This is a genomic window from Schinkia azotoformans LMG 9581 (genome assembly GCF_000307855.1).
GTDB lineage: Bacteria > Bacillota > Bacilli > Bacillales > Bacillaceae_J > Schinkia > Schinkia azotoformans.
Window position 1 is genome coordinate 1 of sequence record NZ_AJLR01000040.1, and the last position, 57,671, is coordinate 57,671.

The 57,671-nt window shown below is 37.0% G+C and carries 57 protein-coding genes, 2 pseudogenes and 1 riboswitch; of the genes and pseudogenes, 33 read left to right on the top strand and 26 right to left on the bottom strand.

Going from position 1 to position 57,671, the window contains the following annotated elements; genetic code table 11:
• Nucleotides 1–218: 218 nt before the first annotated feature.
• Nucleotides 219–1,055, bottom strand: a complete 837-nt coding sequence (locus BAZO_RS04285) for an RMD1 family protein (RefSeq protein ID WP_003330070.1) — start codon at nucleotides 1,053–1,055, stop codon at nucleotides 219–221.
• Nucleotides 1,056–1,161: 106 nt separating this feature from the next.
• Nucleotides 1,162–1,728, bottom strand: a complete 567-nt coding sequence (locus tag BAZO_RS04290) for an MraY family glycosyltransferase (RefSeq protein WP_235786699.1) — start codon at nucleotides 1,726–1,728, stop codon at nucleotides 1,162–1,164.
• Between BAZO_RS04290 and BAZO_RS22880 the strand changes: the two genes are divergently transcribed.
• Nucleotides 1,715–1,876: a hypothetical protein gene (locus BAZO_RS22880; protein ID WP_161773202.1), complete on the top strand. Its 162-nt coding sequence runs from the start codon at nucleotides 1,715–1,717 to the stop codon at nucleotides 1,874–1,876. The two genes, BAZO_RS04290 and BAZO_RS22880, sit on opposite strands and share 14 nt — an antisense overlap.
• 70 nt (nucleotides 1,877–1,946) lie before the next feature.
• On the opposite strand, the gene BAZO_RS04295 is transcribed toward BAZO_RS22880, so the two are convergent.
• A complete protein-coding gene (locus BAZO_RS04295; protein WP_003330072.1) occupies nucleotides 1,947–3,281 on the bottom strand; it encodes a D-serine ammonia-lyase in 1,335 nt (444 codons plus the stop codon).
• 48 nt (nucleotides 3,282–3,329) lie between these two features.
• The gene (locus BAZO_RS04300) at nucleotides 3,330–4,022 is read right to left on the bottom strand and encodes a class I SAM-dependent methyltransferase (RefSeq protein WP_003330073.1); all 693 of its coding nucleotides are present in this window, start codon (nucleotides 4,020–4,022) and stop codon (nucleotides 3,330–3,332) included.
• A gap of 185 nt (nucleotides 4,023–4,207) precedes the next feature.
• Between BAZO_RS04300 and BAZO_RS04305 the strand changes: the two genes are divergently transcribed.
• The 3 genes from BAZO_RS04305 to BAZO_RS04315 all read left to right on the top strand — a co-directional run bounded on the left by BAZO_RS04305 (nucleotide 4,208) and on the right by BAZO_RS04315 (nucleotide 6,699).
• Nucleotides 4,208–5,083: a LysR family transcriptional regulator gene (locus BAZO_RS04305; protein WP_003330074.1), complete on the top strand. Its 876-nt coding sequence runs from the start codon at nucleotides 4,208–4,210 to the stop codon at nucleotides 5,081–5,083.
• Between the two features lie 119 nt (nucleotides 5,084–5,202).
• On the top strand, nucleotides 5,203–5,724 hold the full coding sequence (locus BAZO_RS04310; RefSeq protein ID WP_003330075.1) for a CYTH domain-containing protein: 522 nt from the start codon (nucleotides 5,203–5,205) through the stop codon (nucleotides 5,722–5,724).
• A gap of 159 nt (nucleotides 5,725–5,883) precedes the next feature.
• Complete coding sequence (locus BAZO_RS04315) at nucleotides 5,884–6,699, top strand: hypothetical protein (protein WP_003330076.1); 816 nt, start codon at nucleotides 5,884–5,886, stop codon at nucleotides 6,697–6,699.
• 175 nt (nucleotides 6,700–6,874) lie between these two features.
• Here the strand turns inward: BAZO_RS04315 and BAZO_RS22640 are convergent, their stop codons facing one another.
• Nucleotides 6,875–7,048, bottom strand: coding sequence for a hypothetical protein (locus BAZO_RS22640; RefSeq protein WP_169315872.1), 174 nt, complete (start codon nucleotides 7,046–7,048; stop codon nucleotides 6,875–6,877).
• 230 nt (nucleotides 7,049–7,278) lie between these two features.
• Between BAZO_RS22640 and BAZO_RS04320 the strand changes: the two genes are divergently transcribed.
• Nucleotides 7,279–8,952, top strand: coding sequence for a methyl-accepting chemotaxis protein (locus BAZO_RS04320; protein ID WP_003330078.1), 1,674 nt, complete (start codon nucleotides 7,279–7,281; stop codon nucleotides 8,950–8,952).
• A 214-nt stretch (nucleotides 8,953–9,166) separates the two neighbouring features.
• Nucleotides 9,167–9,610 (top strand): annotated as a pseudogene (locus BAZO_RS04325) (ATP-binding cassette domain-containing protein); the annotation flags it as partial.
• A 179-nt stretch (nucleotides 9,611–9,789) separates the two neighbouring features.
• On the opposite strand, the gene BAZO_RS04330 reads toward BAZO_RS04325, so the two are convergent.
• From BAZO_RS04330 to BAZO_RS04345, 4 genes are all read right to left on the bottom strand, one after another.
• On the bottom strand, nucleotides 9,790–10,836 hold the full coding sequence (locus tag BAZO_RS04330; RefSeq protein WP_003330080.1) for an ABC transporter substrate-binding protein: 1,047 nt from the start codon (nucleotides 10,834–10,836) through the stop codon (nucleotides 9,790–9,792).
• 268 nt (nucleotides 10,837–11,104) lie between these two features.
• Complete coding sequence (locus BAZO_RS04335) at nucleotides 11,105–12,511, bottom strand: glycoside hydrolase family 18 protein (protein ID WP_003330081.1); 1,407 nt, start codon at nucleotides 12,509–12,511, stop codon at nucleotides 11,105–11,107.
• 136 nt (nucleotides 12,512–12,647) lie between these two features.
• The gene (locus tag BAZO_RS04340) at nucleotides 12,648–13,103 is read right to left on the bottom strand and encodes a hypothetical protein (protein ID WP_003330082.1); all 456 of its coding nucleotides are present in this window, start codon (nucleotides 13,101–13,103) and stop codon (nucleotides 12,648–12,650) included.
• 239 nt (nucleotides 13,104–13,342) lie between these two features.
• The gene (locus BAZO_RS04345) at nucleotides 13,343–13,561 is read right to left on the bottom strand and encodes a hypothetical protein (protein WP_003330083.1); all 219 of its coding nucleotides are present in this window, start codon (nucleotides 13,559–13,561) and stop codon (nucleotides 13,343–13,345) included.
• Nucleotides 13,562–13,719: 158 nt separating this feature from the next.
• Between BAZO_RS04345 and BAZO_RS22885 the strand changes: the two genes are divergently transcribed.
• Nucleotides 13,720–13,827 carry a copper amine oxidase N-terminal domain-containing protein gene (locus tag BAZO_RS22885; protein WP_235786697.1) on the top strand — a complete coding sequence of 36 codons (108 nt, stop codon included), beginning with the start codon at nucleotides 13,720–13,722 and terminating at the stop codon, nucleotides 13,825–13,827.
• Nucleotides 13,828–13,879: 52 nt separating this feature from the next.
• On the opposite strand, the gene BAZO_RS04350 is transcribed toward BAZO_RS22885, so the two are convergent.
• Entirely contained in the window at nucleotides 13,880–14,362 is a 483-nt protein-coding gene (locus tag BAZO_RS04350; protein WP_003330085.1) for an SRPBCC family protein, read from the bottom strand.
• Between the two features lie 81 nt (nucleotides 14,363–14,443).
• Here BAZO_RS04350 and BAZO_RS04355 point away from each other — a divergent pair, with 81 nt between their 5' ends.
• Nucleotides 14,444–14,797 carry a DUF4181 domain-containing protein gene (locus tag BAZO_RS04355; RefSeq protein ID WP_003330086.1) on the top strand — a complete coding sequence of 118 codons (354 nt, stop codon included), beginning with the start codon at nucleotides 14,444–14,446 and terminating at the stop codon, nucleotides 14,795–14,797.
• 236 nt (nucleotides 14,798–15,033) lie between these two features.
• Here the strand turns inward: BAZO_RS04355 and BAZO_RS04360 are convergent, their stop codons facing one another.
• Nucleotides 15,034–16,599, bottom strand: a complete 1,566-nt coding sequence (locus tag BAZO_RS04360) for an FAD-dependent oxidoreductase (protein WP_003330087.1) — start codon at nucleotides 16,597–16,599, stop codon at nucleotides 15,034–15,036.
• 36 nt (nucleotides 16,600–16,635) lie between these two features.
• Complete coding sequence (locus tag BAZO_RS04365) at nucleotides 16,636–17,406, bottom strand: GDSL-type esterase/lipase family protein (protein WP_003330088.1); 771 nt, start codon at nucleotides 17,404–17,406, stop codon at nucleotides 16,636–16,638.
• A 155-nt stretch (nucleotides 17,407–17,561) separates the two neighbouring features.
• Here BAZO_RS04365 and BAZO_RS04370 point away from each other — a divergent pair, with 155 nt between their 5' ends.
• Nucleotides 17,562–18,101, top strand: coding sequence for a hydrolase (locus BAZO_RS04370; RefSeq protein WP_003330090.1), 540 nt, complete (start codon nucleotides 17,562–17,564; stop codon nucleotides 18,099–18,101).
• Nucleotides 18,102–18,437: 336 nt separating this feature from the next.
• Here BAZO_RS04370 and BAZO_RS04375 read toward each other — a convergent pair whose 3' ends face one another.
• On the bottom strand, nucleotides 18,438–19,313 hold the full coding sequence (locus BAZO_RS04375; protein WP_003330091.1) for a LysR family transcriptional regulator: 876 nt from the start codon (nucleotides 19,311–19,313) through the stop codon (nucleotides 18,438–18,440).
• Nucleotides 19,314–19,441: 128 nt separating this feature from the next.
• On the opposite strand from BAZO_RS04375, the gene BAZO_RS04380 reads away from it, so the two are divergent.
• From BAZO_RS04380 to BAZO_RS04390, 3 genes are all read left to right on the top strand, one after another.
• Nucleotides 19,442–20,323, top strand: a complete 882-nt coding sequence (locus BAZO_RS04380; protein ID WP_003330092.1) for a DMT family transporter — start codon at nucleotides 19,442–19,444, stop codon at nucleotides 20,321–20,323.
• A gap of 133 nt (nucleotides 20,324–20,456) precedes the next feature.
• Entirely contained in the window at nucleotides 20,457–21,452 is a 996-nt protein-coding gene (locus BAZO_RS04385) for a peptidoglycan recognition protein family protein (RefSeq protein WP_003330093.1), read from the top strand.
• Between the two features lie 176 nt (nucleotides 21,453–21,628).
• Nucleotides 21,629–23,023: an amino acid permease gene (locus BAZO_RS04390; protein WP_003330094.1), complete on the top strand. Its 1,395-nt coding sequence runs from the start codon at nucleotides 21,629–21,631 to the stop codon at nucleotides 23,021–23,023.
• 47 nt (nucleotides 23,024–23,070) lie between these two features.
• Here BAZO_RS04390 and BAZO_RS04395 read toward each other — a convergent pair whose 3' ends face one another.
• Nucleotides 23,071–23,490 carry a YndM family protein gene (locus BAZO_RS04395; protein ID WP_003330095.1) on the bottom strand — a complete coding sequence of 140 codons (420 nt, stop codon included), beginning with the start codon at nucleotides 23,488–23,490 and terminating at the stop codon, nucleotides 23,071–23,073.
• A 161-nt stretch (nucleotides 23,491–23,651) separates the two neighbouring features.
• Here BAZO_RS04395 and BAZO_RS04400 point away from each other — a divergent pair, with 161 nt between their 5' ends.
• Both BAZO_RS04400 and BAZO_RS04405 read left to right on the top strand, forming a co-directional pair.
• Entirely contained in the window at nucleotides 23,652–24,146 is a 495-nt protein-coding gene (locus BAZO_RS04400) for a DUF456 domain-containing protein (RefSeq protein WP_003330096.1), read from the top strand.
• A gap of 138 nt (nucleotides 24,147–24,284) precedes the next feature.
• Entirely contained in the window at nucleotides 24,285–24,569 is a 285-nt protein-coding gene (locus BAZO_RS04405; protein WP_003330097.1) for a HesB/YadR/YfhF family protein, read from the top strand.
• A 65-nt stretch (nucleotides 24,570–24,634) separates the two neighbouring features.
• Here the strand turns inward: BAZO_RS04405 and BAZO_RS04410 are convergent, their stop codons facing one another.
• Nucleotides 24,635–25,879: an aminopeptidase gene (locus BAZO_RS04410; RefSeq protein ID WP_003330098.1), complete on the bottom strand. Its 1,245-nt coding sequence runs from the start codon at nucleotides 25,877–25,879 to the stop codon at nucleotides 24,635–24,637.
• A 189-nt stretch (nucleotides 25,880–26,068) separates the two neighbouring features.
• On the opposite strand from BAZO_RS04410, the gene BAZO_RS04415 reads away from it, so the two are divergent.
• Nucleotides 26,069–26,425 carry a VOC family protein gene (locus BAZO_RS04415; RefSeq protein WP_003330099.1) on the top strand — a complete coding sequence of 119 codons (357 nt, stop codon included), beginning with the start codon at nucleotides 26,069–26,071 and terminating at the stop codon, nucleotides 26,423–26,425.
• A gap of 58 nt (nucleotides 26,426–26,483) precedes the next feature.
• Here the strand turns inward: BAZO_RS04415 and BAZO_RS04420 are convergent, their stop codons facing one another.
• The gene (locus tag BAZO_RS04420; protein WP_003330100.1) at nucleotides 26,484–26,792 is read right to left on the bottom strand and encodes a BC1872 family protein; all 309 of its coding nucleotides are present in this window, start codon (nucleotides 26,790–26,792) and stop codon (nucleotides 26,484–26,486) included.
• A 187-nt stretch (nucleotides 26,793–26,979) separates the two neighbouring features.
• Between BAZO_RS04420 and BAZO_RS04425 the strand changes: the two genes are divergently transcribed.
• Complete coding sequence (locus tag BAZO_RS04425; RefSeq protein WP_003330101.1) at nucleotides 26,980–28,653, top strand: ribonuclease J; 1,674 nt, start codon at nucleotides 26,980–26,982, stop codon at nucleotides 28,651–28,653.
• Nucleotides 28,654–28,746: 93 nt separating this feature from the next.
• Entirely contained in the window at nucleotides 28,747–29,235 is a 489-nt protein-coding gene (locus tag BAZO_RS04430; protein ID WP_003330102.1) for a CBO0543 family protein, read from the top strand.
• A 49-nt stretch (nucleotides 29,236–29,284) separates the two neighbouring features.
• Here BAZO_RS04430 and BAZO_RS04435 read toward each other — a convergent pair whose 3' ends face one another.
• The gene (locus BAZO_RS04435) at nucleotides 29,285–30,592 is read right to left on the bottom strand and encodes an ABC1 kinase family protein (RefSeq protein WP_003330104.1); all 1,308 of its coding nucleotides are present in this window, start codon (nucleotides 30,590–30,592) and stop codon (nucleotides 29,285–29,287) included.
• A gap of 612 nt (nucleotides 30,593–31,204) precedes the next feature.
• On the opposite strand from BAZO_RS04435, the gene BAZO_RS23370 reads away from it, so the two are divergent.
• The gene (locus BAZO_RS23370; protein ID WP_003330105.1) at nucleotides 31,205–32,224 is read left to right on the top strand and encodes a peptidylprolyl isomerase; all 1,020 of its coding nucleotides are present in this window, start codon (nucleotides 31,205–31,207) and stop codon (nucleotides 32,222–32,224) included.
• Between the two features lie 189 nt (nucleotides 32,225–32,413).
• Here BAZO_RS23370 and BAZO_RS22895 read toward each other — a convergent pair.
• Nucleotides 32,414–32,494 (bottom strand): annotated as a pseudogene (locus BAZO_RS22895) (hypothetical protein); the annotation flags it as partial.
• A gap of 58 nt (nucleotides 32,495–32,552) precedes the next feature.
• Complete coding sequence (locus tag BAZO_RS04445) at nucleotides 32,553–33,296, bottom strand: helix-turn-helix domain-containing protein (RefSeq protein WP_003330106.1); 744 nt, start codon at nucleotides 33,294–33,296, stop codon at nucleotides 32,553–32,555.
• 124 nt (nucleotides 33,297–33,420) lie between these two features.
• Here BAZO_RS04445 and BAZO_RS04450 point away from each other — a divergent pair, with 124 nt between their 5' ends.
• The 8 genes from BAZO_RS04450 to BAZO_RS04485 all read left to right on the top strand — a co-directional run bounded on the left by BAZO_RS04450 (nucleotide 33,421) and on the right by BAZO_RS04485 (nucleotide 45,265).
• Entirely contained in the window at nucleotides 33,421–34,686 is a 1,266-nt protein-coding gene (locus tag BAZO_RS04450) for an extracellular solute-binding protein (RefSeq protein WP_003330107.1), read from the top strand.
• Nucleotides 34,687–34,783: 97 nt separating this feature from the next.
• Entirely contained in the window at nucleotides 34,784–35,998 is a 1,215-nt protein-coding gene (locus BAZO_RS04455) for a carbohydrate ABC transporter permease (protein ID WP_003330108.1), read from the top strand.
• Between the two features lie 14 nt (nucleotides 35,999–36,012).
• On the top strand, nucleotides 36,013–36,846 hold the full coding sequence (locus tag BAZO_RS04460) for a carbohydrate ABC transporter permease (RefSeq protein ID WP_003330109.1): 834 nt from the start codon (nucleotides 36,013–36,015) through the stop codon (nucleotides 36,844–36,846).
• Between the two features lie 18 nt (nucleotides 36,847–36,864).
• Nucleotides 36,865–39,810 (top strand): beta-phosphoglucomutase, encoded by a 2,946-nt coding sequence (gene pgmB, locus BAZO_RS04465; RefSeq protein ID WP_003330110.1) that lies wholly within the window; start codon nucleotides 36,865–36,867, stop codon nucleotides 39,808–39,810.
• A 33-nt stretch (nucleotides 39,811–39,843) separates the two neighbouring features.
• Nucleotides 39,844–40,968 (top strand): ABC transporter ATP-binding protein, encoded by a 1,125-nt coding sequence (locus BAZO_RS04470; protein ID WP_003330111.1) that lies wholly within the window; start codon nucleotides 39,844–39,846, stop codon nucleotides 40,966–40,968.
• Nucleotides 40,969–41,138: 170 nt separating this feature from the next.
• Nucleotides 41,139–43,475, top strand: coding sequence for an RNA polymerase recycling motor HelD (gene helD / locus BAZO_RS04475; protein ID WP_003330112.1), 2,337 nt, complete (start codon nucleotides 41,139–41,141; stop codon nucleotides 43,473–43,475).
• A 98-nt stretch (nucleotides 43,476–43,573) separates the two neighbouring features.
• Entirely contained in the window at nucleotides 43,574–44,761 is a 1,188-nt protein-coding gene (locus BAZO_RS04480) for a DHH family phosphoesterase (RefSeq protein ID WP_003330113.1), read from the top strand.
• A 78-nt stretch (nucleotides 44,762–44,839) separates the two neighbouring features.
• Complete coding sequence (locus BAZO_RS04485; protein ID WP_003330114.1) at nucleotides 44,840–45,265, top strand: PaaI family thioesterase; 426 nt, start codon at nucleotides 44,840–44,842, stop codon at nucleotides 45,263–45,265.
• Between the two features lie 24 nt (nucleotides 45,266–45,289).
• On the opposite strand, the gene BAZO_RS04490 is transcribed toward BAZO_RS04485, so the two are convergent.
• Entirely contained in the window at nucleotides 45,290–46,519 is a 1,230-nt protein-coding gene (locus BAZO_RS04490) for a hypothetical protein (protein WP_003330115.1), read from the bottom strand.
• 134 nt (nucleotides 46,520–46,653) lie between these two features.
• Between BAZO_RS04490 and thpR the strand changes: the two genes are divergently transcribed.
• The 3 genes from thpR to BAZO_RS04505 all read left to right on the top strand — a co-directional run bounded on the left by thpR (nucleotide 46,654) and on the right by BAZO_RS04505 (nucleotide 49,083).
• A complete protein-coding gene (thpR, locus tag BAZO_RS04495) occupies nucleotides 46,654–47,211 on the top strand; it encodes an RNA 2',3'-cyclic phosphodiesterase (RefSeq protein ID WP_003330116.1) in 558 nt (185 codons plus the stop codon).
• A 157-nt stretch (nucleotides 47,212–47,368) separates the two neighbouring features.
• Complete coding sequence (locus BAZO_RS04500) at nucleotides 47,369–48,199, top strand: ATP-binding protein (protein WP_003330117.1); 831 nt, start codon at nucleotides 47,369–47,371, stop codon at nucleotides 48,197–48,199.
• A 128-nt stretch (nucleotides 48,200–48,327) separates the two neighbouring features.
• On the top strand, nucleotides 48,328–49,083 hold the full coding sequence (locus BAZO_RS04505) for an IclR family transcriptional regulator domain-containing protein (protein WP_235786702.1): 756 nt from the start codon (nucleotides 48,328–48,330) through the stop codon (nucleotides 49,081–49,083).
• Here the strand turns inward: BAZO_RS04505 and BAZO_RS04510 are convergent.
• The 4 genes from BAZO_RS04510 to BAZO_RS04525 all read right to left on the bottom strand — a co-directional run bounded on the left by BAZO_RS04510 (nucleotide 49,006) and on the right by BAZO_RS04525 (nucleotide 52,325).
• Complete coding sequence (locus BAZO_RS04510; protein ID WP_003330120.1) at nucleotides 49,006–50,181, bottom strand: cation:proton antiporter; 1,176 nt, start codon at nucleotides 50,179–50,181, stop codon at nucleotides 49,006–49,008. The genes BAZO_RS04505 and BAZO_RS04510 overlap by 78 nt on opposite strands.
• Nucleotides 50,141–50,587 (bottom strand): zf-HC2 domain-containing protein, encoded by a 447-nt coding sequence (locus tag BAZO_RS21090; protein WP_003330121.1) that lies wholly within the window; start codon nucleotides 50,585–50,587, stop codon nucleotides 50,141–50,143. The genes BAZO_RS04510 and BAZO_RS21090 overlap by 41 nt, the downstream gene beginning before the upstream one ends.
• Nucleotides 50,571–51,140: an RNA polymerase sigma factor gene (locus tag BAZO_RS04520; RefSeq protein WP_003330122.1), complete on the bottom strand. Its 570-nt coding sequence runs from the start codon at nucleotides 51,138–51,140 to the stop codon at nucleotides 50,571–50,573. Before BAZO_RS04520 ends, BAZO_RS21090 begins: the two co-directional genes overlap by 17 nt.
• Nucleotides 51,141–51,257: 117 nt before the next feature.
• On the bottom strand, nucleotides 51,258–52,325 hold the full coding sequence (locus BAZO_RS04525; protein ID WP_003330123.1) for an anti-sigma factor family protein: 1,068 nt from the start codon (nucleotides 52,323–52,325) through the stop codon (nucleotides 51,258–51,260).
• Nucleotides 52,326–52,538: 213 nt separating this feature from the next.
• Here BAZO_RS04525 and BAZO_RS04530 point away from each other — a divergent pair, with 213 nt between their 5' ends.
• On the top strand, nucleotides 52,539–53,429 hold the full coding sequence (locus BAZO_RS04530) for a TIGR01777 family oxidoreductase (protein ID WP_003330124.1): 891 nt from the start codon (nucleotides 52,539–52,541) through the stop codon (nucleotides 53,427–53,429).
• A 64-nt stretch (nucleotides 53,430–53,493) separates the two neighbouring features.
• Here BAZO_RS04530 and BAZO_RS04535 read toward each other — a convergent pair whose 3' ends face one another.
• Nucleotides 53,494–54,474, bottom strand: a complete 981-nt coding sequence (locus BAZO_RS04535) for a 4Fe-4S binding protein (RefSeq protein ID WP_003330125.1) — start codon at nucleotides 54,472–54,474, stop codon at nucleotides 53,494–53,496.
• Nucleotides 54,475–54,653: 179 nt separating this feature from the next.
• Nucleotides 54,654–54,697: riboswitch (PreQ1 riboswitch) on the top strand.
• A 53-nt stretch (nucleotides 54,698–54,750) separates the two neighbouring features.
• Between BAZO_RS04535 and queC the strand changes: the two genes are divergently transcribed.
• Genes queC through queE form a run of 3 tightly spaced genes read left to right on the top strand, consistent with a single transcriptional unit; the run spans nucleotide 54,751 to nucleotide 56,617 of the window.
• Nucleotides 54,751–55,416 carry a 7-cyano-7-deazaguanine synthase QueC gene (gene queC, locus BAZO_RS04540; RefSeq protein WP_003330126.1) on the top strand — a complete coding sequence of 222 codons (666 nt, stop codon included), beginning with the start codon at nucleotides 54,751–54,753 and terminating at the stop codon, nucleotides 55,414–55,416.
• Entirely contained in the window at nucleotides 55,417–55,905 is a 489-nt protein-coding gene (gene queD / locus BAZO_RS04545) for a 6-carboxytetrahydropterin synthase QueD (RefSeq protein WP_003330127.1), read from the top strand.
• Nucleotides 55,898–56,617: a 7-carboxy-7-deazaguanine synthase QueE gene (queE, locus tag BAZO_RS04550; RefSeq protein ID WP_003330128.1), complete on the top strand. Its 720-nt coding sequence runs from the start codon at nucleotides 55,898–55,900 to the stop codon at nucleotides 56,615–56,617. Before queD ends, queE begins: the two co-directional genes overlap by 8 nt.
• 33 nt (nucleotides 56,618–56,650) lie before the next feature.
• Here queE and BAZO_RS04555 read toward each other — a convergent pair whose 3' ends face one another.
• The gene (locus BAZO_RS04555) at nucleotides 56,651–57,589 is read right to left on the bottom strand and encodes a cation diffusion facilitator family transporter (protein ID WP_003330129.1); all 939 of its coding nucleotides are present in this window, start codon (nucleotides 57,587–57,589) and stop codon (nucleotides 56,651–56,653) included.
• Between the last annotated feature and the right edge of the window lie 82 nt (nucleotides 57,590–57,671).

The following is a 57,671-nucleotide window of genomic DNA, read 5'->3' on the forward strand; positions in this document are numbered from 1 at the left end:
CCACGCCAAGGGCAGAACCCGCACTCCCTGTCCGCAATGTTGGAAAGCCAGTTTCGGTCCTCCTGCTATGCCTACTGCACAATAAATCTCCATTGTTCACAACAAAATAATAAAACTTTATAAAGGAGAGCAGAGGTATTGGATGCTATTTCGGCTGTTATTTACTGATTCTCTCAGTTCCGAACGGGTAACTAGAATAGGGTTTCAGTAATTGTTGTTTATGGAAGCACTCCCGCTATTTCTAAAAGTGTCAGGACAATTTCAAAAAGAATGAGGATGACGATGATCCATTCTACAAAAAGTCCGCGCATAGAGTGGCTGATGTTGGAAAAGCCATCCATGATGCTATATAAAATTTCAGTTTTATTTTTTAATATCGTATAACGATCCTTTAATTCAAAAAATTCCTGCATCTGATCGTAAAATTCACCAGCCACACGGCTTGTCCATGTAATATCAGGCTTATCAAGAATCATGATATAGGCAAGTGTGTTATATTCGTGACGGACAATTTTTGAAGTTGTTCTCGCCAGTTCCTTGTTCCCAATTCTAAGCTTTCCTTTTTCCAACCGGTCTATCATGTTTTCCAGTTTATCCAGGATATTGCCCAGTTGTTCCTCTGTTTTCTCAAGTGCCACCGATTTTGCAAGCACCGTTGAAATTAATTCAGGGTAAAAATCTTCATATTTTGGCACGACTACGTATTCGTCATTCAACTCAATGGTTTCAGATTCTTTAATATGAAGACTGTAATCGTCAACATATCTTCCAACATCTAGAAGATTAATGTCCGGCTCAAAGGAGTGAACAAAGTTAAAAATTTCATTTTTCTCATCTACATTGAGGTGATTGATAAATACTATGCTGCCAAAGGAAAAAATCAGTACTTGGAGTGAATCGTTCCTATTATTGGGAAGAATGGAATAGAGAACATTACCTTTTAAAATTAAAGGTTCTTCCCATGTGAATTTTTTCGGAATTCCACAGTGAATAGCAATTTTATTCAAATCAATTTCATTTGTGATCGCAAAAGCTTTAAAAGTAATTGGTTTCATGATTCCACTCTTTTCTGTTAACTTTCTACTATAATTTTATTCCAATTTGCTAAAAAAATGAGTGTAATAACGAAAACTGTTTTACACTCATTTTGATCGCCTTACATTAGAAAAGCAGAAGGATACTTAAAAAAGAAAGGCTGAAATTAATTAACCAGAACATTTTCACTATTTTTGTTTCGAGCCATCCCATTAACTTAAAAGTATGGTGAATAGGCGTCATTAGAAATACGCGTTTTTTTCTTAGTTTCATAGAGATTAGTTGAATGATAGCCGTTAGTGTCTCGATAAAGACAACGCCACCCATCAGGATAAATAAAATCTCTGTTTTTGTGACAAAGGCTAATCCTGCTAACAGCCCCCCTAGTGAATGGGAACCAGTATCACCCATAAAAACATGCGCTGGGTTGATATTAAATAATAAAAATCCAAGAATGGCCCCCATGCAGATCAAGATGAATAAAAAAACCTGATAGTAATGTTGTGTATATGCAATAACAGCAAAGGGCAGTAATATGGTTAAGACAATACTTGCCAATAAACCGTCCAGTCTATCGGTAATATTTGTTGCATTAACCGTTGTAATCGTAAATCCAATGAAGAAAAGGAAATAAAACGATTCAAGATTTATAGAGAAATTGGTATTTGGGAGATTGAATATGGGACATGACAATGAAAAAAAGAAGGAAAAAGAAAAGCAAAATGGCTTTTTTAAAGAAATTCTAATTGAAATTAGAGATACAATTGTATTCGAAGTGGTTTGGAACATCTTAATGTTAATTCCTCGGATGATGATTCGGGTAATCAAGAATATTTGGTGAAGAAACAAAAACAGCGTGCCAATTTGCGGATTAGCACGCTAATAATATAATTTTGGAATTATAACCCCTATTAAGTTAGATCCAATCCTTTTTGGTAATATTGCTTCTTAATTTCTTCTGGAACCATGTTTCCTCCGGTACCCCAAACAATATGTGTGCCGTTTTTCAACTTGTCAGATAAACGGTGTTTCGATAAATATTCAGCACCATCATTACCTAATTTAACTGGGCCGATTATACCTGCAAGGGCAGAAGGTTCCATGTGAATGCTCTCTGTATCAACCAGTTTTTTTAGCAGCTTATACAAATGTTCATCATTAACCGTATAAATTCCGCTTAAGAAAGGCTCGATTGTTTTGCCGACAAACCCAGATGGTCTGCCTACTGCAAGGCCATCCGCATCTGTGATATTATCAATCCCCACATCCTGGACAGAAATTTGATTGTGGAGCCCAGTCATTAAACCAAGCAGCATACAAGGAGAGTGGGTAGGTTCGGCAAAGAAGCAGTGAACATTGTCTTGAAATATCAATTTCAGGCCAAAACCAATACCTCCAGGACCGCCGCCAACTCCACAAGGAAGATAGACAAACAAGGGATGATTTTCGTCTACTTTGATCGCTAGCTCTGCTAATTGTTTTTTCAATCGAGTAGCCGCCACTGCATAACCTAAAAATAGATCACGAGAATTTTCATCATCGATAAAATAACAGGTAGGGTCCTGCTCCGCAAGTTTTCGTCCGTCCTCAACAGCCTTACTGTAATCTGCTTCGTATTCTACAACATTGACATTTTTCCTTCTTAGTAGGTCTTTTTTCCATTGTTTCGCATCGGCAGACATATGAACAGTTACATTAAAACCTAACTTGGCCCCGATAATGCCAATGCTGAGTCCTAAATTACCTGTTGATCCAACGGCTATTGAATATTGTGAAAAGAAAGCACGAAATCGATCGCTATCTAAAACAGAATAGTCATCCTGTATGGTCAACAATTGATGCTGTATAGCCAATTCTTCTGCATGTTTGAGAACTTCATAAATACCGCCTCTGGCTTTAATGGAACCTGAAATCGGCAAGTGGCTGTCACATTTTAAAAGTAATTCGCCACCGATTGATTGTCGGTAGTCCTGTTCTAATGATTGCTTCATCGATGGTATCTTCACCAATGGAGATTCGATGATGCCGTTCATCTTCGCTGTTTCCGGAAAAACCTTGGCGATATAAGGTGCAAACCTTACTAGCCGTTCCTCAGCCTGCTTTACATCCTCATAAGTAAGAGGGGATTTCTCAATGGCTGTATAGAATTTTTCCTGATTTGGGTTGGTCCAAAATAGTTCATCCATTGAAATGAGCTGATTAAATAAAGGGTATTGAGCTTTCAAAGCTTCGATATCTATGTTCATTTTTTTACCCTCCAAGTTTTCGTTGCAAGATACCTTAACTAAATATGTTTAGATTTTTCTTCCATATAGTACAACAAAGTTAAAATATTTATAGACACAGTCAACCTCCTCAAATCCACTTTCCTGTAACCAGTTCAATTGATCACCTAATGTTGACATCTTATCTAACTTTGTCCGTTCATACGCTGCAGCAAGTTCCTCCTGTGTTAAGCCACTACTTTCAATTTTTTGACTCCAATCTGATTTATACAGAGTTTCGATAAAAGGTGTTTGTCCCAAGACCTGATCCGCATTAATGAACAGGCCGCCTTTTTTCAACATACTGAAAACTTTTTTATAGAGATTCTTTTTTTCCGTTTCCGTTAAATGATGAATGGATAATGCTGACACAATAATATCAAACTCACCATCAAAATCATATGTCGTATAGTCATTTAATATATATTTTACATTTGGAAAATGTGAAAGACGTTCTTTTGCGACATCAAACATTTTTTCAGAAATATCAATTAAGGTCATTTCTGCATCCGGATACTTTTCTAGAATTAAAGATGATAATAACCCTGTTCCGGCACCAATATCAAGTACAGCGGGGTTTTTAGTTTGAGTGTTTAGTAGCGAAACCGGAATTGTATAAAAATCACGGAAACAAGGTATTAATTTAACCCTTTGAGAATCATACTGTGCTGCATTTTTATTAAATTTTTCTACGATTGAATTTCTAGATTGATTATTTTCCATTTTGTTAGTCCCCTTTAAATTTTTTTGTACTATAAGAAAAGACATCGTAATTTGCTATTATGGGCAAATTACGTGTTTTTCTAATTAATTGAATTATAAGGAATTTAACTTATAATGGAAAATAACAAAAAATACGATTTTTAATAACAAACTGTTATTGAAGTTGAAAAAGGGATTGATCTGGAATGGAAATGAAGTGGATCAAGACATTTATTGTAACAGCAAAATATGAGAATTTCCGAAAAACAGCGGAAGAGCTTTTTTTAACCCAACCGGCTGTTACAAAACATATTAAAAGGTTGGAAGAATCTCTTAATATTGAATTATTTGAGAGAATAGGGAATAAAGTTGTGCTGACACCGGCTGGTCATAGATTTCTAGGTTATGCTAAGGAGATGGTTTCGAAGTATGAGGAAGGAATGGAAGACTTTGAATCTTGGAAACAGGGATATAATCGAAAATTAATTATAGCTACTGCACCACAAATTGCTTCATCCTTTCTGCCGTCACTGTTACGGAGCTTTATGGATGAGAATCCGGATATAGAAGTGATCATCAATATTTTGAAATCTTATGATGTAGGAGGCGAGATTAGTAAGGGACGAGCAGACATAGGACTAACGAGAAGCCACCCCATCCAAACCAATATCAATAGTAAGATCATCTATGAAGAGCCTGTCATCTTAGTAGGGCCAAGTGAATGCACGAAGCGTAGCTCTCTTAATGAGGAAACTATTTTGCAAAAATATAGATTATTAACTCATAATCACCCCGAATATTGGGACGATCTATTGCATGAAGTGCAAAGATATTACCCAACAGTAAGGACAATGGTTGTTAACCAAGTAGAGGTGACAAAACGCTTTATTGAAGAGGGATTAGGTGCCTCCTATCTGCCAAGGACAATGGTTACGGAGGAATTGAAAAACAATAAACTGACAGAAATCAATTCTGAAAAAATTATCCCACCTAAATCATCTACCTATCTATTAACCAAAATAGAAACGGAGGAGGTAATAAAATTTATCAAATTTGTAAAGGAGGCTGTATCTAGGTTTTAGTAATGTTCATAGTTGGTACTGATAATACAGATAATAAATAATAATCAGAAAATTATGTACATAGTCACCCTGTTTCTGTTATAATTGCAAATAAAAAAATATAGTTGGGGTGATTAAAATTGGGACAGGCAAAGAAAATTGATAGGAAATTTTTAGTTGAGAGTGATTATTTATTAAAAAGTTTAGATTTAGTATCTATCGATCTAGTCGAACAGTTTTACATTGGTTTTGGTGTAGATGAAGAGGTAAGGATTAGAAGTGTGGAGGATCATGCCTCAGAGGACCACAAAGTGACTCATTACCTTTCAATAAAAAAGGGAAGAGGAATGTCCCGCATCAAAACGGAGGTTCAAATTCAGGAAAGTACGTATAAGCAGCTCTATGAAAATTTAACTCCGATTGTCAAAAAAAGATTATTCTATGATTATTGCGGCCATCATTTAACAATCTTCAAGTATTTCGGTAAATTGGAAGGATTAATTATTGTAAAAGTAGAGTTTGATTCAGAGGAAGAGGCCAATAAATTTGAAATTCCTCATTGGTTTAGCACTGAAATCACAGACGACCTTTCCTACAGAAATCAAAATCTTTACTTAAAAATTAATGATATTAACGAATATAGTATGTTAGTGGCGAATTAAGCTTTTATTTTTTAAAAGAATGGGAATGGACTTTTTAGTTGGAAAGCTAAAAGGTCCTTTTTTGTTAGAGCCGCAAAAAGCAAAGGAGTTGGAACGGGAAAAGCAATCCTCCATAAAATAGTACTATTACGAATTTAATAAAAATGGAGGGGAAATGGGATGGTTGTTCAAAATCCAGGAAATTTTGATTATTATAGAATGAATCCGGCAATAGAGAATTGGGGAAACAGCCTTGAAAGGACACAATATCAAATAGGTGAATTCCCCATAGGAAATTATAGAGAAGATATACGATTTGGTGGGAATTTAAAAAACTTTGGAGATAATTTGGGTGGATTGTTTAAGCACTTAAATGGTCTGGCAGGAGCCTTTTCAAATGGCAATGGAGCAAACGGTTCAGGCGGTTCAGGCAATGGCGGTGGGGGGGCACCCGCTGGTTTTAATTGGGAAAATATCACAGGCATTACTAAGCACCTCAATGGCTTAATGGGAGCCTTTCCGTTGGACTCAGGCATGAATGGTTTTGGGAGGCCGTTCTTTGGTGGGCGCCCTGGTTTAGGAAATCTTATGGGAAATATGAATCCGGGAGGCTTCATGGGACCTTCTCCGTATGGAATGGGGATGACAGGCTTTGGAAGTCCGGGCTTTGGTGGAGGCCTAGGGGGGCTAGGAAATCTTATGAGTCTTATGAAACCACTGGGAGGCTTATTGGGAATGGGACCTTCTCCATATGGAATGGGAATGACCGGCTTTGGAAGTCCGGGCTTTGGTGGAGGCCTAGGAGGGCTAGGAAATCTTATGGGCCTTATGAAACCACTGGGGGGCTTAATGGGAATGAATGGTCTAGGTGGATCTGGATTTGGAGGCCCACTTGGGATGCTTGGTTTAATGGGGAAAGGAATGGGCGGATTACCATTCGGAGGAATGGGACCCTTAGGAGGCTTACAAGGGGGGCTACCGGGTTATTTCTTTTAAGTAATAATAAAGGAAGTGCCCGGCTTTGAAGCTTTTCTCCTCGACCGGGCACTTAACGAATTCTAAGCCTTAGCCTAGTCTACTTGTGATACCTTAAAAATATGATAATCCAACGTTAGGAACTTCATCCCAAACAACCACATATCATGCTTGGCCTCATAAATTAATATTAAAACTATTCATTCATTCTTTGCTGAACATGTTGTATCTTCTGTTGCGCTTTTTCCAGCTCCCCCATTGCAAAATGACAGGCTTCTGCTTCAGCACTGTTAGAGTTAATTTGCTTTAAATGGAAATGGGCTTTATGGATTAAATCCTGAGCTTCTTGCAAATCACCTTTTAGGTTCATAAAGGACCACCATCCTTTCATTAATTAGATTTATCGACTATATCTTGTGCTATTTTCCATTGAATTACACTCTATAGAGAATAATCAATAATTTTCTCGATCAGCTATTTTTGTCCCTCACGAAAGTTTTACAAAAAAATAAGCATACATTTACAGTTGCTTAACATTGAGTTGGTAAAATTTCCATTAACGTGACTTGATAACTTAAGGAATTAGATGGGGGATTAAAATTGAAAAAAATATATAATCGACTGAGCCTGCAAAGTAGATTGCTTCTTATTTTTATTTTGTTGTTTGTTGTATCAATAAATATCCTCGGTTTTACGTTATACAGTAAAGCTAAAACAACCACTATTCAAATTATAGAAGATCGATTATCTCGTGAAGTTGAGATTATGTCATACATAATTAAAAATTTGAAGTTTGTCTATATTAGTGATGAGAATTATTTTTTTCAACAGGTAGAAATGAGCGTTCGTGATCAGCATAAACAATTAGCAGCAGATGGTATAACTTCAGACATGTATTATATGCAAAATGGAAAAATTACACCTTTCCAAGTAAGTAAAAAAGTGGAGAATACCTCTTTAAGTGAACTAGTAGAAAAAATTAATAAGATGGATAAAGGGTTATTCCATGAACAATTGGAGGGGAAGGATTATACCATTTCAGTGCAAAAAATAAATGAAATAAATGGGAATTATGTTTTGGTAGTTCCTACTAATTCGTACTTGGGCCCTGTTAATCAAATGCATTCCTTTATTATTGTGTTAGTCATTATCTCCCTAATGATATGTACAATTCTAATTAGTTTATTTGTAAAAAGTATTACAAAACCATTAAAGGAATTACAGGAAACGATGAGAGAGGTTCGTGAAGGGAATTTAAACAAAACGATTTCTGTAAAAACGACTGTTCCAGAAATAATTTCGTTGAATAAAAGCTTTAATATGATGATCGAGCAAATGGGAAATATGATTCACGAATTAAACGAAACAACAAAGGAACTGGAATCAACAGGAAAAAATCTAAGCCAGTCTTCCAACGAAGCATTGACCTCCAGCCACAAATTGATCCAAGAAATTAATTTGGTAAAGCTAGCTGCTGAGCAGACAGCAGCAACTTCAGAGGATAGTGTTAAAGATTTTAATACGATGAAAGACAAAATTGAATTGCTGATTAATAATATTAATAAAGTTTTTACTAGTTCAGAGGATATGAATAGTTCAGCTATAGGGGGCGAGCGAAATATCACACAATTAATCGAAACCATTAACCAATTCGAATCAGATTTCGATTATATGACTGGCACGATTAAAGAGGTGAAAAATCATTCTATCGCCATTGGTAATCTGGTCGGTTTAATACAAGCGGTAGCCGATCAAACAAAACTGTTAGCACTTAATGCTACGATTGAGGCAACACGGGCGGGAGAGGCTGGGAAGGGCTTTGCAGTTGTAGCCAATGAAGTGCGCAAACTTGCCGACCAATCAACAAAGGCTGCTGAGAAAATAACAAGTTCCATTTTAAGCATGGAGGATGTAACCATTCAGGCTACACAAGAGTTTGATCAAATTTTATTAAAAATTAAAAAGACTTTAACAACTGCAAATCAATCCAAGGAATCCTTTGACGACTTAATGAGTGAAATTGGGATCGTAATTGAAAAAATACAAAACATGCAAGGAGAGCTTTCAGCACTTCAATACATATTACCCCAGCTTGAACAAACAACAGTTGGGATTGTTTCTATATCTCAAGAAACACTTTCAAGCACAGAACAAATGTTTACCACTAGTGATAAACAAATTAGTGAAATGGAGAGAACGCATCTTATAGGTACGCAGCTGATGGAATTATCATCTTCATTGTCCACTAAAACAAAAAAGTTTAACGTAGGATAGCGATGAGTAACATTCAGAGTCCGAATGTCTGTTTTCAAAAGATGTGGAAGCGAATTTATAATCTTCACTTTAAATGTATTTGTGAACAGTGAAGAAAGGCAGATCGTCTGTGTTTTTTTATTTCTTTAAAAAAATGGAAAAAGTATGTTTTGAATTAGAAAATGTAGAAGTGACCTATTTAGATAAGGAAATATTAAAGTGAATATATAGCTCAAAAGCAGCTCAGGAAAAAATGAAAAAAGCTGAAAAAGTTGCTCAAGCAGGGCGCATGTCAAAAAAAGAAGCAAAGTCCAAAGCAAATAGAATGTTTGAGACAAAATCCAAGGGCACAAGCCAAAAAGCACTACAACGTGCGGCAAAAGCGATTGAACATAGAAAGGAACATCTTCAAGAAGTCGAAGCGGTAAAAGAGAAAAGACCAATCGTGTTCCGCCAATCAAAAGCTTTAGAATTGCACAATAAGTTTTCAATTATGGCAGACAAACTAACGCTTCGTGTGGAGGAGAAAGTGTTATTAGATGAGGTTAGTTTTCAATTGCCCCTCGCTAAAAAAATTGCTATAACTGGCAGCAACGGCAGTGGGAAAAGCACTTTACTATACCATATTGTGAATCATGGGGAGGGTTTAATCATTTCGCCAAAAGTAAAGTTTGGCTATTAATGTAGCAGATATACACTATGAAATCACTGATCAAATGTTAACTCGGAAGTGATTAAAGTAGCATGACCAATGAAAAACGGGCTGTCCAAAAGGAACGTGCCCGTTTTATTGGATTTTTCAAGGTTTGGGGTACGTTACAAGAATTTGCGTGCCCGTTCTTGGTTTTTTCGTCTATCTTATTTTTCAAACGCATTTGCTTTTTCGAGAAAACTTGTATTTAAGTATTTAGTAACATCAATTTCTTTTGTCAGAAGGGGTTGTTCCCCTTCACTAAAAAGTTCAATTAGTTTCTTCCATGAATCAGGATAAATATGGCCGTAGCCTTTTTCGGTTTCGATAGGGGTAGATAGGTCAATGAATGTGTTTAGTCCTAATTGGCCAACCCTTTCATCTGCAAATTCTTCTGGAACTGCGATTTTCATAATTTCAAATGCTAAATTGCGATTTTTAATCGAGAAATCTATTCCTCTTGCAATTCCTCGTGAAATTTTTTCAACTAAATCTGGCCGTTCGTTAATAATTTTTCCGTTAGCAATAATAGCTGTTGAAGGTAGTGATTTAAAAGCCCTAGGTGTTAAGGATTTTGATTGAAAGCCCTTTGTATAAAGGGAAACTAAATCATGTGCTCCACCGCAATAGGCTGCAATTTTCTCCTTTTCAAAAGCGACGAGAATAGTTGTAGCATCATTACCAATTGGAAGAAGAGTGACATCTTCATTCGCATGTAATCCCTCTCTTGCTAAAAGTGATTGAACCATAGGCACTTCAGCACCACTAAGTTCTGTAACTCCAATAGCTTGTCCTTTTAATTGATTTATATTTTTAATGTCAGAATATTTTGGAACGATTAAATCAAATAAATTCGTCGAGTTAATTTGATATACAACTTTAATGTCCATCCCTTGGTCCCAAGCCGGGATTAGAGAGGCAACAGCAACGACGCCGAAATCAGCAGTCCCAGAACCAATTTGCTGCACAACATTTGCGCCGCCTTTTTCAGGAACTAGTTCAACATCAAGACCTTCCTCTTGGAAAAACCCTTTTTCCTTAGCAATATAAGCGTAAAACATGGGATTACCTTTGGCAGCCAATAAAAGCTTCACTTTTTCTAATTCAGTATCACTACTTGTAGGCGAATTGCCTCCATCATTCGTCGAGGTTGACCCACATGCAGTTACAAGTATTATTGAAAAGAATAGTAAAATGCTTACCGTAGATTTCATCTCATATCATCTCCTATTATTCAGAAGACATCCCTGTATCTATTATACATGTAAAATGTTTCTTATGGTGCAACATTCTGGATATTTCGACACTCAATATAAAGTATAAAGGTGATAAATACGATCATCGGTATGATACTAGTAGAATACAGAACGTTAGGAAGAGTAGAGTAGAGTAAAAAAATAAAACAGCTCCTTTCTAACAGAAGTGAGCTGCTTTACTGAGCCTGGGGGTCGGGAACTGTGTCCCAGAGCCGGTATGTTTATTTTATTTTTTTATGATATTGAAATTTGCCCCTAGAACTGGCCAATTTTGCTGGAATGCTGGCCCAAGGACCCAGTAGCTTACCCCGCGAAGATTGTACTCTTTTGCAGTGTCGTATTTGACCTGTATGCTGCGGGCATCTTCAAACCACACTTCATGCTGTTGACCTGATCGATCTGTGTAATGGAAAAATGGCGATTGAGAGGTTTCATTATAGTTAATGGCAACGCCATTTTGCGCCGCAATGTTGACAGCCTGTCTTGGACCAATAACATCAGCCCTTGTTCCATATTTCCAAGGGATCTTCCAATCATAACCATATATCGGTACACCCATAATAATTTTATGACGAGGAATGACGGAAACCGCATAATCTAGCACCTTTTTTACCTCATTAATAGGAGCAACTGCCATTGGACGGCCGCCAATCCAACCCCATTCATAAGTCATGATCACTACAAAATCAACAATTTCCCCGTGAGCGGCATAGTCATGAGCCGCATATTGTAATCCTTTTTGTTCCGCACTGTACTTAGGAGCAAGTGCTGTTGAAACAGAGTAACCCTCTGGTTTTATTCGTCTAACGACTTTTCGGAGGAAATTATTAAAGTTTTCCTTATCCTCAGGGTAGACGTATTCAAAATCGATATTTACCCCTGTATACCCTTTTTGCTTTAGCTCTGCCAATATATTAGTAATGAGTGTATTCTGAATGTCTTCATTTCTTATAATTTGGGCGGCTTCGTCTGGATTAAAACCCGCATTTGTAATCGCAAGAAGCGGGGAAACATTTCTGTTCCGAGCGACTGTAAGGATAGCATTGTCATCTAAAGGTGTAAGGCCCCCAGTCTTTGTAACATTATGACTAAATGGGCTGATATAGGTAAGATATGGTGCGATCGGTGAAACAAGATTCGCTCCGTCCTGGCCCACCCTAGTTACGTAGGCATTTACTTCCATGGCTTTTTTCATGGACGTCTCAGGTATCCTCAGTCTTTGCCCAATATAAAGCATCTCTGGATTTTGAAGTTGGTTTGCCTGAACAATGGCTGAAACGCTTACTCCATAACGATTCGCAATTAACCATAACGTTTCCCCAGATTGAACGGAATGATAAATAACGGGAATGGTTAGTACTTGACCAATATAAAGTCTCGATGGGTCTGTTAGCTGATTTGCTTTTACAATCTCTTGTATCGATACACCGAAACGATAGGCTATTGACCATAAGGTATCTCCGGGCTGAACCACATATTGTTGATAAGGTGCAGGGATCACTAATGCCTCCCCGACAACCAACCTGTTCGGGTCCTCCAAACCGTTAGCAAAAACAATTTGTTGATTGGTAGTCCCAAATTTATGAGAGATTCTCGAAAGAGTGTCTCCTCTTTGTACAACATATATTTTCATCATCCGCCACCTCAAAGTAAGCATTAATAATATGCAATTTACTTTAGGATATTCATGGGTAAACATTTATGTGATAAAAGCCGTGGGAGAGCAGCGGGTGGGTAAGCGAGCCGCAGTACCCGACCCCGTGGCTCATTCAATAGATAATATTCATGATTTTTTTAATAATAAGTCCGGTTATTACTCCAGGAATAACAAATAACATGGGAAGCCAGACAGGCCCAAAAAATATTCCAAAAATCTTTAAATTTGATGAGTACATCAAACCAACGGTAACAAAAAATGCGGAAAATACATAAGGAAGAAAAGAAAAGTGATCTTTTCCGCCTTCTGCATCTTTAACGGCATCCCACATGGCAAAAAAATATAAACAAGGATAAAACATTAACCATTCCAAGTCTGTTTCGTGTACGGCTTCGTTTATTTTTCCATTAAAGCTTAAAAGAATAATTTTATTAAAATTAGCTTTTACGTTAATCAGAAATTCAAGTGCTACTAAAACAATGCCTTTTACTATTTTTCCGTTTAAAAATTGTCCAAACCCTGGAAGGGCAATACTCCACATTAGCTTTTCAAATGCATTCCTATTCATAAGTACCTTTGTTTTGTATTAATAAAACTACAATTCTTTGCATAAAAAGGGGAGTTTTACTGTATCTTTTATCCATATAATCACCTCCTGGATATTATTTACCAATTTTTTGGGTGTTATGAATTCTTGTAGTGAAATTTGAACATAAATAGTCATCTATTTTCAATTACAGGCCATGGGGTCGGGAACTGTGTCCCAAATAAAAAAGCATACCAACGTTGGTATGCCTTGTATTTTTGCTATCTTTTTTTCTTTTTATTATCCAAAACAAGCTGTTGCTTCTTTTTAACTTCCTCCTGGACAACTTTTACGTGAATGGTTCTCTCATCAATCGTATCTACACTCAAAACCTTTGCTTTCCGGCCCTTAATTTTTAAATCCTGACCAACCGATGGAACATTTTGAAGCAGCTGACTTAATAAAATATTTTTGTTTTCAATAAAATGAACAGTAAACATTCTATTTTCACCTACTTTTCGGGGGATGTTAATAAAAAAGACCTCATGAAAATCTTTATATAGAATATTTGAGTCATGTGAAATTTAGACCATATAACTAATAACTTTTGCTGGCTGTTTACGTCAGATTTTTAAGAAAGAAGAAAAGGGTGCTGTTTATGAAAAATAAGTGGATAAGGCAGATGCGTTTCATAAGTGAAGCAATCGGAACTGATGTAAGGTGGGAAGGGAAGCAAAATACAGTTTTTATTAAAACGGAGAAATAAAATAGGGGAGACTGACTCTAAGTAAATGAGCCAGTCTCCTTATTTTAAAAAACTAGTTGACAACTTTATTAACGGCCTCAACATATTTCTCGTACCATTTATTCCATTCTTCACGTCTAGATTCAATCGTTGTTCCAGCAAGGAGGGCTTCCACAACATCAAGACATACATGCCAGCCTGCCAGATCCCTTGGAGTATGGTCTGTAATTTTTGATATCTTTTCAACTAACACTAATTGACAACCCGAAGATTCTTCACTCAATTCGAAACGAACTATTGTCTCACCCCAGGTATATTCTAGGACAGCCTGCATTTTTAACTCGGTAATAGTCATTTCTAAAAACGTCCCATTTCGCATGTCAAATTTAATGATTCCGCCTTCTCGAAGTTCGTTCACGCTTAACTCAGGGAACCACATTGCTAGCTTCTCATTTTCGGTTAAATATGACCAAACATCATGAACAGAGTGCTTTAAATGACGTTCAAAGCGGGCTATATATTGATTCTCGGCTTTTTCAATTTTGGCAAGCAACATTGATTCCTCCATTATTTTAATGACTATATAAAAAAACAATACAATGATATTATACTATAGAAATCGATAGGGGGTCTTTCAGTGGGATTTTTTCAATTTGTAATCATTTTCATTCTTCTGTCTGTATTAATAGAGAGGGTAATTCGAAAACGGCTTGGTATAGAAAAGAAAAAGATTTCGGAGACCGCAGGGAAAAATGTAGATCGTTGGGGTCGTGGAATTATTCTTGTTACTTTTTTAGCTACTTTTTCGTATTTTATTGATAAAGATGATGAAATCGTGAAGTGGTATTGGATTTCCTATTACGTCATATTAATGGGGTTTCAAACATACATCCAATGGAAGTATCTAAAAGACTCGAAAGAATACATACTTTCACTTATATTTTTAGTACTAGGTATAGTTTTCTTATTAAGTGTGGATAGTGTACTTTGATGTGTTGTAGTTGGACAAGGAACCGAATCGATGGTCCCTTGTCCGATTTTAAAAGTAAAGAAAGTATCTAGTTTTTGAACATCGTTGTCTGGCTCCAGCGCCTATCGCCTAGCAAACTTCAGGTCTCCTTCCTACGATAAGTCAACTAAGAATTGCTAACACAATTCAAGTTTCTTTTATCGCTGTCGTTGTCCCCTCCAGTTTGTACGGCGATAAGCAAGGCGCTTCCGCTTTTCTTAGTAACCCGAGTTTTCAGAAGTAAGATTTTCAAGCATCGTATGATCGCCTTTTTGCAACGGTTTTTCTGCCGGACCTTCAATGACTTCACCCGTGTATGAGAATCTGGATCCGTGGCATGGACAATCCCAAGTACGTTCACCATCATTCCAATTCACTTCGCAGCCAACATGCGTACACGTCGTATCAACAATATGTAGTTTTCCTTCGGTATCCCGGTAGGCGCCTTTTCGGGCACCATTAACCATCACAATTCCGCCTTCATCATTTGCCAATTCTTCTGCATACTTGTTGCTAACCTCGAGTTTTCCTTTTATTAAGTGTTTCGCTACATCAATATTTTCTTTAAAGAACTTTTGCAAACTTGGGTCCGCATAAAAACGAGATGGGGTGTAGACGGTTTGATATGGATTCTCTTTATTCAGTGCCATATCCGCTAATAACAAGCCTGCCGCCGTGCCATTGGTCATGCCCCATTTTCGATAACCTGTAGCAATAAGGATATTATGAACACCGGAAGTGATTTCACCAACATATGGAAGTTTATCCAATGTTGCTAAATCCTGAGTTGACCAGCGGTAATCAAAGTGATCAAGATTGAAAACATCTTTTGCGAACTTTTCCAATGCTTTGTAATGTTCCTTCGTATCTACACCTTGACCCGATTTATGGCTCTCACCTCCAATGATGAGCAAATTCTCACCATCTACCGGCGTAAAACGAATCGACCGGTTGGGCTTATCAACGCTTAGATACGTGCCACCCGGATAATCCATGTTTGTTTTCGTAGCAAGTACATAAGAACGGTCCGCATGTAATCGTCCAGAATAAAAACCCGTCCCTTCATAGAAAGGAAAATGAGAGCAAGAGAGGACCCCATTCCCCGTAACACGGTGACCGTCGCGGGTAAGGACTGTCGCTTTATTTTCATCTCGTTCAATATTTACCGCTACCGTGTTTTCAAAAATGTATCCACCTTTGTCGACTATAACTTTTACAAGGTGAGTCAAATATTTAAGGGGATGAAATTGGGCTTGTTTTTTCATAACGAGCCCTTTGTAGATTTTAATATCAAAAGGAATTTCATTTATAATATTACCTTCAATATTTAATTTTTGATAAGCTTGGAATTCCTTTTCGATTTTTTGGATACTTTGCTCTTCAGTTGTATAAAGATGTGCATCTTGTTCGCTGAAATCACAATCGATTTTAAGATCATTGACCGTGTTTTTAATAAAATTCAAGGCATTTGTGTTCGCTTCATAATATAATCTTGCTTTATTAATTCCAAAATGGCTGATTAATTCATCGTAAATGATATCATGTTGTGCTGTTATTTTCGCAGTCGTATGGCCGGTTGTTCCATTTAGCAGTTTGCCTGCATCAATGAGTGCAACTCTAACACCTTCATTGACCAAGAGATACGCAGCCGTAATACCGGTAATACCACCGCCAACAATAACAACATCCGTCTCCAAATCTCCATCCAGCTGTTTAAATTCAGGAAAATCTATGCCATCCCGCCAATATGGCTCCGGGAATTGTGGAATCTTCTCATCTGCCAAAAATAAAACCTCCGTTTCATTATCAAAAAGATAAATTTAGTGTTTGAAACAAATTGGGAAATTATACTTGTGGGCTAGAGTTTCCTCGGCCAGAGTTCCCGACCCTGCGGCTCTTTTTAGTTCTTCTGAAATTTGTTCGCCCCATATTTGATAAGCGTTCCCCATAAGATGAACGCCATCAATCGTGTATTTTTGATCTAATGTATGTCCATTTGCTAATTTGCTGTTTAAATCAATGAATGGGACCTCATTTTCAGTAGCTAATTTTTTTAACATATTATTTAGCTCGTCCACCTTCTGATTAATCTTCTTGTGTTTTCTTTCAGATGAAGAAACGTAGAGTGTGGAGGTAATAACAGGTTTAATTTGCCGATCGATTAATTCAGTCACAATTTTTCGGTGGTTACGAGCGATTTCCTCGGGTGCAGTCTCATTTGACCTAATGTCATTAATCCCACCCATTAGAAAGACCATCTTAGGTTTCAATTTATAAATATAATGAAGCCGATTTAACATTCCTTCCGTAATATCACCACGAATCCCACGATTAACAACATCATTTCTTTCTAATAATTCGCGCCAATCAACTGCCTGGGTTATTGAATCTCCAAGCATAACGACATTGGCTTGTTTCGTTGGATATACATCAAAAAGGCTTGTTCTCATCATATATATTTTGTTCTGGAGGTAATCCGGGGCTTTAGCATGGATTTCCTCCTCGTTCCTATTAAATTTTACGATGAAAAAGATAAGCAAAAGATTTACCGATAAGGATAGAATAAATAGCTTTTTAAATGTACCCTGCATGTTTTTACCCTTTCTTTTTTCAATTAGTTTTACCAGGCAAATAGCATTAATGTATTTAGTAGCCCTTTGAATAAATAGGTTTAGATGTAAGTATATGGTAAAATAAAAGCAGGGAAGAGGGTTACATAGAGTTATAGGTGAAGGAGAAAGATGACATGTTAAATAAAGAAAATACGGTTTTTGTGCTAGTAGATGTGCAAGGGAAGTTATCGAAAATTGTGCAGGATAGTGAAAAGATGATCGCCAATCTAAAGAACTTAATTCAAGGGCTACGTTTACTTGATGTTGCGATTGTTTGGCTTGAGCAGTATCCTGAAGGTTTGGGTCCAACGAATCAGGAATTAACGGCCCATTTAGCTGGGATGGAACCTATCAGAAAAATCACATTCAGCGCCTGCAAAAATCCCGACTTTATGGAGGCCATCGAAAAGACCGGACGTAAACAAATACTGATCGCGGGCATTGAAACACATATTTGCGTGTATCAAACAGCTACTGGGTTAAAGGATTTAGGTTATGAGGTGGAGGTTGTTGCTGATGCAGTATCTTCGCGCGTCTCGTTAAATAAAGAGATCGGGCTTGAAAAAATGAAGTATGCGGGAATTCAGTGGACTAGTGTGGAAATGGCATTGTATGAGCTAATGGAAACAGCAGAAGGGGAGCAGTTTAAGCGAATTTTGAAGTTGCTGAAATAGCAAATACACTTGATTTTATCAAGAACCAATGCATCATTTTACTGGTTTGATTATGGATAATAGGTGATTATCCATAATCAAACCGTCACTTATCTTCGTTTATGGATATCAAGGATTTATCCTCACCAAACCGTAGTCAACACACATTTGATAATAGATAATGCGGATTTATCCTCACCAAACCAGAGTCAACACACATTTGATAATAGATAACGCGGATTTATCCTCACCAAACAGGGGTCTGCGCCTATTTGGTTATAGATAATGCTGGATTATCCTTACCAAACCGAGTTCTGCTCCCATTTGATAGCAGATAACAGTCATTTATTAACCGTTCTACACTTTCAACTCTGGGTACTTTTGCACATAATCCAGAAACCGCTTGGTCGCAGGCGACACGTGTTTCATCGAGTTCACGGCTATACCAAGTGAGCGGTATTTTGGCTCCTTGAGCCCGATCAACCTAATTTTTCGCTGTTGTCCCCGCAGAACTAGTTCGGGAAGTATACTGATGCCGAGCCCTTTTTCAACCATTGCCATGATTGCATAATCATCTGCCACCGTATATTTTATCTTAGGTTTAAAGGGAGTGCCTTCAATCACCCTGTTGATATCATCATCTCCACCTTTTCTTTGCATAATAAAAGGTTCTTCCATTATATCAGCCAAACTAAGAACAGACTTAGTGCTTAATGGATGATCAATAGGCAATAAAACGAGCATTTGGTCTTTAGCTAACGGGATCACATCAAACGCATCCCTTGTCGGAAGTGAAAGGAAGCCGCAATCAATTTTTCCGTCTGCAATCCAATCTTCAATTTCTCGATAATCTCCTTCGATAAAGTTAACGGATATATTCGGATAATCGTGTTGAAAATCCTTGATGATTCCGGGAAGCCAGTTAACGGATACACTTGTAAAGGTTCCAATGTGTATGGTTCCCAATTCAATCCCATGAATCGCGGCAACCTGCTGTTCTAAATGTTCATTCCATTTTAAAATTTCCGATACTGTTTTTAAAATCATTTCTCCGTTTTCCGTTAATTTTACGCCGGACCGATTTCGTGAGAGTAATAAAAACCCGACATCATCCTCAAGACTATTAATCAGATGGCTCACCCCTGATTGGGTGAATCCCAGTGCTTCCGCTGCTTTCGTTAGACTTCCAAGCTCGACCACCTTTTTAAAAACCTTGTACTTATTAATGCTCAAAATAAGGTCACCTCCATTTTAAAATACATTAGTTTTACTCATGTTAACTATAAGAAACATTCGTTTTACTTGTTTTATACCTCTTAGTATAATGGTTTTGTTCTATAAAATGGAGGGGGAAATTGAAAGTGACACAGCTAAGGGCAGATGTATTGCTATTATTGGCAACGGTAGGTTGGGGGGCGTCCTATCTTTTAATGAAAATGGGTCTTGATGCAGTAGGAGAGTTTACCTTAATTGCGTTAAGGTTCGGCATCGCATTTCTAATCGCTGCGGCTGTTTTTTCAAAAAGATTGCGACACACTAATTTTAAAACAATCAAATATGCGCTACTTTTGGGTTTTCTTTTATTTCTTGTATTTGTCACGGTCACATACGGCTTGAACACAACGACAACAACGAACGCAGGATTTTTAGTTAGCCTAACGGTCATATTTGTCCCGTTGTTTTCCATTTTTATATTCAAAAAGAAACTCGAGCTGAGATTATTACTTAGCATTTTGATTGCTCTAACCGGAATTGCACTTCTGACCATCCACCCTCCGTTTAAAATTATGACCGGAGATTTATTATGTATCGGGACCGCTTTGTTTTATGCCCTACATATCACTGTGGCAGGCGTTGCGGCAAAGGAAGTTGATACGCTAAATGTCGGCATTCTACAATTAGGGTTTGCTTGCCTATATGGTTTAGTATTTTCCTTTATTTTTGAAACACCTACATTCCCGTCGACACTTAAGGGTTGGTTTGCTGTTCTTACCCTTGCCATCGTCTGTAGTGGATTTGGGTTTATCATCCAAATTGTTGCCCAGAAGTACACATCACCAACACGGACCGGATTAATTTTCTCGTTAGAGCCAGTTTTTGCAGCTATATTTGGGTACGTTTTTGCCCATGAAATCATGTCTATTAATGGATATATTGGTGCATTTTTAGTATTTCTCAGCGTGATCATCTCAAGTGTTAAATCGACTAAAAACCAAGTAGTGGCGGAAGAGAGCGTTATTTAATAATTGGGCCAGAGTTCCCGACCCCATGTCCCATCCCACCCGCCAATTGAGCCGGAGAACCCGACCCTAAGTCCCACATAATTTCTTTACTGATATTCCAAACTAAGCAGAAATACAAAGAAAGGATATCATAATGAAATTGAAGAAAATCTTTGTGGTTGGGTTGATATTGTTAAGTTACCTTTTCATATATACGGATCTTGCAAATGCCGCCGGCAACAATCCCGGGAATCTATATTATGTGAAATCCGGAGATTCATTAGAAGAAATAGCGGTCAAATTTGACACAACGGTTAAGGATTTAAAAGTAACCAATGGATTGCAAACTAATTTATTGTTTGTAGGACAAAAATTAAAAGTTCCTGTTATCTACAAAGTTGTGGCAGGGGATTCATTGCAGAAAATTGCAACAGCATTTAATACTACAGTTGAAACGATAAAAATAACCAATGGGCTTTCATCAGATGCATTAACTGTTGGGCAAAAAATGAAGATCTCGCCAAAAAGAATGTCTATAGAGGGCCAGCACATTCTGATGACAAGGGAAGAATTTAAGGAATGGCTGCTAAATCATAAATTTAGCAGAAAAATTAATTTAATCCAACAGCATCATACATGGGCGCCATCCTACAAGCACTTTAAAGGTGGCAACCATTTTTCGTTGTTAAAAGGGATGGAAAATTATCATAGACAAACGATGAAATGGAACAATATTGCGCAAAACATCACGACCTTTCCTGATGGAAAAATAGCGGTTTCCAGACCATTCAACGTTGCTCCTGAAGGGACTATAGGGTGGGGGGCGAACCATGCTGGGATCATGATTGAACACGTTGGGAACTTTGACCAAGGTTTTGATGTGATGACAAAGGAGCAAAAGGAAACCATCGTGTACATTACAGCCCTGCTGTGCATTAAGTTTGGCTTAACTCCATCGGTTGATACAATTACTTACCATCGTTGGTGGGATTTGCGAACAGGGAATAGGGTACTGGATAACAGTCAAGGGGCTGCTGTTAAAACATGTCCGGGGACTGCCTTTTTTGGTGGAAATACAACAAAGAGTGCAACCCAATATTTTTATCCGTTAGTGTCAAATAAAATGAATGAAATATGGAAACAGCAATAATACGAAAAAAGGGGTAGCCAATGGAATTAATCGCGTATTGGACTGCCTCTTTTTTCAATCTAATATTATAATGGTAAATTTTATGAATATGGTGAATTTTCTTTTATATAGAAAAATGAAACTTTTTTGGTTATTCTAGAATAATAAATGTATAAATTTGAAAGGTGGATAGATGTGTGAAAAAACAACATGAAAAAGAAAAACTACAACGGGGGTTAGATAATAGACACATCCAGCTCATAGCACTTGGCGGTGCAATAGGTGTGGGGCTTTTCTATGGCTCAAGTTCTACAATTCAAACGGCAGGTCCATCAATTTTAATTTCCTATTTAGTCGGAGGCCTTGTCATATTTACAATTATGAGAGCGTTGGGCGAAATGGCTGTTGATGAGCCAGTTTCCGGTTCTTTTAGTTCCTATGCAAACCGTTATTTAGGACCATTTGCGGGTTACCTAACTGGTTGGACATATTGGTTCATGTGGGTCGTTGTTGGAATGGCGGAATTAACCGTTGTCGGTGTTTACGTCAATTACTGGTTCCCGGATATTCCACAATGGGTCAGTGCTTTAGTGGCACTTGTCTTAATTTCTATGATAAACATTGCGAATGTAAAAGCCTTTGGCGAGTTTGAATTTTGGTTTGCGTTGATAAAAGTCGTTGCTATTATCGGTATGATCCTTGTAGGCTTAGGAATTATTCTTTTTGGTATCGGCAATGGTGGTAACCCAATAGGCTTTGACAATCTTTGGGTACATGGTGGCTTTGTTCCTAATGGAGTGTCAGGGATCTTAATGTCTTTAGTGTTAGTTATGTTTTCATTTGGTGGAGTTGAACTTGTTGGGATTACCGCCGGAGAGGCTAAAAACCCGCAGAAATCAATTCCATCAGCCATCAACAATGTTGTCTGGAGAATTCTAATTTTTTATATTGCGGCATTAGGCATTATGATGGTTTTATATCCTTGGAACGAAATAGGGACGAATGGAAGTCCGTTTGTGTTAATTTTTGATAAAATTGGAATCCCCGGGGCAGCCCATATTATTAATTTTGTCGTGTTAACAGCGGCGTTGTCTGCCTTTAATAGTGGTTTATTTAGTACAGGGAGAATGCTTTATAATTTATCTTTACAAAACAATGGACCAAAATACTTCGGAAAGCTCAATAGGTATGGTACTCCAAGACGAGGAATCCTATTTTCTTCCTCAATCCTGTTATTAGCTGTATTTTTAAATTATATTGTTCCTGAAAAAGTATTTATTTATATTTCATCTATAGCAACTGTTGCTGTAATAACAAGCTGGACGATTATTTTGATTACGCAATTAAAGTTCAGACAGTCAAAAACAAAGGATGAAGTTAATAAATTAGCATTTAAAATGCCACTCCATCCAATATCAACCTATTTGGCACTAGCATTTTTGGCACTTGTAATTGTTTTGATGGCCTTTATTGAAGGAATGCGAATAGCCTTGGTTGTCGCACCAATTTGGTTTTTGATTCTTTATGTAGGATATAGAATGAAGAAGAAAAATTCGGTTGAAAGTTCTAGTGAAAACGAAAACGTTGGATAGAAAAGGAAAAAGGCGGAAGTCCATATTTTGGGACTCCGCCTTTGTTATTACTTCTCTTTAAGAGGTTCGTTTTCCTCGCCCATTTCCATTGCATAAGCAAGCTTTCCAGGAGCGCCGCCTCTGTTTTTGTTTTCTTCCAGTATGGACTTAAGAAGGATACGATGTACGAAATACTCCCCGGCTGTAATAATGACCGCTGAAATGATACTGCCCCAAGCGATCTGCAAATAGCTGTTCAAAAGTACACTTCCAAATGCCCAAACAATCGAATAAGAAAGGAGAAAATCAGCAATAATAGCATTCATATTTCCAATCCGCGGCAGTAAAATTCGATCTCCTAAAGAATAGGAAACTACAGTTGTCAGCAGACTAAACGATATAATATCCGTCCATGTCGCATCAAAAAATAGATCAAGGGCCACTGCATAGGCCACTATACAAGTCACAAATTTAATAAGAAAAACCATAACAATTTTATACCTCCTTTTACCTTTATTTTTTCCTTAATAAAAAAATTCATTCACAGTTCATTGCGAAGTAGTATGAATATATAGTTGAAACCTCTACCCTTTTTAAGACGTAAGAACAGTATAAAGATTTTGTATGGAAGCAGATAAATAAAAAAGGTGTGATTACGATCGTAGACATTATTTTTTGGATTATTATTATTGCCTGTTTCATCCTGAGTTTTGTAGGACTTGTCTATCCCATCATTCCAGCAGTTGTAATGATATGGGGTGGTGTAGTATTATATCATTTTGGAATTAATCCAAATGAACTTTCTTGGATTTCATGGACGTTGTTTGTGATCTTAACGATTTTATTATTTTTAGCCGATTATTTAGCGAATCTTCATTTTGTCGATAAAGCTGGGGGAACAAAATGGGGAATGAGAGCCGCAGCGATAGGGTTAATAGTCGGCAGTTTTGTGATTCCACCTTTTGGAGTCATCATCGTGCCATTCGCAATGGTTTTAATCTCTGAAATTATCCAAAAGAAAACCTTCCAGGAATCAATAAAAGTAGCATTTGCCACCTTAATAGCTTTTTTAAGCGGAACGTTTGCAAAAGGAATTATACAGCTTATCATGATTGTTGTATTTTCATTTGATGTATTAGTTTAGGAAAGAATAATAATGTTAGTGGGGGAATAAAGTAATTCGTTTTGAACAACAATTTATATAGAAACCAGAAGATGGAGTAATTTTGAAAATAACTACTTTGCAGTTATGGAAAAAAGTGGAGCTTAAAGAGGTGTCCGAATGAAGCTGGAAGTAAGTGAGGATGCAGCAAAATGGTTTGCATCTGAAATGGATTTAAAACCGGGGGATTTTGTTCGTTTTGTTGTAAAAATTTATGGGGGTATTCCAACAGCACACCCATCCTACTATCTTGGGATCTCTATTGGAAAAGAAAGGGATATCACGATTAAAACTGAGGTAGAAGGGATTACGTTTTATTTTACTAATGAGGATTCATGGTTTCTGGAACAGTATAATTTAAAAATCATAGAGAAAAATGGTGAGGTGGAATACATTTTCACCTGAAACAAAATGCTCCTACTCTTAATCAAGATTTGATTATAGTAGGAGCATTATTTATGATTGAGAACTTAAATCGCCCAATCCCCGTTACGGAAAATTGGAACAACGGTGCCATCTTGTTTAATGCCGTCAATATTCATTTCCTTTGAACCAATCATGAAGTCTACGTGGACTGTAGACGTGTTCACCCCATGTTTTAATAATTCTTCTTGGCTCATTTCAGTACCACCTTTTATGTTGGTAGGGTAGGCGGAACCAATTGCCAAATGATTCGAAGCATTTTCATCAAATAGTGTATTAAAGAATGTAATCCCTGATTGTGAAATTGGCGATGGATCTGGGACAAGTGCAACTTCCCCTAAGCCCGTACCTCCTTCATTGTCAAAGACCAACTTTTTAATCGTTTCATCGCCTTTTTCCGCAGAAATGTCGACAATCTTGCCGTCTTTGAATTGAACTTCGATTCCTTCAATCAATGTTCCAGCATAGCTGAGTGGCTTCGTGCTTCGTACGACACCGTCCATACGATGTGTATCTGGTGCAGAAAACACTTCCTCAGTTGGCATATTGGCGATAAATTCTACTCCTTTTGGATCATTGCTTCCTGCACTTGCCCAAATATGGTTTTTAGGTAAGCCTAAAGTTAAATCAGTACCAGGTGCAGTGTAGTGAAGAGCATCAAACTGGATTTGATTTAATTTTGTCGCTTTTTCTTCCAATGTCTTCTTATGGGCATCCCATGCAGCAATGGGGTCATCCTCATAGACACGGCAAGTTTTAAAAATTTGATCCCATAAAGCATCTACTTGTTCTTCGGATGTAGCAAGCTCAGGGAATACTTTAGCAGCCCAACCAGCACCGGCAGCCGCCGCAACTGTCCATTTCAAATCATTATTTTGTGTTGCTTTTCGTTGTACATGGAACGCTTTGCCAAATACAGATTGGTAAGCAGCCACTTTTGCAGGATCAATTTCATTTAGTAGGCCAGGGTCACTTGAAATAATCGAAAGTCGGCAAACGCGATGATTTAAGACATGGTCTTCCGATTCCTCAATTTCATATTGCGGAATGTTTGTTAACACTTCTGTAGGTTGGTGAAGATAATGCAATTTCGTAATTTCATCATCGGACCATTTCACAATCACTTTTTCAGCACCTAAGGCATAAGCTTCTTTCGTAACATGACGTGCTAAGGGCGCTTGATCTACTGTAATGGTCATCTTTACCCAATCACCTGGCTGCACATTAAGGCCTTTTGCTACTAGAAGTTTTGCGTATTTGTGTAAATTTTCTTCAAAGTTCGGTAACATCATCAATTCCTCCCATATTGTTTCTGCTTCCAATATTATCATATTGAACCAAATTTAATAAAATTTGACCCCCTCCAATTTAGTTATTATGTTCTTTTAAAATAAGTCTATTCCAAAAAAGCATAGCATTTGCAAACAAAATGAATTATTAAATATAATAAAATAGAATAGAAAATAATGGAGGGATATAAAATGTTCAAGAGTGGTGCTGTGACAATAGAAGTAGAAGATTTAAATAAGGCGGAACAATTTTACGTGGAAACACTTGGATTAAAGGTGCAATTCAAAATAGAAGGGCATCTTGTGCAGGTTGAAGCACCAGGTTTGGCAATTGGACTAGTGCAGCCCCGCGCGGGACAAGAATCTCATTCAGGAAAATCAGGAAGCATTCATATTGCATTGGAAGTACAAGAACTAGATTCAGCTGTAAAATTGTTAGAATCCCGTGGGGTTGAATTCCAACCTATCATGGAAGAAGGAGCAACTAAAATTGCCTACTTCAGTGATCCCGAAGGAAATCCTCTTTACTTAATAGAGTTAAAACACTAATGCAATAAAAAAATAAGCAGAGGAGAACCCTCTGCTTATGTCCTGTATTTTAAAAAATTTACAGCCAACCCGGATCAATTGCGGGATTATCTGCCAGTTCAAAGGCTGCATTCGTAATCGCTTGTGCTAACGTTTCCCCGGTACCACATACTCCGTTAAAGCAAACATTTTTTTCATCTTTTGCAGTATATGTATATCCGAACTTTTCTAGTTTTTCAACGATTCGCATTGCATGGTCAAGCTCTTGTTCCGGCTGGAATTCAGATTCATGTATGTAAGTACCATTTTCATGATCATACCAACGATCCCATCTATTGAGCTTCCAACCAAGGATTCTACGCGCAATTATATCGATTTTATTATTCATTAAATAAACTCCTTTTACCCCATTTTAGCCTATTTTAAAACATCATTGAGAAAGTGTAAAATATAAAAACTTGATAAATTATATTTATTTTTTTACCTTTGCCATATTCATATTTCCCAGTATTTTTTAATGATAAATCTCCCAATCGGTTATACTACAACTAATTATTGATTGCAGGAGGATAAACGTGAGCGAAAAAGAGAATGTATTATCCATATTTGCATTAGGCGGCATAAATGAAATTGGGAAAAATATGTATATCATTGAAAATGCCAACGATATTATCGTCATTGATTGTGGCAATAAATTTCCGGATGAAAGTTTATTGGGGATCGATTTAATTATCCCGGATATGTCTTATTTGGAAGAAAACAAAGAAAAGGTAAAGGCATTGATTGTTACGCACGGTCATGAAGACCATATTGGCGGGGTACCGTATTTTTTAAAGAAATTGAAAGTACCTGTTTATGCAACCCGTTTTACATTGGGGTTAATTGAACTAAAGCTAGAAGAGCATCAACTTCTAAGAGAGGCTGAACTAAAGGAAATTAACAGCAACTCAACTTTATCATTTAGTGACATCCGTGTTAGCTTTTTTAAAGTAAACCACAGTATACCTGATTGTCTCGGGATTGTTTTTGATACACCAGAAGGAAAAATCGTCCATACTGGCGATTTTAAGTTTGACTTAACACCTGCCAATAACGAATATTCAGAAATTCATAAAATGGCGGATATTGGTAGAGATGGCGTGTTGTTGCTATTATCGGAAAGTACGAATGCAGAACGTCCAGGATTAACGCCATCTGAAAGAATAGTTGGAGATCATGTATTGGAAGCGTTTTTAAAAGCAGAAGGAAAAGTAGTTCTCTCAACCTTTGCGTCCAATATTAATCGAGTCCAACAAGTCGTAGAAGCATGTAAGATTACAAACCGAAAGCTTGCGCTGCTTGGACGAAGTATGGTGAATGTCGTTCAAGTTGCAATCGAACGGGGCTATTTAGATGTACCCGAAGGGATGATCATTGAGCCTAATTTAATCAATACAATGATGCCAGAACGGGTTGCGATTCTTTGTACGGGTAGTCAGGGTGAACCCCTTGCGGCACTGGCCCGCCTTTCCACTGGCGACTATAGAGGTGCTGAGATTTCATCTGGTGACACGGTGATTTTAGCGGCTGGACCAATTCCAGGAAATGAACGCAGTGTCACAAAGATCATCGACAACCTGTTTGCCCTCGGTGCAAAAGTGATATATGGATCGGGAAGTACAACGGGTATGCACGTTTCCGGACACGGCTATCAAGAGGATTTGAAACTAATGCTAACTTTGATGAAGCCCAAATATTTTATACCAGTTCATGGCGAGTACCGTATGCTGCACCTTCACCGACAGCTTGCCGAATCTGTTGGGGTAGAGGATCATCATACTTTTATTATGACTAATGGTGATGTCGTTGATATAGAAGGTTCTGTTGCCAGACAGACCCGAAAAATTGACGCTGGGGATACTTACGTTGATGGAATTGGCGTCGGTGATGTAGGGGAGATTGTGTTGCGTGATCGAAAGCAGCTCGCTGAAGACGGTATGCTCGTTATTGTACTGACGATGAATAAACGGGATAAAAAATTAGTCTCTGACCCGGATACCATTTCTCGTGGATTTGTGTTTGTGAAAGACTCTGAGCAACTTTTGAAGGACATTAACAAGCTTATAATTAAAACAGTTGACGATATAGATGTGACAAGTAGAAAGCAATGGAGTGAAATTAAACAAAATATCAGAAAATCAGTGGGCCAATATGTATTCAAAGAAACAAAACGAAAGCCGATGATTCTTCCGATTATTATAGAAATTTAAAAGACACGTCCTTCAGTTAAGGAATAGATTTTAAACAAAAGGTAAAAAATATTTATAGTTAGTTAATGAATCGTAGGGAAGGTGGAGGCTGATATGGCTTATCGAAAGGAAAGAGTGATAATTGCCTCTGCATATGCATTAAGTGCATTTTTATTGTTAAATTTTGTTCCGAAAAATAAGGTTCGTTACGCAATAGTGCCTTTTCTTTTTAAACAGGTCATAACTTGGATATTTGGTTTACTTGTCGCCGAAAAGAAACTAATTCAATATCCATATCGCCCCTTTTTCAGAAAAGCATATAAAGGAAGTTTTTGTTTTGAATATTTTTTTTATCCAACATTAAGCATTCTGTATAACCTCTATTACCCTGAGAAAAGAAATATTTGGATTAAAATGTTGTACTGTATTATTCATACTTCATTTGTAGTGGGCAATGAAGTATTGATTGTTAAATACACTAAGATAATTCGATACAAGAAATGGAAATGGTATTGGAGTTTTATTACTATTTGTATTTCCAATTATATTTCACATGTTTTTTTTAGGTGGTTTTTTAATAAAAAAATCCATGAATATTTTTGACAAAAAAAACGACTTAGAGGATTTGGCTTGTCTCTAAGTCGTTTTTTAATTAGCGAGATTTGGTAGGTGTACCAAAAATCGGTGGCCCAACACGCAAAAGGATTTCCAACCAATTTGTATCGGGTGCAAGTTGGTTTAAAACAGTAATCAGAATTCCCGTTCCTCGGAGCAGAAACATATATTTTGCTTGTAGTTGAATCGGGCTGTTTTTTATAAAATATTTCATTCCGGCAACAAACTGCTTTAATTCTGGTGAATCCTGTTTTCCATCTCTACCATCTAAACGATCAAGCACCAAGGAAATCATCGGTATAAGTTCTTTATAGTTTGTTTCTGGTGGTAAAAAACCAAGATCCTCGAATGCTGAAAGGATGCCATTAATGTCACATAACATTATACTTTGGAACAATCTGCGGATTGTCTTAACATCATCTGTTGTCAGTTCATCAATCATTCCAAAATCTAAGAAACAAAGCCGATGATCTCGAAGTATGAGCAGGTTCCCAGGATGTGGATCGACATGAATAAATCCATAGACAAGAAGTTGTTTGAAATAAGCATCAAGCAGTGTTTCCCCAATTGCTGTCCGATCGACCTGCCATTTTGATAATATTTCATGATCTGTCAAGCGGGCACCTTCAATAAATTCCATAACCAATATCCGTTTTGTAGATAATTCCTTATACACGTTTGGGGTTTTGACATTCGGATTATCAGTGAACATCTCGCTAAACCGTTCCATATGGGATAGTTCTTGGTGGCAATCAAGTTCCCTATGAATTGTTTCTGTGAACTCTCGATGCATATCAACGAAATTCATTTTTCGTCTGAGCGCCGGTATCCGGTTTATGACCTTGGCTGCAAGGCCAATTGTATTTAAATCAATGTGAGCAAACCGTTCCATTTTTGGTTTAATAACTTTAACAGCCACCACAGTTTCATCGGACAAGGTTGCTTTATGAACTTGTGCAAGTGAAGCAGCTGCAATCGGTTCTTCATTGAATGTCTTAAACACGGTATAGATATTACCGTTCAGTTCTTTTTCTAGTAAAGGCTTTACGGCCGAAAAGGTGGCAGCAGGCAAGGCGTCATGAAGATCGGTAAGTTCCTCTGTAAACGCATGGGGTAATATGTCACCACGCATACTCAAAAATTGGCCAATTTTCACGATAATACTTTCCAATTTGAAAGCAGTCCAACGTGCCCGCTTACCGGCATTTGAATATATTCTATTTAAAGCTGCTGCTCGTTCCTCACCTTCAAGCCGCTTATCGATTTGGCAAACCTTCCAATAATCCAAAACTAATGAAACAACTAAACGGATTATTAGAATTCGTCTGATTATTGTTAATCTCATAGTGGGCGAACCTCCAATCCCGATCTACGATCTATTTAAGTCCACTATAAATAATACTATTGAAAAAATTTTATTACAATTATTTAAATTAACAGTGGAGATTGTGCCTTCATGGGCCCGGGAATTCATTGAATAGGATGGTATATGCTAGGAATTGTACCTTATTTGAGCTGCTGATTCACGTAATAGGGCAGAATAATGCTGGAATTATATATTAATAGAGTCACTGAAGAATTGGATCAGATAAATTTAATTAAGCAAAGGTTTTATCCTCACCAAATCGCGCACGTCCCCCGTTTGATGGTAAATAACTAGAATTTATCCTCACCAAATCTCACTCTGCCCCCATTTGATAGTAAATAACCAAGATTTATCCTCATCAAATCGCGCACGTCCCCCATTTGATGGTAGATAACCAAAATTTATCCTCATCAAACCATACTCAGCCACTATTTGATTGCAGATTAGTTAATTTACCTCAGCCAAACTGACTAAACATCCCTTATTCCAATATTTTTTGCTTCAACACTTCCGTTTTTTACATTACAATCAAATGGTATGTATAAACAAATTACATAGAGTTTGATAATTTTTATCAGAAAGGGGAAACAAATGAAAAAAATTCTTGTATTCGCTGTTCTTTTATTAAATTTTTTCATAATTAGCAACAGCGTCTCGGCTGCACCTACTATTCAAGTGATTATTAATGGGACAGATCAAAGCTACGACCAACCACCTATTATTGAGAATAACCGGACGTTAGTTCCTTTGAGAGGGGTGTTTGAATCATTAGGGGCTACGGTCCAATGGAATCCAGAAAAACGGGAAATCACTGCGATAAAAAACGCCAAAACCATATGGCTGAAAATTGGTTCAAAAACGACGAAAGTAAATGGAGCAGTGAATGAAATTGATGTTCCGGCTGCCATAATAAATGGGCGGACGATGGTGCCACTTCGCTTTGTAGGTGAGGCATTAGGGGCAAATGTGAAATGGTTTGCAGATAAGAGAATTGTTCAGATAACTACAGACCAATCCCAACAAGAAGTTTTACCGCAGTTCAAACAACTTCAAAGTGATGATCCTGTCGCAACTATGAAAACAACTAAAGGGGATATCAAAATCAAACTATTCCCTGCCCAGGCGCCCAAAGCAGTGGAGAACTTTTTAACCCACAGCAAAAATGGCTATTATAATGGATTAACATTTCATCGCGTTATCGAAGATTTTATGATTCAAGGTGGGGACCCGAACGGCAATAGCACGGGTGGTATGAGTATTTGGGGTGAACCATTTCCAGATGAATTTTCACCTGAGTTGGCCCATTTCCGGGGAGCACTATCTATGGCTAACAGTGGTCCAAATACGAACGGAAGCCAGTTTTTCATTGTACAAGCTGATTCAATCGATGACAGTTTAATAAGTGAAATGGAGCAAGCTGGATTTAATCCTGATGTTATTGAAAAATATAAAGCTGTTGGTGGTACACCATGGCTGGATAATAATTATACTGTTTTTGGTCAGGTAATCGAAGGGATGGAGATTGTTGACCAAATTGCTGCTGTTGAAAAAAATGAAAGAGATATGCCTCTGACTCCAATTTTAATCAAGGAAATAATAGTTAAAGAATGAGTCCATTGCAAATCCATATGAACTAGCACCGCATACCTTTATAACCATAATAATATTATGTAAACTGAAATAAAAAATTCAGAACCCAAAATAACAGCCTGCCTCCAACTTTAATAGTTTTCAAAGTTGTTGGGCAGGCATTATTTTTATCCTAGATTCTACTTAAAACGGATACACTCGATCTTTAGTTTAAATGGACACCCATTTCGTTACCGTATATTCTTCAACAACCCATGGGTGACCCAATCGCCCTAAACCGCTCGCTTTAAAGGACCAATCATTATATGAATCAAAAGAAGCAAGAACCATGCCTTGCTTCCAGTATATTTCATATTTGCTGTTTCACTTTCCTGAATTCTCTTGGAGTCATTCCGGTATATTCTTTAAATAGAGAAGTGTAGTAGCTTTGGTTACAAAACTTAAAGAGGAGGGCAATGTCAGAGATTGTAGTGTTAGTATGAACCAAAAAGTATTTTGATTCTTCCAAACGTTTATTATTTATAAAGTCTGTAATGGAGCTGCCCACTTCTTTTTTGAAGCGGAATGATAAATAGTTTGGATGGACGTAGACATTGTGTGAAATGGTATCAAGCGTTAACTCATTTAATATATTGTCATAGATATATGTAATTGCAAGTTTTACAGGAGGACTGTAATTGTTAGTATGCTTTTGTTCCTCTAAGGTTTGTAAAAAGTGGTAAAGCATAGCGTATTCAAATTGTTCTAACGCTTCAATGTCTTGAAGTTTTTCAATTTCGATAATGTTGGCATCACTTACTTCAAAGGCAACCTCCGGATAGACGCCGCCTTTAATTATTGCTCTAGTAAAAAGGGTACATAAGGCAATTAGCGCATTTTTTCGCGACCGGACCGGATGTGTTGCTAAAATCGCACGATCCAGCTGATTAATTTTTTTCAGCGTTTCTTCCGCCTTTTTTTGATTTGCAAGACTAACTGCATCTAACAGCTGCTGTTCGAGTTCATAGGGTGGATGGACATAATTATCTTGCCTGTTTTGAATCCGGCTTTCTAAAAATTTTTTAATAACAGATGAATTCATTGTAGTTTTCATAAATTTTCCACATCCACATTAAAAAATTAATACTTTTATTAAAATTTTAATATAAGTATGCCATTTTTAACACTAATATTTTACTTGTAAAGCAAATATTACAAATTAGTTAGGGGGCCTTTCAATGAAGAAGAAAAAATTTTTATCGATGTTGTTAGCGCTTTCGGTATTTGTATTTCTTTTAACAGGATGTAATTCTAATAAACAAACAACCACGCAAAATCAACAAGAAGGGGCAGACGCCCCAGGGACCACCGAAAAAGTAGTATTAAAATTTGCAGCACAAAATGATAATACCCCGGCTACCCAAGCAGCAATCGATGCATTTAATGGAAGTCAAGACAAGTATGAGGTTAAATGGGTTGAGATGACAAATGATTCAGCTCAAATGCACGATCAATTATTAACATCACTATCAAGTGGATCTAATGAATACGATATTTTATCTATGGACGTAGTGTGGGCTGGTGAGTTTGCAGGGGCCGGTTTCATTGCCCCAATTGATGCTTATATGTCAGATGCAGGTTTAACGAAAGACCAATTTAACAGCGGTTCAATTGTCTCCGGTAATTTTAAAGGAAAGCAATATACACTTCCTTTCTTCCCAGATCTTGGATTATTATATTTCCGTTCTGATATTGTGAGTGATGAGGATGCTGCCAAGTTAATTAGCGGGGACTATACTTATACCGATTTAGCTGCTATGTCCGAAAAATACACTGGTCAGGCTGGCACGAAATATGGTTTCCTATATCAATCCAAGCAATATGAAGGCTTGACAGTAAACGTTACAGAATACACGAAATCTTTTGCTGACCTTAAAGGCGGCTTGGAGCAAATGTATGTTTTCACAACTGCCAGTTATAGTCCAAAAGACATTTTAAACTATATGGAAGGTGAAACACATACAAACTTTGAACAGGGAAATGCGGTATTTGCTCGCAACTGGCCATATCAATTTGGTAGAATTAAGGGTCAAGAGGATGGCGTTACGGTAAAAGTAGACCAAGTTGGCATTGCGCCACTTCCAAATGGTGGATCTGTTGGCGGTTGGTTACTTGGTATTAACAAAAACTCTAAAAACGCTGAAGGGGCATGGGAGTTTATTCAGTTTTTAGCAGGTCCTGAAGGACAAAAAATAATGTCTACTCAAGGCGGTTATTTACCAGGATTCAATGCATTATTAGAGGACCAAGAAGTAATTGCCGGAAATGACATGCTTTCCTATGAAGGCTTCAAAAATGCACTTTCTAATACGATTGCAAGACCAGTATCACCTGAATACTCAAAGGTGTCCGATACAATTCAAATCGAAGCACATAAATATTTAAGTTCCGGTGAAGGCTTAGATGCAGCGGTTGAAGCCATTCAAGCAGCAATTGCGCAATAAATTCCATTATCGTAAATGAATAGGGCTGACCAAAAGGGCAGCCCTTTTTACGTAATAGTCAATACGATGATCACCGATAGAAATGAGGTGGAATCTAATGAAAAGGCTAAGGTTTAAAGAATTCCTCTTTATTGTACCAGTAATCCTATTGATCGCTGTATTTTCCTTATGGCCGGTTATTCAATCCTTCACTTACACTTTTTTCGATTACCGCCTGAATGACCAGACAAAAGCAGGGCTTTATTTAAGCGAGCAATTTAATTTTGAATTATATGATGAAACACAGATGTATTTAAAAATGTTTTTAAATGAAGATAAAAAGTCGGTCAATGATCCAAAGATGACCAAGGACATTGATCTGTTGATTACTAAATTGGATGCGGTTGAAACACAGTTTGAGGGTAGGGAAGGTGTTCAAAAAATAAATGATGAAGAGAAAGAGACCTTTCTTACTTTATCAAAGGAAGCAAAAACCGTTATTTCCGCTTTAACTGAAAATTATGATACACCAAATAAAGAAAATCTACCTTTAATTGTAGAAGACATTGAAAATAGCATCATTCCATCGAATTTTATTGGATTAGAAGCTTATAAGAAAGCACTTGCTGATAATAGATTGCAAACGGCTCTCGTAAATACTTTTGTTTTTACGATCGTTTCAGTCTTTTTGGAACTTATTCTTGGTCTTGCCCTAGCCTTAATTATGAATAAGGCGATCATCGGTCAAGGTCTTATCCGGACCACATCCCTGATCCCGTGGGCAATTCCAACTGCCGTTGCAGCGTTAATGTGGAGTTATTTATACGATGGAAGTAGTGGAATCGTGGCCCATCTGTTTGAAATGATGGGCATTGTTGGAGATTCACGAGACTTGCTTCTTTCAGGAAGTGGGGCGATGTTTTCAACCATCATTGCGGACGTTTGGAAAACAACTCCGTATATGGCCCTTCTCCTATTGGCCGGACTGCAAAATATCCCTAAATCTCTTTATGAGGCAGCTTCTATTGATGGCGCAAATCGGGTGCAATCATTTTTTCAAGTAACATTACCACTCTTAAAGCCTTCTATTCTTGTTGCCTTATTATTTAGAACTCTAGATGCCTTCCGTGTGTTTGATTTAATTTACGTTTTAACGGGTGGTGGACCAGGCGGTGCTACCGAAACGCTGTCCATTTATGGATACAAAGCGATGTTTGCTCAAACGAATTTCGGCTATGGTTCCGTCATTGTAATGATCATGTTCGTTTGCGTTGCCCTGATTGCGATTGTTTATGTCAAAATCCTCGGTGCGAATTTAATGGATAAAAGCTAAAGGAGGGGAGTACGATGATTTCATCAAATCGGACGCTTAAAATGACAATTGCTGCCTTGATCATTATGTATATGTTTGCGATGTTCTTCCCGTTTTTATGGATTTTTATAACCTCCTTTAAAACATCGGGAGAAATTTTTGGAACTGGTGCCTTTCGAGTTATTCCTGAAAATCCAACTTTTCAAAACTTCATTAAGGTTGTGACCGAAAAAGGCATTTTTGATGCGATCAAAACAAGTTTAATCGTGGCTACATCGACGACAGTTTACATTGTGCTGGTTGCAACCTTTGCGGCTTATGCGATCTCCAGATTTGAATTTAAAGGAAAAAACATCTTACTAGGGTTAATATTAGCCGTCTCGATGTTTCCGCAAATGATTATTATCGGTCCCGTGTACAATTTATTTTTAGATCTTGGTTTGACAAACAGCTATGCGATTATTTTACCGTACTCCACAATTACATTGCCGATGGCGGTTTGGATCCTTGTAACACATTTCAATCAAATCCCGCTGGCACTTGAAGAATCGGCAAAAATTGATGGTGCTACCCCATTACAAACGCTCTTTAAAATCGTTTTTCCATTGGCAGCACCTGGTGTTTTTACGACAGCGATTATCGTATTTATTGCAGCCTGGAACGAGTTTTTATTGACGATTACGATTAACTCTAATAAGGAATATCATACCGTTCCAGTGGCAATTTCATTTTTGCGGACTCAATTTGAAATTTTGTGGGGAGAGGTTGCTGCTGCAACAACGATTGTGACGATCCCAACACTGATTATTGTTCTTTTCTTCCAAAAACAAATCGTATCTGGTTTAACATCTGGTGGGGTTAAAGAATAACTCGTAGAGGTGGAAAAAATGACTTGGACCCTTTCAAATCATTCATTATCACAAGAAGACCTATTAAACTTAGAAAGTCTATTTGCATTAGGAAACGGGTATTTAGGTGTAAGAGGAAACTTCGAAGAAGGATATTTGGATGGATTGACGTCAATACGAGGCACTTATCAAAATGCTTTTCATGATTTAGTTGAAATTCCTTACGGTGAAAAGCTTTATGGCTTTCCCGATACAGAGCAGAAGCTATTAAATAGTATAGATGCACAAACGGTTCGAATTTTTCTTGGGGAAGAAGAGGAGCCTTTTTCCCTATTTGCTGGCGATATTCTTTCATATGAACGTCTTCTTCATCTTGATCAAGGATTTTCTGAACGAATCATTCATTGGAGATCACCGGCTGGAAAAGAAGTAAGACTTCACTTTCGCCGCTGCATTTCTTTTACAACACGTGAATTGTTTGCTATTGATATAAAAATCGAACCTATTAATTTCTTTGGAGCAGTCAAAATAGTATCAACAGTAAATGGTGATGTTTCGAATTATGTTGGATTGAATGATCCACGTGTCAGTTCTGATCATGGGAAACGGCTTCGTGTAAGTCAGACTGGAATGAAGGATGAAATGATATTTGTCCTCGCTGAAACGGTTGCCTCAAAATTAAAAACGGTATGTGTCAGCCAACATTGCATAAAAAATATTGACTACAATTGCGATCTCACCCATGCTGGTTCACATTCTGAATGTACGATGACATTCCAATTAACAAAACCTGTCCAGTTTACAAAATGGAATATTTATGTAGATACATTAAGGCATGAAGGGAATTTAATAGAAAAAGGCATCGAACTTCAGAGGACATTCGAAACAAAAACCTTTGACGATTTATTAGCAATACAAAAACAATATGTAACTAATTTTTGGGAAATGGCCAATATAACAATTGACGGTGATGATGCACTCCAAGAAGGAATCCGCTTTAATCTTTATCAATTGCTTCAATCTGTTGGTAGGGACGAATATAGCAATATTGCAGCAAAAGGTCTGACAGGTGAGGGCTATGGTGGACATTATTTCTGGGATACTGAAATTTACATGATTCCGGTCTTTTTGCTTACAAAGCCTGAAATGGCGAAAAGGCTATTAATCTATCGTTATAAAAAGCTAGAGGCAGCGAGAAGCAGGGCAAAGGAAATGGGGCATAAGCAGGGGGCCTTATTCCCATGGAGGACCATATCCGGAGCAGAATGCTCAAGCTATTTTCCGTCTGGCAGTGCTCAATATCATATCAGTGGGGATATCGCCTATAGCTATATTCAATATTTTTTGGCGACAGGAGATTGGCCATTTTTAAAACAATACGGAGCAGAGATGTTAGTAGAGACAGCCCGGCTCTGGATCGATGTTGGACATTATCATGATGAAAAGTTTAAAATCGATGCCGTAACGGGTCCAGACGAATATACATGTGTCATTAATAATAACTACTATACAAATGCGATCGCGAAGTATAACCTGCTATGGGCCTATAAAGCTTGTAAGCTAATAAAAGACAAGGATTCGGAAGCATTTTTGAAGATATTCAGTCATTTAGCCCTTTCAGATGATGAAATTATAGATTGGAAAAAAGCCGGAGAGGCCATGTATCTCCCATACGATGAAAAATTAAAGATTAACCCGCAGGATGATACTTTTTTACAAAAGGCCGTATGGGACTTTGACAATACACCAACAGAGAACTATCCATTGTTGCTTCATTATCATCCGTTAACACTATACCGCTATCAAGTTTGTAAACAAGCAGATACAGTGTTGGCACATTTTTTACTAGAGGATGAACAGGATTTTGACACAATTAAAAATTCTTACGATTATTATGAGAAAATTACAACCCATGATTCTTCGTTGTCATCCTGTATTTTCAGTATTATGGCTTCGAAAATTGGCTATCACGAAAAAGCCTATGATTATTTTATAGAAACAGCGCGGCTTGATCTAGATAATACGCATGGAAACACAAAAGATGGCCTCCATATGGCCAATATGGGCGGAGCCTGGATGGCGATTGTTTTTGGATTTGCGGGGTTGCGAATTAAAGAAACCGGCCTTTCTTTAGAGCCGATAATTCCGAAGCAATGGCAAAGGCTCACATTTCGATTACAATACCAAAACCGCAAGCTAGAGGTTATTATGGAGCAACACCAGGTCCAGTTAACATTGCTGGATGGTGAAGCTTTATCATTAAAGCTCTGCGGTCAGGAAGTTTTTTTACAAATGGAACAGCCAATTTTTATAAAAAAACAACTTCAAGCCATTATTTTTGATTTGGATGGTGTCATTACCAACACGGCTGAATTTCATTATCAAGCATGGAAACAGCTCGCAGACAAATTAAATATTCCTTTTAATAGAGAATTTAATGAAGAATTAAAAGGAATTTCACGGATGGAATCGTTGGAGAAAATTTTAATTCATGGAAACAGACAAAATGACTTTTCTAATTCTGAAAAAATGATGCTGGCAGCTGAAAAAAATCAGCAGTACATCAAACTGATTGAAGAGTTAACACCGGCCGATATTTTACCTGGCATTAAACAATTAATTAGGGATTGTAAAAAAAATAAGATTATGCTGGCCTTGGCCTCTGCAAGTAAAAATGCAGGTACGGTAATGAAGGCATTGGAGCTTGAAAATGATTTTGATGTGGTTGTTGATGCGAAAACGATTCAAAACGGAAAGCCTGATCCAGAAATCTTTTTAACCGCAGCCAATCTTCTAAACGTTGAAGTATCGAGCTGTATTGGAATTGAAGATGCAGCTGCCGGCATTAAAGCAATAAAAGCAGCAGGCATGTATGCAGTAGGGGTTGGCAAGAAGGAGACCTTTGAAAAAGCCGATTACGTCGTTGAAAAAAACGACGAGCTAGTTTTTGAAGAGATCATAAAACATTACTACGCTAATGCTTAGTCTACTTATAACATGAGGAATGGAGGGATTCCTATGGCAGATATACGCTTAGAGCATATTTACAAGACCTATAACAAAAATGTGACTGTCGTTAAAGATTTTAATTTGCATATAGAGGATAAGGAATTCATCGTTTTTGTAGGGCCCTCAGGCTGTGGTAAATCTACGATTCTAAGAATGATTGCCGGTCTTGAAGAAATAACAGATGGCCATCTTTATATCAATGAAAAGCTTGTGAATGACGTGGCCCCAAAAGAGCGGGACATAGCGATGGTTTTCCAAAACTATGCTTTATATCCTCATATGAATGTCTATGATAATATGGCTTTTGGGTTGAAATTAAGAAAAATAAATAAGGCTGACATTGACCGCCGTGTGAAAGAAGCAGCGGCAATATTAGGTTTAGAGGACTACCTTGACCGAAAACCAAAGGCACTGTCAGGTGGTCAGCGGCAACGGGTTGCCTTAGGGCGGGCGATTGTTCGTGATGCACAAGTATTCTTAATGGATGAACCTCTTTCTAACCTAGACGCAAAGCTTCGTGTTCAGATGCGTTCGGAAATATTAAAGCTCCACCAACGTCTTGGGACTACAACAATTTATGTAACACATGATCAAACAGAAGCGATGACTATGGCAACACGAATTGTTGTTTTAAAAGATGGTTTAATTCAGCAGGTAGGTTCACCGGAGGAAGTTTACAATCGACCAGAAAATATATTTGTTGGCGGTTTTATTGGTTCTCCGGCTATGAATTTTTTTAAAGGGGTACTAAAAGAAAATCGGACTTTCATGATTGGAACCACATCTATTAAAGTGCCGGAAAAAACGATGAAAATGCTTCAGGAAAATGGGTATATTAATAAAGAATTGGTACTAGGGATCAGACCGGAAAATATTAAGGATGACCCCGAATTTTTACAAGCATCACCAGACACTGTAGTAAAAGTAAAAATCGATGTTGTTGAGCTGACAGGGGCGGAAATGATTCTTTATTCAACGATTGAAGGGCAAGATTTGCTTGCTCGGATTAATTCAAAAACAGCGATTCACGGTGGGCAGGAAATCGAACTAGGTTTAGAAATGAATAAAGCCCATTTCTTTGATAAAGAAACAGAGGAGAGAATAGGAAAAGCGCTGGGGCTAGACAAAAAATAAGAAGCAAGGGATGAATCTCTTGCTTCTTTCTTTTTTTCATGATATAGTAATTTTTATCTCCATTTTTCAATAAGATGAATGTTAAACATAAATATCCAATATTATTATACAATGAAATATTATTGAAAGTCAAGTTTATTACATAATCATTTTTTGGGGGGTAAAGTTAAATGAGAAATGAGTGGGAAAAAGAACAAGCGAGAATAAACGAAGTACTTGAAATTATCGATAATAATATCGGAAATATACAAAATAATAGCAGTGGGATTAAAAAAGATATTGTTGAAATCCGTAAAACATTTTGGAATGATGTTACGGTAAATTTTGATGAACCAGATGATTTGGATGAAACCTTTTTTAGTATTAAACAGCAGGCTGAAATGCTGTCCGAACGGGAACGGATGCATTTTAAAATGGACCAACGTCTTAAAAGCCTCGCTAAGCTAAAGCACTCTCCGTATTTTGGCCGCTTTGATTTCCAAGAAGAGGGGGAGATAAATGCCGACCAGATTTATATTGGTACGGCATCTTTAATGGATGAGGCTGAAGAGAATTTCCTTATTTATGATTGGCGGGCACCAATATCAAGCATTTATTATGATTATGCGACAGGTCCGGCAAATTTTGAGACATTGGATGGCACTATTGAAGGTGAAATCCTTTTAAAAAGGCAATTCATAATCCGCAGCGGCAAGCTGAGGGGGATGTTTGATACAGGTGTAACGATTGGTGATGAAGTATTGCAACAGGTATTAAGTGATAACGCCAATAACCAAATGAAAAGCATTGTTGCCACGATTCAAAAAGAGCAAAATCAAATCATTCGGAATGAGCGGAGTAGGCTTTTATTTGTCCAAGGTGTGGCTGGTAGTGGTAAAACATCGGCAGCTTTGCAGCGGATTGCGTATTTACTGTATCGTTTCCGCGGCAGCATCGAATCTGATAATATCATGCTATTTTCACCAAATCCGATGTTCAGTAATTACGTGGCAACGGTGCTGCCAGAGCTTGGTGAGGATAATATGGAGCAGATGACATTCCAAGCCTACTTAGAAGAAAGATTTAAGGATAAATATGATCTTGAAGATACGTTTGCACAAATGGAATATGTGTTAACGGCTCCCAAGGATAAAGCGTATAAGATTAGGATGGAAGGGATTCGTTATAAAGGAAGTAATGAATTTCTAGAACTGATTCATTCCTATGTTCGTTATTTATCAATTGATGGGCTTATTTTTAAAAATATTAATTTTAGAGGCGAAACCATCATTTCCGCTGATGAAATTAAAAGCTTCTTTTATTCTTTAGATTCTTCGATTTCCATCCCTAATCGCATAAGTTTGACAATGGATTGGCTCCTAAAGGAATTATCCAAAAAAGGTCGAAAAGAGCGTAAAAAAGATTGGGTGACTGAAGAAATACAGTTTTTGGATCACGATGAGTATCAGAAAATATATAAACGCCTTCAGAAAAAACAGCTATTTACGGAAAATACGTTTAATGATTTTGACCGGGAACAAAAGGAATTGGCAAAGGTAATTGTAAGCAATCGTTTTAAACCCATTAGACAAGCAATTAAGAGACTTGAATTTATTAATATGGCGGCTATTTTTTTTCAGTTATTTGATCTTTCAACGAGCACTCTTTCAGTTAATAAAAGCCTTTTACCAGCAAATTGGGCTGACATATGTAAACAAACGATTTCAAACGCGAAGAAGAAGGCATTATTTTTTGAAGATGCAACCGCTTATCTGTATCTGCAGGATCAAATAGAAGGGCGAAAGCCGAACACTTTGATACGCCATTTATTTATTGACGAAGCCCAGGATTATACACCATTTCAATATGCTTTTTTAAAACAGCTGTTTCCAATGTGTCAAATGACGATTCTTGGGGATTTGAACCAAGCTATTTTTTCCGAAGCAATGAATTCACCATCAATTTTTTCGGACCAATTATGTCGGGAAGAAAAAATTGAAACTATTATTCTTACAAAAAGCTATCGTTCTACCCAACAAATTGTTGAATTTACAAAATGGCTTATTGAAGGTGGAAGTGTAATTGAGCCCATCAACCGTTTAGGGAATAAGCCAATCTTTACAAGAGTAGAGAATTATGAAAGGTTATATTGTGAATTAGAAAATTGCATAAAGGGTTTGTGGGAAAGTGGGCATCAAACCATTGCCGTCATTTGTAAAACAGAACAAGAAAGCAAAGAAGTATTTAAGCAGCTAAGCAAGAAGTTGGACGTAAAACGAATTGACAAAGAAACGTATTCATTTGAGCGGGGGGTCCTTGTCGTGCCCGTTTATTTGGCAAAGGGGATTGAGTTTGATGCGGTCATTATTCCGAACTGTTCAGAGGAACATTACGGCAGCCAAAATGAACAAAAACTCCTTTACACTGCCTGCACGAGAGCGATGCATGAACTTTATATATTTTCTGTAGGAGAAATGAGTCGCTTAATAAGCGGGGTACCCAAAGATTTGTTTGAGGTTGAGGGATAGGTGGTGAGCCCGTAGGGTCGGGTACTGCGTCCCAATTGGGCCAGAGAACCCGCCCCTTTGTCCAATATTTTGGGTATACTATTTTTGAGGTGAAGATCATGTATAAACTGTTGACACATAATGATTTGGACGGCGTAAGCTGTGGGATTTTAGCAAAGCTGTCATTTGGTGATGAAGTGAATGTCCGCTATAATTCAAATGCCAGTCTTGATCGCGAAGTTGAATCTTTTTTAATAAGTGAAGATAAGGATACATTTTTGTTGGTTACGGATTTGTCGGTTAATGATCAAAATGAAAAAGGGTTGGAGTTGTTTTACCAAGGAGGCGGTAAAGTACAGCTAATCGATCATCATAAAACAGCGCTCCATTTAAATAAATACAAGTGGGGTTATGTTGCAGTTGAAAATGACGAAGGCAAATTGAATTCAGCCACCTCTTTATTTTATGAATACCTAATTTCAAAAAATCTTTTACAACGCTCGGAAGTACTTCACGAATTTGTTGAACTTGTTCGCCAGTACGATACGTGGGAATGGGAGAAGAATGATAATCAACTAGCGCGAAGGCTTAATGCACTTTTTTATCTACTGTCTATTGAGGAATTTGAAGAAAAAATGATACACCGATTACATACCAGTGATCATTTCTATTTCGACGATTTTGAAAAGAAAATTTTAGATATGGAAGATGATAAAATTGTCCGTTATATCCGCCGTAAAAGACGAGAACTTGTTCAAACCGAAATTGGCGGCTATTTTGCCGGAATTGTCTATGCTGAATCCTATCACTCTGAACTTGGAAATGAACTTGCAAAAGACAATCCTCATCTGGACTATATCGCTATTTTAAATATGGGTGGAAAAAAATTAGGGTTTCGAACCATTCATGATCATGTAGATGTATCTGAAGTAGCGAGAAAATTCGGTGGCGGTGGACATGCAAAAGCATCAGGCTGTTCAATAACCGCTGATACTTACAAAAAATTTGTAGAGAATACATTTTCTTTGGAGCCATTACGAGTGGATGCCCGGGAAAATCGTTTTAATTTAAAAGATTCTCCATTAGGTTCCTTATACAAGGATCGGAACGATGATATTTTCTTTATTTATCCTGAAAGTGATATGAATTGGGTGATTGAAAGAAATAAAACTAAAATAAAGCAAACTTTTAACAGCTTTGTTGAGTCGGAAAAATATATCAAAAGAAAACATGAAGCATGGCTTGCTAAAGATGATGATTTTGTATCATTTTTAATGGGAGAAGTAAAGCGGGGAAGGAAAAACTAATAAAGCGTTTTTTTCAATATGGTACAATGTAGAAATTAAAGAGAAAAATTCAATCTTCAAAGTTAAGGGTGGGGTTAGATGAATAAAGAGATCGTAAATGAAAAATTTAAAAATGCGATTGACTCGTGTGAAAGCGGGTATGGAAAATATTTTCTATCAAAGCTATTTGATTTAGATATTTCCTATACTGAGGATACATGTACGGTCGAATTTGATGTAGAAGATTTTATGTACAACCCGATGGAGGTTCTCCACGGTGGGGTAATTGCTTTTGTATTAGATGTTTCAATGGGACATTTATGTAAAAAAGTAATTGGAGCAGCTGTTACAGTTGAAATGAAGGTCCAATATATGAAGGCAGTAAAGACTGGAAAATTAACATGTACAGCGGAATTTCTGAAAAAAGGAAGAAATATTTCATTCTTAGAAACAAAGATGATTGATGGGGATGGGAATATTGTTGCTTTAGCGACGGGAACATTTGCCAAGGTTAAACAACAATAAGCTATCAAGAAACAGCACCACATTTTAAAGCATGTGGTGCTGTTTATTTGTCCCAAAAGAAAGCCACAGAGTGATAACCCCCATTAATAATAATCCGCTCGCCGCAAACATCCCTTCCGTAAAAAATGGAATTCCGACGTGCTTAAGCCATTCCGAAAGACCTTGGCTAAATAATAATAATTCATTTAGAGCAAAACCAGTAATCAAAATGATAAATCCATTGGTCGATATTTTTGCCTTTGAGTCGATAAGATTCATCATAAGGTATTGTGTGATAATAAAAATGCTTACAAACCCTAAAAGAGTTAAATGAAGATAACCGATAACAATGCTTCTTGTTTCATATACGAGATCGGCCAAAGCCGGCGAAATCAAACCCAACTCGGCTGTACTCTTAATGAATAGCAATATCAAAGTGATCCATAAGCAGTTCATCGTTAATTTTGAATAATACTGGCTGAGATCACCCCATATTTTTTTAAATGCAGCTAAAATAAATAAAATGCCTATCCATTGTCCGATACTCCCAATTATTGCGAGAGTTGGTATAATACTACCTAAATTAATAAAAAGGATGCTTAAAAAATATCCTGGAAAAAGAGAAAGGAAATAAATCCAAAATCCAAGCTTCAAAGTGGAACCTTCGATTGGAATCTTTTTCATATGTATTATAATGATAAATAACCCAATTAAAAATAACGTAAGCCAACCATTGTACTGAAAGTGTAAATAGAAATACATGGCCATATCAAAATAATAAGTATCTTTTAATCCGGTCGCAGATGTAAGCCCGAGCATATAGGGACCAATAGAGGATATGACTAATGCCAGTAAAGCACTGTTGATAAATAATTTTCCGGACTTCGGCATGTCGGTCTCTTTTTTCAAGATTTTATACATAAAGACAGCTGCCCAATATTCAATAAAGATATGAAGGGTTGCAAATATTATCGATAGGACATTATACCCTTGATATAAAAAGGCAATGAACATAAGAAGAGAGACTATACATAGAGAAAATAAGATGGATATGGCTTGTTTCTTTTGTTTAACCTTTTTCCAAAATATTGAAAGAAAAATAACGAATGCACCAATAAATGCCCATCCTAACATCGCTAAATGAGAATGGCCGTGTAAAATATGTGTATAGGGAACAATCTCATTTTGCTTAATAAAGAAAAATCGCATCCATACGCCAGATAAAGCAGTTAGAAAAAAGAATAAAAATGTAAAATGAATGAAAACTCTGGGCAAGACTATTCACTCCTTTATTTGGGCTCATATTTTTATAATATACTATTTAAATCAATAATTTCATATTCATAGTAGAAATACTACTAATAATGTCACTATTTTTTGACGATTTTAAGAACTTTGGAGGTTTTTTGATGTCTAATTTATCGCATTATTTTATAGCCATTCCACTCAACCATGCTTTGAAGGATTATTTTTCAATATGGCAAGATTCTCTGAAAGAACAGTTACCATATAAGCAATGGCCACATAAAGAGGATTTGCACATAACCTTAAAATTTTTAGGGCCGGTAGAGCCTAATAAACTTAACGACCTGATAAACAAACTAAAAGGAATCGAGCAACTTAAAGAGTTTGAATTAACTGTTGGAACGATAGGTACATTCGGGAATCCGCTAAAACCTCGAGTTCTTTGGGCTGGGGTTGAAAAAACGGATGAATTAGTGGTTTTACATAATCAGGTTGAGGAATGTGCAGAAAGGGTAGGATTTGCCAAAGAAAATAGAGAGTACCGACCGCATATCACACTTGCCAAAAAGTGGGCGGAGGGCAGGAACAATGGTTCGTTGGCCGGTATTAAAAATAGCTATAATGATCAACGAAAATTGTATGTAAAAGAAGTTGTCATTTATCAAATCTTTCCGAGCAAAAGCCCGAAATATGAGATTATCCAATCCTATCATTTGGCTTAATAGTTGGCTAATCATCCAACATATGGAATTATAGATGCTTTTTGGTTTAATTTGTTGAAAAAGTTAAAAAATTATAAGATAATAAATTTACTAGTTAGTAATTGGAAAAATTGTTAGAAAACGTTTACATTCTTTGGCGTTTAAAGGAGAAATAGAGATGACAGCTATTGCTTTTTTTTCAATTCTTGTAGCAATCATTATCTTTATAAAAAATCGAATATTACATAAACGTATACAAGAATTGAATGCAATCAATAAGCTATTAACTATAGAAAATGAAAATCATATGACTACAGTTCAAAGCCTGCAAGAGGAAATGAATAAGCTAACACAAATTAAGACTGTAAGTGAAATTGCCGCTAGCATTTCCCATGAAGTAAGAAATCCATTAACGGTTACAAGAGGATTTACGCAATTACTTAGAGATGGTAGTCTATCAGATGAGCAAAGAAATCAATACATAAGGTTAAGTTTAGAGGAATTAGACCGGGCAGAGCGGATTATTGGCGATTATCTTACTTTTGCAAAACCATCTATCGAAAATGAAGAAGTATTGCATTTAGATAAGGAAATTAAATACATAGTTCAAGTCATCAAACCGTATGCTACTTTGAACGATATAACCGTTGAAGTTAATATGGAAGATTGTCAGTACACTATTTTAGGAGAAAAGCAAAAGCTTCATCAATCCCTGCTTAACATTGTTAAAAATGGAATTGAGGCAATGGAGAGAAAGGGAAAAATATCGATTGAATTAAAGAAATACAACGATCTCGCGCAATTAATCATTGAGGACAATGGCAAGGGAATGTCCAAGGAACAGATCAATAAAATTGGTACTCCTTATTTTTCAACAAAAGAAAAGGGGACTGGTCTTGGTACAATGGTTGCCTTTAATATAATAAAAGCTATGCAAGGTGATTACACAATAGAGAGTCAAATAGGGAAAGGCACGAGCTTTTGCATTACTTTTCCGTTGGTAGAATAAAGACAAAATCTTATATGGGGTTATAGGGACATGCCATGAGAGAATTAAATATAGAACAATCAGAGCTGTTGAACGAGCCATTCAAATTTTGAATTGTTTTAGTTTTGAGAAGTCTGTGTTATCGATTGATGAAATCATGGCTAAAACAAAACTTGCTAAAGCTACTATCTATCGATTACTGTGGACACCTTGAGCGTAATGATCTTGTCGGGTACGATCAGTCGTTAAATAAATACAGGCTTAGCAACAAACCATTGGAGTATGGTGGAATCGTTCTCGCCAATTTGGATATTAGGAGAGAAGCAGATCCTTACATGCAGGATTTGCATGAACAGACGGGATATTCCATCATACTCGCTACACGGCAGGACGAATCAATTCAATATTTAGTAAGGTACGATAGTGATGAAGGCTTAATGCCAACCAATTTTGTTGGGAGAAGGCGAACATTGCATAACGGTGCTTTAGGTATTGTTTTACTATCCTATATGGATGAGGAATTCGTTTACGACTTTCTAAAACGTTATCCATTGGAACAACATACATGTAATATCGTGATTTCCCGATCAAAAAACGACGATGAATATAATGTGAGAAGCTACTTCCTATTTAAGCGAAGCAGAGGCTCTAATACAGATATTGAAGAAATGTTTGGAGAACGTCATGATCTCATTCGTAAAGAAACGGACGGCTGGAAAATTGCACGTAGAATTATTATTCCTGACCAAGCTGTGATTACGACAATGAATATGGCCATGTTTTTAACAAAAACCCCCGTGGATCCTATTTCACGGGGGTTATCAATGTTATACTTTGGAATAAACAGTAGAACTTTCTTGCTGTTCTCCTATTACTTTTTTATCCTGATACAATATTTTAAGTAGAGGAGGAGTAACGAGTGTAGTTACAAGCACTACAATAATTAAGACAGTAAACATTTGAGATTCAATTATCTTATGTTCGATGCTTAATGCAGCAAGTATTAAGGCAACTTCGCCGCGGGAGACCATCCCCGCACCGACTTGAAGCGAGCTTTTCCACTTATAGCCTGCTAACTTAGCTCCGAGACCGCTTCCAACCATTTTCGATAAAATCGCCATTATACTAAGACCAATTATTAACCATAGATACTCAGATACACCGTTTAATTGGGCACTAAAGCCAATACTAACAAAAAAGATTGGTACAAATAAGGAATAGCCAACAACCTCAACTTTTTCCATAATCTTATGACCTAAATCAGTAGTACCAATTGAAATCCCAGCAAAATAAGCACCAATGATTTCAGCCACACCATTATATTCGGCAAAATAAGCAAATAACAAGCAGATAATCAGCGCGCCACCGACAGGTGCCTGCGGGACAGCCATTCTAGATAATAGACTAATCGTCCATGGTATAACCTTCCACATCAGAAGAATAGCAATAGAAAAGAAGACTACCTTCTTCAAAAGGACTGTACTAAGACTGACATCGCCACCCATAAAGCTCATAACCACAGCCAAAAGGACGATGACTACTATATCATCCAATACAGCTGCTCCTAGGATTGCCATTCCTTCCTTCGTTTTCAGTTTTCCCATTTCACGTAACGATTGTACCGATATACTAACACTTGTAGCCGTTAGCACTAAACCGAAAAAGATAGACTCATAAAAGCCTAGACCTAATAGAACACCAGAATAATAACCAGCGATTAAAGGGAGAATAATCCCGCCAAAACCAACATAAGTTGAAGCTTTAATATTTTGTTTGAATTCTTTGATATCTGTCTCAAGTCCAGCAATGAACATTAAGATAATAACCCCAAGTGTGCTCATTTCGTCAATGAAGTCATTGCCTTCAACGAACCCAAAGACAGCTGGACCAATTAAGATTCCGGCAATTAATTGTCCAAGAACAGAGGGTTGTCCTAATTTTACACTAATACTGCCTGCGATTTTAGCAGTTATTAAAATAATTGCTAACTGTAATATAATCATAATTTACATTTCCCCACCTTTTGCTAGTTTCAAGATTGAATGTAGTTTCTTTTTCGATCGGCATTTCTTTGTCAACAGGCTGAGGTTCAAAATCTTTCTTTATAAACATCCATAATAAAAATGTTAAGAAAACGATGAGACAAACCCCAAAAATAGCGGAGTTTCGCTTCCATTTCGTAATTCTGTTTATAAAAGCTAGCTCTTGGGGAGAGGAATTGCTTTTACTACCTAATGATCTTTGTAGTTTCAAATCAAACTGTTTGCTCTTAAGTAATTCAGTTTTAAGGGCACTGCATTCTTTACATGTAGCAAGATGTGATTCTACGTAAACTTGCGATTCCTTCGAAAGTTCTTGATCAATATATAGCGGTAAAAGATCCTGAACGATCTCACATTGATTCGTCATAAAAAACCACCTCATTTTTGTATAAATCTCTAAACTTTTGCTTAGCTCTATACAAAAGCACTTTTGTTGTCTGGGGTGTTTTATTTAAAATTTCGGCAATTTCAACATGTGATAGACCATGAACTTCTTTAAAAATCAGAACATCACGATAATCCTCGGGCAGTTTCGTTAGAATATCCTGGACATCCTTTTTGGTTTGTTTTTGCAATGAAACGGTTTGCGGATCAAAAGAGTGATCGCCTTGCTCGTTTACATCCTCATCGTCAAACAGATTCCGATCCTTCACCCAGGATCTCACTTTATTCCGATATATATTTCGTGCAATTTGTAAGAGCCAAGTCTTTAAACTTGAATTACCTTTAAAACGATGAATCGATGTAACAGCTTGAAAGAAGGTTTCTTGCGTTAGCTCCTCACTCACATCTTGTGAGCCTGTAACCTTCAAAAAATACGTATAAACAATCGCGCGATGATTATGATAAAAGTCAGTTAAATCATCCATGATAGAATGTTTAACCTTTTTCCCATTTCGAAATGAGTCAAAAAGAGCCAAGCAATCCTCCTCCTTTCCCCTCAGCCATGTAGTAACAAAAACATGTAAAAGGTTACAGTGGAATTTTAAAAAAATAAAAACCTTTTAAGGAAAAAAATCCCCAAAAGGTTAATCTTATCAGGAAATCATAAATTTATAATGCATTCCAGGAATAATTAGAACGGCATGCTTTACATTTAAAGTGAGCGGGCTTTTCATATCTTTATAGATTGGAATCGAAAAAATTCGTTGCTTGTCATTTTGAAAGTCTATTTTAGGCTCTTTACTCCAATTCTTTTCATTTTCGTCCGTAATATTGAAACTCAACTCGTATAATCCTACTTTAGAAATTTCATCAAGTTGTTTATAGTAAACATCTATTTTTGAATCATTTATCACAGCTTTTTCTATTAAAAACCGTACGTTATTCACCGAAATTTCTTTGTTGATTACCGTTTCTTTATCTTGCAGAAGTGGAATGAAGATTCCCGGTGTTTTATAAAATACAGCTAAATTGGGGAGCTCGACACCGATGAATTCTGTATTTTTTTCAATACCAGATAGTGTCCAAGTTTCTTCAAGAATGGAATTGCCAAAATTACTTTTATTCTCCTTGTTTGTCAGGACTGTATTGTTCGTTAAATCCATAGCAATTAATGTATTAGGCCAGTAAATATCTTCCTGGACAAAATCAATATTTGGATTAGACCATTGGTATGTATAAGAAAAGATGGTTTCATTAGTAGAAATTTGTTTTGTCTTTAACTGTAGATCCAAACCCGAATTTTTCATGATCTGTTCTTGGGGAGGAGATAATGATACTAACTCGCTATCAAGTTTAACCAGTTCCTGATTTGCCTTATTCTGTTTGGCTTGCCACTTTTCTTCGGCACGTTCTTTACTTAAATACCAACTCCCGATCGTGAACGATAATAAAAATGCTGTTATATATAACATGATTTTTTTTCGATATTTGCTTACTCTTGTAATAAAAGCAACTTCACTTTGCTTTGTATTGTCTTCATTTATTTCTTCATCATGAAATGCGATGGAAAAGTCCTTGTCATCACGTAATCCCGTAAGTTCAGCTCGACATTCATCACATTCTTGTAAATGCTCCTCGATGATTTCCTTTGCTTTTGAATCAACCATGTCATCTATGTATAGGCTTAGCAATTCCTTCACCAAAATATGTCTTTCTTGCAAAAAAAACACCTCCACAACAAAAGCGAGAGTTATAAAATTTATTCTCCCGCTCCGAAATTCCTTTTCCTTACTACTCTTGCATCCGATTATAACATATGTGCAGAATTCTTCCTATAATATTGTCTATATGATCATTCCTAGAAACTTGAGAGTTATTCACTTACAAGTTATGATTTGAATTAGTCCTTCTTAATTAACGGTGGTGAAGTAAATATGAAAATTATCATTTTCGGAGGCAGTGGTTTTATTGGGAAACACTTAACCTCTTACCTCATAGAAAAAGGAAATGAAGTTGTTCTTGTTTCTCGTTCTGAGCGGCAAAGCCAAGATTCGCTAGTCCGTTATGTGACTTGGAGCGAGCTCCAAGAAAATATAGAGTCCCTTGAAGAGGCAGACGCCTTTGTCAATTTATCTGGTGAGACGATCAACCAATACTGGACACCCAAGGCGAAGACGAGAATTTTGGAATCGAGAATTAATTCAACAAAAAAAGTAGCTTATTTTGTTCAAAAATTAAAAAGCAAACCGAAGGTCGTAATTAACAGCTCTGCTGTTGGAATCTATGGTATGTCGGATAGTGATGAATATGATGAGGATAGCCCGCTTAGCAATAATGATTTTTTAGCGCGGATTGTCTATGAATGGGAGAGAGCTGCGGATACAATTGAACAATATACCCGCCTTGTTAAGTTAAGGCTTGGTGTTGTTTTGGGGATTGACGGGGGTGCACTACCTAAAATGCTGCTACCTTATAAGCTTTTTGTTGGTGGAAGATTCGGAAGTGGCAAGCAATGGCTTTCATGGATTCATATTGAAGATCTTGTTCGACTTATTGAGTTTTGTGTTACTAACGAAAAAATAAATGGACCGGTTAACGCAACAGCACCTTCACCTGTAACAAATGATGAATTTGGTCGTGCTATATCCTCCGTAATGGGAAAACCTCATTTTTTTCATGTGCCTTCGTTGATCCTTCGTGTCATGTTAGGCGAAATGTCCCAGATGGTGTTAAATGGTCAAAAGGTAATACCCAAAAGGGCAGTGGGGTCCGGATTTACTTTCACCTATCCAACAATTGATTTGGCAATAAAGGATCTGCTTTAGAAAAACTAAGAATTTCAATCAAAACACGGCGCTCAACCAACAGAGGTAAGCGCCTAGAGTATTTTTATAAACTAATATCTATTTTTCTATTCTTCCTTGTCGCAATCGGCTCCCCTTTGTAGCGCAAATATTCAGCAAGACCTGCATCAAATCCCGCTGTATAATCGATGGCATTCGTCGGGCATACGTGAATACAAGCTGTACACGAAATACATTCAGTTGATAGCACTCTTTTTCCGGCATACATATAATCCAATAGTTTAATATCCATCGGACATACTCGTTCGCAGGCAAAACATTCAACACACTTACTTTGTGTAATTTCTATTTTTAATAGAGAAAACCGGGAACCGATCTTTTGAACAACCGGGATTGGACAAAAATACTTACAAACCGCACGATTATCTTTAAGAAAAAAGGCGAGTAGAAAACCGACAATATAATAGACTACATTTCCGATTAAAAACCAATACATCTCTTCTAACGATTCCAATTGCGGTGTTTTTTGAAGAACAAACATGACATATAAAACTAATCCCAATGATCCAAAGAAATGGATATACCGAAACCAGCTTAAATGACGTATTCGCCCTTCTTTTGGCTGTTTCCACGGAAGTAGGTCAAGAATAGCTACCGTCCAACAAGCATAGCCACACCAGCCGCGCCCGAATATCAATGTCCCGCCAATTTTAGCAACTAAATAATGGATGGTAGCACCGATAAACACACCTATAAAGAGGTAAAAGAAAAATCCTTCCATTTGCATATTTTCCTTGCCGTAAACACCGAGGAAAAATATCATGTAAGAGCCTACTAAAAATTGAGTAACAAGCCGGCCCCTTTGTTTTATTCTTTTTGGTAGAATACCGGTTAATAATGTTCCTAAAGCTATAGAAATGCCAATGTATGAAAAATTAAAAAGGTAAAACATATTATCCTTTGTTAACCAAAGCGTAACCGCTATAGTTAAAAAAACGAGTAGCAGACAAACCGGTAAAACAAAGTTTTTCTGTTGTAAGTTCCATTCTTGATTTTTTTTGTTCAAGCTTTCACCACCTTTTTGCTTTTTAATTCCATAATAAGGAATTATACACGTAAATCATTTATAAATGTTGAAAAATAACTTAGAATTTTTTAAAAACACACCAATGATAAGAAATATGGTATAGTAAAAATAATTAAGTCAAAAACCGGGCACAAATACGCCAAGGCGTATTTGATTATACGGTAGAGGTTCTTAGCTACCCTCTCTAAAAAACTAAGAAGGAACAGCATTCTTCTTAGATTGCTGTTTTTTTCTATTGAAAAGGAGTATGGAAACATGAAAAATGACAAAGCAATCGTCGTTTTTAGTGGCGGTCAGGATAGTACAACTTGTTTATTTTGGGCTTTGAAGAATTTTAAAGAGGTGGAAGCTGTTACATTTGATTATAATCAGCGCCACCGCTTAGAAATAGAGGTGGCCAAGGATATTGCAAAAGAACTTGGTGTTAGGCACCATATTTTAGATATGTCATTATTAAATCAGTTGGCACCTAATGCTTTAACTAGGGATGATATTGAAGTAAAAGCTGGTGAGGATGGGGAGTTACCAAATACCTTTGTGCCTGGCAGAAATCTTCTGTTTTTATCATTTGCCGGTGTGTTAGCAAGCCAGGTGGGAGCAAAGCATATCATTACCGGTGTATGTGAAACCGATTTTAGCGGCTACCCGGATTGTCGAGATATTTTTGTAAAATCATTAAATGTAACTTTAAACCTATCCATGGACCAAACCTTTGTCATCCACACACCGTTAATGTGGATCAACAAAGCAGAAACGTGGAAGCTGGCAGATGAACTCGGGGCATTGGATTTTGTCCGTGAAAGAACATTAACTTGCTATAACGGTATTATTGCTGACGGGTGTGGCGAATGTCCGGCTTGTAAGCTTCGTAAAGCAGGGTTGGATCAATATATGGACTCCTTGAAAGAGGGGATTGAATAAATGGAAAACAAAATTTTCGGCTTTCGAATTGTTGAGGACCTTCAAAAAATAGATAAGGATATAAATCGGAATCAGTTGAAATATCATAATAAAAGAGTGCTAGTAAGCAAAGAATTTACGTTTGATGCAGCCCATCATTTACATTGCTATGATGGGAAATGCAAAAATCTTCATGGGCATACGTACAAAGTTGTTTTTGGAATTAGCGGATTTGTGAATGAAATTGGTCTGGCCATTGATTTCGGAGATATAAAGGACATTTGGAAAGCGGAAATAGAGATCTATTTAGACCACCGCTACTTGAATGAAACACTTCCGAAAATGAATACAACAGCAGAAAATATGGTCGTTTGGATTTATGAAAAAATGAAAGAGTCATTAGAAAAAAGACAAAATCAATATGACGGGGCGCGGGTTGAATTTGTAAGATTGTATGAAACTCCGACAAGCTATGCCGAGGCTAAAAGGGAGTGGATGGAACTTGAGTAGGATTCCTGTTTTAGAGATCTTCGGACCGACAATTCAAGGTGAGGGCGCTGTCATTGGACGAAAAACAATGTTCGTTCGTACAGCTGGCTGCGATTATCATTGCAACTGGTGTGATTCAGCCTTTACATGGGATGGTTCTGCAAAAGATGAAATCAAACAAATGACTCCTGAAAAAATCTGGGATGAGCTTTTTGAGTTAGGAGGCAATCGTTTTGACCATGTGACCATCTCGGGCGGAAATCCAGCCTTGATCACAGCAATTGGAGAATTAGTTAGTCTTTTGAATGAAAAAGGAATCCAAACCGCTCTTGAGACCCAAGGCTCGAAGTGGCAGGATTGGATGAAGAATATTGATGATCTTACACTTTCACCAAAGCCGCCTAGCTCCGGGATGGAAACGAATTTTGAAATACTGGATTCGATAGTTGCCACACTTTTAGAAGTTGGGAATGAAACAATAAAGGTTGTTGTATTTGATGATGTTGATTTTGAGTATGCTATAAAAATTCGTGAACGATACAGAGATGTTCCTTTTTATCTCCAAGTTGGCAATGATGATATAACAACTGTTGATAATGACCTTTTGACAAAAAAATTGCTTCAAAAATATGAGTGGCTGATAAATAAGGTTATGGAAAGTCCACAAATGAATGATGTAAGAGTATTGCCTCAGCTTCATGCACTCGTATGGGGGAATAAAAGAGGTGTCTAATATAAAGAAGAACAAAGACAAAAAAGCGCATCGTTACGGCGCTTCTTTGTTTAAAAAATCATAACCATATTGTCCATGTTCGTTAATGCTCGGATGTTCAATTTGCACGGTGTTGTGTTTAAGGCCATATCTGTCTTTTAACATCTGATTAATAGCTGATACAACATCAAATGGATTTTGTTCTTTATTTATAAAAACATGCGCTGTTAGGGAATGGTGATCCGTCGTAATTGTCCAAAGATGCAATTCATGAATATCTCTAACACCTTCTATAGCTCCAATATCAGCACGAATCTGATCAAGATCGAATTCTTCCGGCACTGATTCCATTAAGATAAGGAAGGATTCACGGATAATTTTAGCGCCTCCAGTAAAGACGACTCCGCCGATGACAATACTAATAATTGGGTCAAAGATGTTAAGATTTGTAAAGTAAATCAAAATAGCGGATATGATGACACCAACGGAGTTTAATAAATCACCGATGAAATGCCATAGTGCGCTTTTGATATTTAGATTATTTTCTTTTTTTGTACTTCGGATTAATACAATTGTAAGGACTATATTTACAATTAAACCAATAACAGCAACCCCTAACATTAATCCAAAATTGATTTCCTGAGGATTTATGATTCTTTTAATGCCTTCGATAAAAATTCCAATCGCTATGACTATTAACGCTAACCCATTTAAAAATGAAGCTAAAATTTCAAAACGAAGGTAACCGAAAGTATATTTATTATTTGATTCACGTGTAGATAAATAAATAGCGGTTAAACTCAATCCCAATGCCAGTACATCAGACAGCATGTGCGCCGAATCAGATAAAAGTGCCAAGGAATTGGCTAATATCCCACCAACAACTTCAACGAGCGTAAAAAATAAGGTTAATATTAACGTTATCCATAATGTTTTCTTAGATTCATTTTGTTTTTTTACATGGCTTAGGTGGTGAAAATCATATCTATTCATTTTTTTAAAATCTCCCTTCTACGCTAATCATAATTCTAGGTTATGCTATTGTCAATTCTAATTGAGAACTTATTATTTTAAT

Excerpts from the sequence above, each read along its gene's own strand:
- BAZO_RS04285 (WP_003330070.1), bottom strand. The coding sequence starts at position 1,055 with ATGAAACCAATTACTTTTAAAGCTTTTGCGATCACAAATGAAATTGAT.
- BAZO_RS22880 (WP_161773202.1), top strand. The coding sequence starts at position 1,715 with ATGGGACATGACAATGAAAAAAAGAAGGAAAAAGAAAAGCAAAATGGC.
- BAZO_RS04295 (WP_003330072.1), bottom strand. The coding sequence starts at position 3,281 with ATGAACATAGATATCGAAGCTTTGAAAGCTCAATACCCTTTATTTAAT.
- BAZO_RS04300 (WP_003330073.1), bottom strand. The coding sequence starts at position 4,022 with ATGGAAAATAATCAATCTAGAAATTCAATCGTAGAAAAATTTAATAAA.
- BAZO_RS04305 (WP_003330074.1), top strand. The coding sequence starts at position 4,208 with ATGGAAATGAAGTGGATCAAGACATTTATTGTAACAGCAAAATATGAG.
- BAZO_RS04315 (WP_003330076.1), top strand. The coding sequence starts at position 5,884 with ATGGTTGTTCAAAATCCAGGAAATTTTGATTATTATAGAATGAATCCG.
- BAZO_RS22640 (WP_169315872.1), bottom strand. The coding sequence starts at position 7,048 with ATGAACCTAAAAGGTGATTTGCAAGAAGCTCAGGATTTAATCCATAAA.
- BAZO_RS04330 (WP_003330080.1), bottom strand. The coding sequence starts at position 10,836 with ATGAAATCTACGGTAAGCATTTTACTATTCTTTTCAATAATACTTGTA.
- BAZO_RS04335 (WP_003330081.1), bottom strand. The coding sequence starts at position 12,511 with ATGAAAATATATGTTGTACAAAGAGGAGACACTCTTTCGAGAATCTCT.
- BAZO_RS04340 (WP_003330082.1), bottom strand. The coding sequence starts at position 13,103 with ATGAATAGGAATGCATTTGAAAAGCTAATGTGGAGTATTGCCCTTCCA.
- BAZO_RS04345 (WP_003330083.1), bottom strand. The coding sequence starts at position 13,561 with ATGTTTACTGTTCATTTTATTGAAAACAAAAATATTTTATTAAGTCAG.
- BAZO_RS22885 (WP_235786697.1), top strand. The coding sequence starts at position 13,720 with ATGAAAAATAAGTGGATAAGGCAGATGCGTTTCATAAGTGAAGCAATC.
- BAZO_RS04350 (WP_003330085.1), bottom strand. The coding sequence starts at position 14,362 with ATGTTGCTTGCCAAAATTGAAAAAGCCGAGAATCAATATATAGCCCGC.
- BAZO_RS04365 (WP_003330088.1), bottom strand. The coding sequence starts at position 17,406 with ATGCAGGGTACATTTAAAAAGCTATTTATTCTATCCTTATCGGTAAAT.
- BAZO_RS04370 (WP_003330090.1), top strand. The coding sequence starts at position 17,562 with ATGTTAAATAAAGAAAATACGGTTTTTGTGCTAGTAGATGTGCAAGGG.
- BAZO_RS04385 (WP_003330093.1), top strand. The coding sequence starts at position 20,457 with ATGAAATTGAAGAAAATCTTTGTGGTTGGGTTGATATTGTTAAGTTAC.
- BAZO_RS04395 (WP_003330095.1), bottom strand. The coding sequence starts at position 23,490 with ATGGTTTTTCTTATTAAATTTGTGACTTGTATAGTGGCCTATGCAGTG.
- BAZO_RS04405 (WP_003330097.1), top strand. The coding sequence starts at position 24,285 with ATGAAGCTGGAAGTAAGTGAGGATGCAGCAAAATGGTTTGCATCTGAA.
- BAZO_RS04410 (WP_003330098.1), bottom strand. The coding sequence starts at position 25,879 with ATGATGTTACCGAACTTTGAAGAAAATTTACACAAATACGCAAAACTT.
- BAZO_RS04415 (WP_003330099.1), top strand. The coding sequence starts at position 26,069 with ATGTTCAAGAGTGGTGCTGTGACAATAGAAGTAGAAGATTTAAATAAG.
- BAZO_RS04420 (WP_003330100.1), bottom strand. The coding sequence starts at position 26,792 with ATGAATAATAAAATCGATATAATTGCGCGTAGAATCCTTGGTTGGAAG.
- BAZO_RS04430 (WP_003330102.1), top strand. The coding sequence starts at position 28,747 with ATGGCTTATCGAAAGGAAAGAGTGATAATTGCCTCTGCATATGCATTA.
- BAZO_RS04435 (WP_003330104.1), bottom strand. The coding sequence starts at position 30,592 with ATGAGATTAACAATAATCAGACGAATTCTAATAATCCGTTTAGTTGTT.
- BAZO_RS23370 (WP_003330105.1), top strand. The coding sequence starts at position 31,205 with ATGAAAAAAATTCTTGTATTCGCTGTTCTTTTATTAAATTTTTTCATA.
- BAZO_RS04445 (WP_003330106.1), bottom strand. The coding sequence starts at position 33,296 with ATGAAAACTACAATGAATTCATCTGTTATTAAAAAATTTTTAGAAAGC.
- BAZO_RS04450 (WP_003330107.1), top strand. The coding sequence starts at position 33,421 with ATGAAGAAGAAAAAATTTTTATCGATGTTGTTAGCGCTTTCGGTATTT.
- BAZO_RS04455 (WP_003330108.1), top strand. The coding sequence starts at position 34,784 with ATGAAAAGGCTAAGGTTTAAAGAATTCCTCTTTATTGTACCAGTAATC.
- BAZO_RS04460 (WP_003330109.1), top strand. The coding sequence starts at position 36,013 with ATGATTTCATCAAATCGGACGCTTAAAATGACAATTGCTGCCTTGATC.
- pgmB (WP_003330110.1), top strand. The coding sequence starts at position 36,865 with ATGACTTGGACCCTTTCAAATCATTCATTATCACAAGAAGACCTATTA.
- BAZO_RS04470 (WP_003330111.1), top strand. The coding sequence starts at position 39,844 with ATGGCAGATATACGCTTAGAGCATATTTACAAGACCTATAACAAAAAT.
- helD (WP_003330112.1), top strand. The coding sequence starts at position 41,139 with ATGAGAAATGAGTGGGAAAAAGAACAAGCGAGAATAAACGAAGTACTT.
- BAZO_RS04480 (WP_003330113.1), top strand. The coding sequence starts at position 43,574 with ATGTATAAACTGTTGACACATAATGATTTGGACGGCGTAAGCTGTGGG.
- BAZO_RS04485 (WP_003330114.1), top strand. The coding sequence starts at position 44,840 with ATGAATAAAGAGATCGTAAATGAAAAATTTAAAAATGCGATTGACTCG.
- thpR (WP_003330116.1), top strand. The coding sequence starts at position 46,654 with ATGTCTAATTTATCGCATTATTTTATAGCCATTCCACTCAACCATGCT.
- BAZO_RS04500 (WP_003330117.1), top strand. The coding sequence starts at position 47,369 with ATGACAGCTATTGCTTTTTTTTCAATTCTTGTAGCAATCATTATCTTT.
- BAZO_RS04505 (WP_235786702.1), top strand. The coding sequence starts at position 48,328 with ATGAAATCATGGCTAAAACAAAACTTGCTAAAGCTACTATCTATCGAT.
- BAZO_RS04510 (WP_003330120.1), bottom strand. The coding sequence starts at position 50,181 with ATGATTATATTACAGTTAGCAATTATTTTAATAACTGCTAAAATCGCA.
- BAZO_RS21090 (WP_003330121.1), bottom strand. The coding sequence starts at position 50,587 with ATGACGAATCAATGTGAGATCGTTCAGGATCTTTTACCGCTATATATT.
- BAZO_RS04530 (WP_003330124.1), top strand. The coding sequence starts at position 52,539 with ATGAAAATTATCATTTTCGGAGGCAGTGGTTTTATTGGGAAACACTTA.
- queC (WP_003330126.1), top strand. The coding sequence starts at position 54,751 with ATGAAAAATGACAAAGCAATCGTCGTTTTTAGTGGCGGTCAGGATAGT.
- queD (WP_003330127.1), top strand. The coding sequence starts at position 55,417 with ATGGAAAACAAAATTTTCGGCTTTCGAATTGTTGAGGACCTTCAAAAA.
- BAZO_RS04555 (WP_003330129.1), bottom strand. The coding sequence starts at position 57,589 with ATGAATAGATATGATTTTCACCACCTAAGCCATGTAAAAAAACAAAAT.